General features: G+C 70.2%; 54 protein-coding genes and 1 pseudogene (1 of these 55 running past the window's edge). 32 read left to right on the top strand and 23 right to left on the bottom strand.

All coding sequences use genetic code 11. The features are described 5' to 3' along the window. Positions 1-13 precede the first annotated feature (13 nt). Both map and ACIOJD_RS10180 read left to right on the top strand, forming a co-directional pair. Positions 14-871, top strand: a complete 858-nt coding sequence (gene map, locus ACIOJD_RS10185; RefSeq protein ID WP_401910573.1) for a type I methionyl aminopeptidase — start codon at positions 14-16, stop codon at positions 869-871. A 193-nt stretch (positions 872-1,064) separates the two neighbouring features. Beyond that, complete coding sequence (locus ACIOJD_RS10180; protein ID WP_401910571.1) at positions 1,065-1,736, top strand: heme oxygenase (biliverdin-producing); 672 nt, start codon at positions 1,065-1,067, stop codon at positions 1,734-1,736. Positions 1,737-1,783: 47 nt separating this feature from the next. On the opposite strand, the gene ACIOJD_RS10175 is transcribed toward ACIOJD_RS10180, so the two are convergent. From ACIOJD_RS10175 to ACIOJD_RS10165, 3 genes are all read right to left on the bottom strand, one after another. Continuing rightward, complete coding sequence (locus ACIOJD_RS10175) at positions 1,784-2,437, bottom strand: PhzF family phenazine biosynthesis protein (protein ID WP_401910569.1); 654 nt, start codon at positions 2,435-2,437, stop codon at positions 1,784-1,786. 100 nt (positions 2,438-2,537) lie between these two features. After that, positions 2,538-4,157, bottom strand: coding sequence for an HtaA domain-containing protein (locus ACIOJD_RS10170; protein WP_401910566.1), 1,620 nt, complete (start codon positions 4,155-4,157; stop codon positions 2,538-2,540). Between the two features lie 173 nt (positions 4,158-4,330). Next, positions 4,331-5,734, bottom strand: coding sequence for an HtaA domain-containing protein (locus ACIOJD_RS10165; protein ID WP_401911697.1), 1,404 nt, complete (start codon positions 5,732-5,734; stop codon positions 4,331-4,333). 189 nt (positions 5,735-5,923) lie between these two features. Between ACIOJD_RS10165 and ACIOJD_RS10160 the strand changes: the two genes are divergently transcribed. The 7 genes from ACIOJD_RS10160 (at position 5,924) to ACIOJD_RS10130 (ending at position 13,686) form a co-directional block, all read left to right on the top strand. After that, positions 5,924-6,979 (top strand): hemin ABC transporter substrate-binding protein, encoded by a 1,056-nt coding sequence (locus ACIOJD_RS10160; protein WP_401910564.1) that lies wholly within the window; start codon positions 5,924-5,926, stop codon positions 6,977-6,979. A gap of 1 nt (position 6,980) precedes the next feature. Next, positions 6,981-8,111 (top strand): FecCD family ABC transporter permease, encoded by a 1,131-nt coding sequence (locus tag ACIOJD_RS10155; protein WP_401910561.1) that lies wholly within the window; start codon positions 6,981-6,983, stop codon positions 8,109-8,111. 53 nt (positions 8,112-8,164) lie between these two features. After that, a complete protein-coding gene (locus ACIOJD_RS10150; protein WP_401910558.1) occupies positions 8,165-9,007 on the top strand; it encodes a heme ABC transporter ATP-binding protein in 843 nt (280 codons plus the stop codon). A 320-nt stretch (positions 9,008-9,327) separates the two neighbouring features. Continuing rightward, positions 9,328-10,464, top strand: coding sequence for an iron uptake system protein EfeO (efeO, locus tag ACIOJD_RS10145; protein WP_401910556.1), 1,137 nt, complete (start codon positions 9,328-9,330; stop codon positions 10,462-10,464). A gap of 20 nt (positions 10,465-10,484) precedes the next feature. Then, positions 10,485-11,831, top strand: a complete 1,347-nt coding sequence (efeB, locus tag ACIOJD_RS10140) for an iron uptake transporter deferrochelatase/peroxidase subunit (protein ID WP_401910553.1) — start codon at positions 10,485-10,487, stop codon at positions 11,829-11,831. 21 nt (positions 11,832-11,852) lie between these two features. Continuing rightward, entirely contained in the window at positions 11,853-12,821 is a 969-nt protein-coding gene (gene efeU / locus ACIOJD_RS10135) for an iron uptake transporter permease EfeU (RefSeq protein WP_401910551.1), read from the top strand. Next, positions 12,772-13,686: a hypothetical protein gene (locus ACIOJD_RS10130; RefSeq protein ID WP_401910550.1), complete on the top strand. Its 915-nt coding sequence runs from the start codon at positions 12,772-12,774 to the stop codon at positions 13,684-13,686. The genes efeU and ACIOJD_RS10130 overlap by 50 nt, the downstream gene beginning before the upstream one ends. A 168-nt stretch (positions 13,687-13,854) precedes the next feature. Here ACIOJD_RS10130 and ACIOJD_RS10125 read toward each other — a convergent pair whose 3' ends face one another. Continuing rightward, complete coding sequence (locus ACIOJD_RS10125) at positions 13,855-14,607, bottom strand: bifunctional DNA primase/polymerase (RefSeq protein ID WP_401910547.1); 753 nt, start codon at positions 14,605-14,607, stop codon at positions 13,855-13,857. Between the two features lie 485 nt (positions 14,608-15,092). On the opposite strand from ACIOJD_RS10125, the gene ddaH reads away from it, so the two are divergent. Then, positions 15,093-15,908, top strand: coding sequence for a dimethylargininase (ddaH, locus tag ACIOJD_RS10120; RefSeq protein WP_401910545.1), 816 nt, complete (start codon positions 15,093-15,095; stop codon positions 15,906-15,908). 92 nt (positions 15,909-16,000) lie between these two features. Further along, positions 16,001-18,211 carry an acyltransferase family protein gene (locus ACIOJD_RS10115; protein ID WP_401911694.1) on the top strand — a complete coding sequence of 737 codons (2,211 nt, stop codon included), beginning with the start codon at positions 16,001-16,003 and terminating at the stop codon, positions 18,209-18,211. Between the two features lie 200 nt (positions 18,212-18,411). Here ACIOJD_RS10115 and ACIOJD_RS10110 read toward each other — a convergent pair whose 3' ends face one another. From ACIOJD_RS10110 to ACIOJD_RS10095, 4 genes are all read right to left on the bottom strand, one after another. Continuing rightward, entirely contained in the window at positions 18,412-19,194 is a 783-nt protein-coding gene (locus tag ACIOJD_RS10110; RefSeq protein ID WP_401910542.1) for an ABC transporter permease, read from the bottom strand. After that, positions 19,191-20,183 (bottom strand): ATP-binding cassette domain-containing protein, encoded by a 993-nt coding sequence (locus tag ACIOJD_RS10105; RefSeq protein ID WP_401911691.1) that lies wholly within the window; start codon positions 20,181-20,183, stop codon positions 19,191-19,193. Before ACIOJD_RS10105 ends, ACIOJD_RS10110 begins: the two co-directional genes overlap by 4 nt. Positions 20,184-20,264: 81 nt before the next feature. Then, positions 20,265-21,110 (bottom strand): DUF4097 family beta strand repeat-containing protein, encoded by an 846-nt coding sequence (locus ACIOJD_RS10100; protein ID WP_401910540.1) that lies wholly within the window; start codon positions 21,108-21,110, stop codon positions 20,265-20,267. 97 nt (positions 21,111-21,207) lie between these two features. Beyond that, complete coding sequence (locus tag ACIOJD_RS10095) at positions 21,208-21,759, bottom strand: hypothetical protein (RefSeq protein ID WP_401910538.1); 552 nt, start codon at positions 21,757-21,759, stop codon at positions 21,208-21,210. Between the two features lie 361 nt (positions 21,760-22,120). Here ACIOJD_RS10095 and ACIOJD_RS10090 point away from each other — a divergent pair, with 361 nt between their 5' ends. Continuing rightward, positions 22,121-22,954, top strand: coding sequence for an aldo/keto reductase (locus ACIOJD_RS10090; RefSeq protein ID WP_401910535.1), 834 nt, complete (start codon positions 22,121-22,123; stop codon positions 22,952-22,954). A 28-nt stretch (positions 22,955-22,982) separates the two neighbouring features. Here ACIOJD_RS10090 and ACIOJD_RS10085 read toward each other — a convergent pair whose 3' ends face one another. Together ACIOJD_RS10085 and ACIOJD_RS10080 are read right to left on the bottom strand one after the other, a co-directional pair. Further along, a complete protein-coding gene (locus ACIOJD_RS10085; protein WP_401910532.1) occupies positions 22,983-23,168 on the bottom strand; it encodes a hypothetical protein in 186 nt (61 codons plus the stop codon). A 219-nt stretch (positions 23,169-23,387) separates the two neighbouring features. Then, the gene (locus tag ACIOJD_RS10080) at positions 23,388-23,570 is read right to left on the bottom strand and encodes a hypothetical protein (RefSeq protein WP_401910530.1); all 183 of its coding nucleotides are present in this window, start codon (positions 23,568-23,570) and stop codon (positions 23,388-23,390) included. Between the two features lie 116 nt (positions 23,571-23,686). On the opposite strand from ACIOJD_RS10080, the gene ACIOJD_RS10075 reads away from it, so the two are divergent. The 4 genes from ACIOJD_RS10075 to ACIOJD_RS10060 all read left to right on the top strand — a co-directional run bounded on the left by ACIOJD_RS10075 (position 23,687) and on the right by ACIOJD_RS10060 (position 26,539). Further along, entirely contained in the window at positions 23,687-24,520 is an 834-nt protein-coding gene (locus tag ACIOJD_RS10075) for a helix-turn-helix transcriptional regulator (RefSeq protein WP_401910528.1), read from the top strand. Further along, positions 24,517-24,717 (top strand): DUF397 domain-containing protein, encoded by a 201-nt coding sequence (locus ACIOJD_RS10070; protein WP_401910526.1) that lies wholly within the window; start codon positions 24,517-24,519, stop codon positions 24,715-24,717. Before ACIOJD_RS10075 ends, ACIOJD_RS10070 begins: the two co-directional genes overlap by 4 nt. A gap of 174 nt (positions 24,718-24,891) precedes the next feature. Further along, the gene (locus ACIOJD_RS10065) at positions 24,892-25,092 is read left to right on the top strand and encodes a DUF397 domain-containing protein (RefSeq protein ID WP_401910523.1); all 201 of its coding nucleotides are present in this window, start codon (positions 24,892-24,894) and stop codon (positions 25,090-25,092) included. Between the two features lie 337 nt (positions 25,093-25,429). After that, a complete protein-coding gene (locus ACIOJD_RS10060; protein WP_401910520.1) occupies positions 25,430-26,539 on the top strand; it encodes a methyltransferase domain-containing protein in 1,110 nt (369 codons plus the stop codon). 113 nt (positions 26,540-26,652) lie between these two features. On the opposite strand, the gene ACIOJD_RS10055 is transcribed toward ACIOJD_RS10060, so the two are convergent. From ACIOJD_RS10055 to ACIOJD_RS10045, 3 genes are read right to left on the bottom strand one after another with little or no spacing between them, the layout of a single operon-like run. After that, complete coding sequence (locus ACIOJD_RS10055) at positions 26,653-27,093, bottom strand: SDR family oxidoreductase (protein ID WP_401910518.1); 441 nt, start codon at positions 27,091-27,093, stop codon at positions 26,653-26,655. A 13-nt stretch (positions 27,094-27,106) separates the two neighbouring features. After that, complete coding sequence (locus tag ACIOJD_RS10050) at positions 27,107-27,895, bottom strand: ABC transporter permease (protein WP_401910515.1); 789 nt, start codon at positions 27,893-27,895, stop codon at positions 27,107-27,109. Continuing rightward, on the bottom strand, positions 27,888-28,904 hold the full coding sequence (locus ACIOJD_RS10045) for an ATP-binding cassette domain-containing protein (protein WP_401910512.1): 1,017 nt from the start codon (positions 28,902-28,904) through the stop codon (positions 27,888-27,890). Before ACIOJD_RS10045 ends, ACIOJD_RS10050 begins: the two co-directional genes overlap by 8 nt. Positions 28,905-28,996: 92 nt before the next feature. Between ACIOJD_RS10045 and ACIOJD_RS10040 the strand changes: the two genes are divergently transcribed. Continuing rightward, positions 28,997-29,605 (top strand): TetR/AcrR family transcriptional regulator, encoded by a 609-nt coding sequence (locus tag ACIOJD_RS10040; protein ID WP_401910511.1) that lies wholly within the window; start codon positions 28,997-28,999, stop codon positions 29,603-29,605. After that, positions 29,602-30,195: a disulfide bond formation protein DsbA gene (locus tag ACIOJD_RS10035; protein ID WP_401910508.1), complete on the top strand. Its 594-nt coding sequence runs from the start codon at positions 29,602-29,604 to the stop codon at positions 30,193-30,195. Before ACIOJD_RS10040 ends, ACIOJD_RS10035 begins: the two co-directional genes overlap by 4 nt. 56 nt (positions 30,196-30,251) lie before the next feature. Here the strand turns inward: ACIOJD_RS10035 and ACIOJD_RS10030 are convergent, their stop codons facing one another. The 3 genes from ACIOJD_RS10030 to ACIOJD_RS10020 form a co-directional block, all read right to left on the bottom strand. Beyond that, positions 30,252-31,427: a serine hydrolase domain-containing protein gene (locus ACIOJD_RS10030; RefSeq protein WP_401910506.1), complete on the bottom strand. Its 1,176-nt coding sequence runs from the start codon at positions 31,425-31,427 to the stop codon at positions 30,252-30,254. A 291-nt stretch (positions 31,428-31,718) separates the two neighbouring features. Then, on the bottom strand, positions 31,719-32,120 hold the full coding sequence (locus tag ACIOJD_RS10025; protein WP_401910504.1) for a tautomerase family protein: 402 nt from the start codon (positions 32,118-32,120) through the stop codon (positions 31,719-31,721). Positions 32,121-32,251: 131 nt separating this feature from the next. Beyond that, positions 32,252-33,049 (bottom strand): acetoacetate decarboxylase family protein, encoded by a 798-nt coding sequence (locus tag ACIOJD_RS10020; protein WP_401910501.1) that lies wholly within the window; start codon positions 33,047-33,049, stop codon positions 32,252-32,254. Between the two features lie 101 nt (positions 33,050-33,150). Here ACIOJD_RS10020 and ACIOJD_RS10015 point away from each other — a divergent pair, with 101 nt between their 5' ends. Continuing rightward, complete coding sequence (locus ACIOJD_RS10015) at positions 33,151-33,744, top strand: TetR/AcrR family transcriptional regulator (protein ID WP_401910499.1); 594 nt, start codon at positions 33,151-33,153, stop codon at positions 33,742-33,744. 158 nt (positions 33,745-33,902) lie between these two features. Here ACIOJD_RS10015 and ACIOJD_RS10010 read toward each other — a convergent pair whose 3' ends face one another. Together ACIOJD_RS10010 and ACIOJD_RS10005 are read right to left on the bottom strand one after the other, a co-directional pair. Continuing rightward, positions 33,903-34,907 carry a small ribosomal subunit Rsm22 family protein gene (locus ACIOJD_RS10010; protein WP_401910496.1) on the bottom strand — a complete coding sequence of 335 codons (1,005 nt, stop codon included), beginning with the start codon at positions 34,905-34,907 and terminating at the stop codon, positions 33,903-33,905. A gap of 21 nt (positions 34,908-34,928) precedes the next feature. Next, positions 34,929-36,842: an alpha/beta fold hydrolase gene (locus ACIOJD_RS10005; protein WP_401910494.1), complete on the bottom strand. Its 1,914-nt coding sequence runs from the start codon at positions 36,840-36,842 to the stop codon at positions 34,929-34,931. 302 nt (positions 36,843-37,144) lie between these two features. Between ACIOJD_RS10005 and ACIOJD_RS10000 the strand changes: the two genes are divergently transcribed. Both ACIOJD_RS10000 and ACIOJD_RS09995 read left to right on the top strand, forming a co-directional pair. After that, complete coding sequence (locus ACIOJD_RS10000) at positions 37,145-38,503, top strand: hypothetical protein (protein ID WP_401910492.1); 1,359 nt, start codon at positions 37,145-37,147, stop codon at positions 38,501-38,503. A gap of 351 nt (positions 38,504-38,854) precedes the next feature. After that, positions 38,855-39,325, top strand: a complete 471-nt coding sequence (locus ACIOJD_RS09995) for a hypothetical protein (RefSeq protein ID WP_401910489.1) — start codon at positions 38,855-38,857, stop codon at positions 39,323-39,325. Positions 39,326-39,419: 94 nt separating this feature from the next. On the opposite strand, the gene ACIOJD_RS09990 is transcribed toward ACIOJD_RS09995, so the two are convergent. Beyond that, positions 39,420-40,988, bottom strand: a complete 1,569-nt coding sequence (locus ACIOJD_RS09990) for a multidrug effflux MFS transporter (RefSeq protein WP_401910487.1) — start codon at positions 40,986-40,988, stop codon at positions 39,420-39,422. Positions 40,989-41,052: 64 nt separating this feature from the next. On the opposite strand from ACIOJD_RS09990, the gene ACIOJD_RS09985 reads away from it, so the two are divergent. The 4 genes from ACIOJD_RS09985 (at position 41,053) to ACIOJD_RS09970 (ending at position 45,345) form a co-directional block, all read left to right on the top strand. Next, positions 41,053-42,066 (top strand): Gfo/Idh/MocA family protein, encoded by a 1,014-nt coding sequence (locus ACIOJD_RS09985; RefSeq protein WP_401910485.1) that lies wholly within the window; start codon positions 41,053-41,055, stop codon positions 42,064-42,066. 133 nt (positions 42,067-42,199) lie between these two features. Next, on the top strand, positions 42,200-42,988 hold the full coding sequence (locus ACIOJD_RS09980) for an SDR family oxidoreductase (RefSeq protein ID WP_401910482.1): 789 nt from the start codon (positions 42,200-42,202) through the stop codon (positions 42,986-42,988). Positions 42,989-43,198: 210 nt separating this feature from the next. Next, positions 43,199-44,470 (top strand): glycosyltransferase family 4 protein, encoded by a 1,272-nt coding sequence (locus tag ACIOJD_RS09975; protein WP_401910479.1) that lies wholly within the window; start codon positions 43,199-43,201, stop codon positions 44,468-44,470. Continuing rightward, on the top strand, positions 44,467-45,345 hold the full coding sequence (locus tag ACIOJD_RS09970) for a hypothetical protein (protein ID WP_401910477.1): 879 nt from the start codon (positions 44,467-44,469) through the stop codon (positions 45,343-45,345). The genes ACIOJD_RS09975 and ACIOJD_RS09970 overlap by 4 nt, the downstream gene beginning before the upstream one ends. A gap of 70 nt (positions 45,346-45,415) precedes the next feature. On the opposite strand, the pseudogene ACIOJD_RS09965 reads toward ACIOJD_RS09970, so the two are convergent. Further along, positions 45,416-45,931, bottom strand: a pseudogene (locus tag ACIOJD_RS09965) (short-chain dehydrogenase); the annotation flags it as partial. Positions 45,932-45,953: 22 nt separating this feature from the next. Beyond that, the gene (locus tag ACIOJD_RS09960; RefSeq protein WP_401910475.1) at positions 45,954-46,316 is read right to left on the bottom strand and encodes an ArsR/SmtB family transcription factor; all 363 of its coding nucleotides are present in this window, start codon (positions 46,314-46,316) and stop codon (positions 45,954-45,956) included. Between the two features lie 105 nt (positions 46,317-46,421). On the opposite strand from ACIOJD_RS09960, the gene ACIOJD_RS09955 reads away from it, so the two are divergent. Then, positions 46,422-48,671, top strand: coding sequence for an HAD-IC family P-type ATPase (locus ACIOJD_RS09955; protein WP_401910473.1), 2,250 nt, complete (start codon positions 46,422-46,424; stop codon positions 48,669-48,671). Positions 48,672-48,745: 74 nt separating this feature from the next. Then, complete coding sequence (locus ACIOJD_RS09950; RefSeq protein ID WP_401910471.1) at positions 48,746-49,228, top strand: (2Fe-2S) ferredoxin domain-containing protein; 483 nt, start codon at positions 48,746-48,748, stop codon at positions 49,226-49,228. A 189-nt stretch (positions 49,229-49,417) separates the two neighbouring features. On the opposite strand, the gene ACIOJD_RS09945 is transcribed toward ACIOJD_RS09950, so the two are convergent. Next, positions 49,418-49,753 (bottom strand): SCO0607 family lipoprotein, encoded by a 336-nt coding sequence (locus tag ACIOJD_RS09945; RefSeq protein ID WP_401910468.1) that lies wholly within the window; start codon positions 49,751-49,753, stop codon positions 49,418-49,420. A 413-nt stretch (positions 49,754-50,166) separates the two neighbouring features. Here ACIOJD_RS09945 and ACIOJD_RS09940 point away from each other — a divergent pair, with 413 nt between their 5' ends. From ACIOJD_RS09940 to ACIOJD_RS09920, 5 genes are all read left to right on the top strand, one after another. After that, on the top strand, positions 50,167-51,351 hold the full coding sequence (locus ACIOJD_RS09940; protein ID WP_401910465.1) for a glycosyltransferase 87 family protein: 1,185 nt from the start codon (positions 50,167-50,169) through the stop codon (positions 51,349-51,351). Between the two features lie 195 nt (positions 51,352-51,546). Continuing rightward, entirely contained in the window at positions 51,547-52,176 is a 630-nt protein-coding gene (locus ACIOJD_RS09935; protein WP_401910463.1) for a TetR/AcrR family transcriptional regulator, read from the top strand. Between the two features lie 287 nt (positions 52,177-52,463). Next, entirely contained in the window at positions 52,464-53,216 is a 753-nt protein-coding gene (locus ACIOJD_RS09930; protein ID WP_401910461.1) for a DUF3159 domain-containing protein, read from the top strand. A gap of 92 nt (positions 53,217-53,308) precedes the next feature. Further along, positions 53,309-53,986 (top strand): GPP34 family phosphoprotein, encoded by a 678-nt coding sequence (locus ACIOJD_RS09925; RefSeq protein WP_401910458.1) that lies wholly within the window; start codon positions 53,309-53,311, stop codon positions 53,984-53,986. Between the two features lie 48 nt (positions 53,987-54,034). Beyond that, on the top strand, positions 54,035-54,217 hold the full coding sequence (locus tag ACIOJD_RS09920; protein ID WP_401910455.1) for a hypothetical protein: 183 nt from the start codon (positions 54,035-54,037) through the stop codon (positions 54,215-54,217). On the opposite strand, the gene ACIOJD_RS09915 is transcribed toward ACIOJD_RS09920, so the two are convergent. Next, positions 54,194-54,801, bottom strand: the 3' portion of a protein-coding gene (locus ACIOJD_RS09915; RefSeq protein ID WP_401910452.1) for a MerR family transcriptional regulator. The gene runs 145 nt beyond the window's last position; the window shows 608 of its 753 coding nt (coding positions 146-753); the start codon falls outside the window, past its right edge; the stop codon is at positions 54,194-54,196. The two genes, ACIOJD_RS09920 and ACIOJD_RS09915, sit on opposite strands and share 24 nt — an antisense overlap.

Raw genomic sequence — 54,801 nt, 5'->3', positions numbered from 1 at the left:
TAGACTCGCTGGCATGTCTGGCCAGTCGCTGCTCGTACCAGGGGAGCTCTCTCCCGTCCGTTCCGTACCCGGAAAGATCCGGCGCCCCGAATATGTCGGGAAGCCCGCGCCCACGCCGTACACCGGGCCGGAAGTCCAGTCCGCCGAGACGATCGAGCTGATGCGGATCGCAGGGGGGATCGCCGCCCGCGCGATGGAGGAGGCCGCCAAGCACATCGCGCCGGGTGTGACCACGGACGAGCTGGACCGGGTCGCGCACGAGTACATGTGTGATCACGGCGCCTATCCGTCGACGCTCGGTTACCGCGGCTTCCCCAAGTCGCTGTGCACGTCCGTGAACGAGGTGATCTGCCACGGAATCCCGGACTCCACGGTCCTGCGTGACGGGGACATCGTGAACCTGGACGTCACGGCGTACATCAACGGCGTGCACGGCGACAACAACGCGACCTACTTCTGCGGGAACGTGGACGAGGAGTCGAAGCTCCTGGTGGAGCGGACCCGCGAGTCGCTGAACCGTGCCATCAAGGCCGTACGTCCCGGCCGCCAGATCAATGTGATCGGGCGGGTCATCGAGTCGTACGCGAAGCGTTTCGACTACGGCGTCGTCAGGGACTTCACCGGGCACGGGATCAACTCGTCCTTCCACTCCGGGCTGATCGTCCCGCACTACGACAGCCCGCACGCCACCACCGTCATCCAGCAGGGCATGACGTTCACCATCGAGCCGATGCTCACGCTCGGAACGTACGAGCACGACATGTGGGACGACGGCTGGACCGTGGTGACGAAGGACCGCAAGCGCACCGCGCAGTTCGAGCACACGCTGGTGGTCACGGAGACGGGCGCGGAGATCCTCACGCTGCCCTGAGAACACACTCGTACCCACCCGGAGATCATTCGAGGTTGCACCGGGGCGGGAACGGGGTAGCGTTTTTACCGACACGACGTCGGGAACCGTTGACTTAGGTAAGCCTAAGTAAGAGTATCGGTCCTGGCGGCAGTTCGTGCTGCCGGTGCCGGCAATCGCCTGCTCCCGTCCCCTCGGTCTCCGGAGGCCCGCCTTGGACGCAACCGCCACCGCCCGCCCCACACCGTTCTCCACGCTCCTCCGTGTCGCCACGCACGAACAGCACACCCAGGGGCAGACCTCGACGTTCATGAGCGATCTGCTGGGCGGCCGGCACGGGGTGGACGCGTACGCGCGCTACACCGAGCAGCTGTGGTTCGTGTACCGCGCGCTGGAAGGCGCCGGGGAGACACTCAGGACCGACCCGGTCGCCGGGCCCTTCATCCAGCCGGAGCTGGCGCGCACCCCCGAGCTGGAGCGCGATCTGGTCCATCTGTGCGGGCCCGACTGGCGTACGGGACTTGAGCCGCTGCCCGCGACCACCACGTACGTGGCGCGGATCGAGGAGTGCGCGCGTACCTGGCCCGGCGGCTATGTGGCGCACCACTACACGCGCTATCTCGGGGATCTCTCCGGCGGTCAGATCGTCCGCGACATGGCGGAGAAGACCTGGGGCTTCCCCCGCAAGGGGGACGGCGTCCGCTTCTACGTCTTCGAGGCGATTCCCAACCCGGCCGCGTTCAAGCGGGGTTACCGCGAGCTGCTGGACCAGGTGGCGGCGGACGACCTGGAGAAGCAGCGGATCGTCGACGAGTGCAAGCGCGCGTTCGACGACAATGTCGCGGTGCTCCGGGAGCTGGCGGCGCGGTTCCCGCTGAGCGCGTAGCGCCTCCGGCGGCCGGTGCGTCGTAGCGCGTCTCCACGGCCCACGGCTCAGCGGTCCGTGAGCAGCCGCACCCGTCCGCCGATCTCGATCCATCCGTCGGGCCCGGGGGCCGTGATGATCTGCGACCCCCGGCCCTGCCTGATGTTCAGCGCGCGGCCCAGCCGCGCCGTGAGCAACAGGGCCGCCGCGCCGGTCGCCTCGTCCTCGGCGATGCCGTCGTCACGCCGGGGGAAGGCCCGCGCCCTGACCCGCCCGGCCGCCTCGTCCTGCCAGGCCCAGGCGTAGAGCCAGCCCTCCCCCGGCGGCGGCGCGGGCAGTGCGTCGACCTCGGCGACGGAGCTGTACTGCTGGAGTGTGCGCGGCGGGACCCACTCGGCGCGGGCGGTGATCCAGGTGAACTCGCCGTCCTGGCGGGCCCAGACCTCCCCTGCGGGCGGATTGACGGCCTCCACATCCAGCAGCCAGGCCGCGCCGACGAGCGGGTGTCCGGCGAACGGCAGCCGCACCCCCGGGGTGTAGATGTCGACCACGCCGCGTTCGGGGTCGTCGACGAACACCGTCTCGCTGTAGCCGAGTCGCGCGGCGATGGCCTGCCGGGCCGCCCGGTCGGGGTGGTGACTCCCTTCGCGGACGACACCGAGCGTGTTGCCGTTTCGGCCGTCGGCCCCGCAGAAGACGCTGAGTACGTCGATGTCGGTCACCCCGGCATTCAAACATCACGCCTTCCGGCTCCGACGCGGCAGGGCCGCACCGCCGTTCGGTTCCGGCGGTGCGGCCCTGCCGCGGAGCGGGGCGTACGGGTCAGGACTCGCCCAGGGACGGGGTGCGGCGCCTGGCCGCGAGGAAGACCACCGCCCCCGTGGCGCCGACGGCTGCCGCCGCGCCCAGGAGCGCGCCCGTCGGAAGATCGGATCCGGTGGAGGCCAGGGAACCGGTGCCACCGGTCGTACCGCCCACCGTGCCACCGCCGACCGTGCCACCGCCCGTCGTGCCGGAGCCGCCGCTGGTAGCGCCCGTACCGGAGCCGCCGCCAGTGCCGCCCGTACCGCCGGGGAGGTTCGCGCCCTCGTCGAGGGAGACCGCGAGGGTCAGCTTGTCGAGTGCGGTGCCCGCTTCGTACATGCCGCCGAACGCCTTCGTGCCGTCGGCGGTGAGCGTCGCCGGCACGGCGCTCAGGGTGAGGACGCCGTCCTTCGCTGCCAGCTTGCCGGCCGGGACATTCAGGCCGGCGACGACCAGGCCCTTGTACGTGGAGACCTTCTGCGTCTCACGGTCCTTGCTGCTGACATCGGCGACGAGCGTGCCCTTGCCGTCCTTCACCTTGACCTGGAGGCCGCTCAGGCTGAGGTCGAGGACGTACTCACCGGACTCCTGGTGGCCGAGGAAGCGGACCGCGCCGCCGAAGGACACGGAGAGGGTCTGCGCGTCCGCGTCGAAGGTGCCCGTGCCCTTGGGGAAGCGGTAGGCGGCGCCCGACTGCTGGGCGCCGGAGGTGAGTTCGACCTTGCCCTTGGCGATCGGGCCCGTCACGTAGGAGCGGAAGGACTCCTTGACGCCCCAGTCGAGGTTGCCGGAGACGATCGCGGCGTTCTCGGCCGCCGGGGACGCCACGGGGGCCGAAGCGGTCGGGCCCGGGGCGGAGTTGGTGGTGGGGGTGTCGGTGGTGGGGGTGTTGCCGGGCTGAACAGGGTGGGACTCGGACGGCGTGGGCGTCGGGGTGGGAGTCGGGGTCGGTGTGGGAGTCGGGGTGGGAGATGGCGTCTGGGTGCCGGTGGCGTACCTGACGGCGAGCGTCGCCTTGTCCAGCTCCGTACCCTCCGCGTACATGCCGTTGAAGGCCTTGGCACCGTCGGCGGTCAGTTTGGCCGGGATGTCCTTGAAGACCATCGAGCCGGCGCCCGTCTCCGGCCGGATGTCCGTCAGGTCGATCGCGGCGAGCGCGATGTCGTCCTGGGTCGTGCCGTTCAGCGTGACGTCCGCCTCGATGGCGCCGCCCGTACCCTCCGTGACCAGTTTGACGTCGGTGACCTCGACGTCGAAACCGTGCGCCGGAGAGGAGAAGCGGACGCTGCCGTCGAAGTCCGTCGCCACGTTGTGCGTGCTCGGGTCGTACGTACCCGAGCCGTTGGAGAACGTGAACGGACCGTTGCCGGTGGCCTGGGTGGCGCCATGGGTGGCCGTGATGGTCCCCCCGGCGATGCCCGTCACATATCTGCGGAACGACTCCTTCAGCCCCCAGTCCAGAGTGCCGTCCCGCAGGTCCACCTGCGGGACGGCGGCCGGGGCCGCCTCCGGAGCCGATGCGGGCGGCACGGCGGGGACGCCGGACGCGAGTGCCGGGAGGGCGAAGGCGGTTGCTCCGAGGGCCGCCGCCGTCGCGACGGCGGCGGCGAGGGCTATGGGACGGCGAGTGGCAGCCATGGTCGGTGTACTCCTCGATCGTGTGGCGTGGCATGGCGTGATGTGCTGTGGCAGGGCGTGGCGTGCTGGGGCAGGGCGTGGTGCGGCGCGCTGTGGCGGGCGTGCTGTGACAGGGCGTGATGCGGCGCGCACATGAGCGTGCGTGCGGGAGGCGGCGGAGCGATCAGCCGTCGTCAGCCGCCGTCCGGGCCGGAGTTGGCGCGACGGTGCCTGAGCGACAGATGGACCGCGAGCCCCGCCACGACGAGCACACCCGCGCCGATCGCCGCATACGTCCCCGCGCCGATGGACGGTGAGGACGAGGAGGAAGGCGACGCGGAGTCGGGGATACCGGTGGTGGCCGTCGCCCGCGCGGACGCCGTGGCGTCACTGCCCAGGTCGGGCAGCGCGGGCAGCCGCGCCTCCTTGTCGACGGCGACGGCGAGCGAGACGGGATCCATCTCCGTGCCGGCGGAGTAGAGGGAGCCGAAGGCCTTCGCACCCCGCGATGTCAGCTTCGCGGGCGTCTCCTTGAGCGAGGCAAGGCCGTTCTTCGGTGTGAAGTCCCCGGCCTCGAAAGAGACAAGGGGGACGGCTTCGCGGGGCGGGCTGCCCTCGGCCGCGTCGGTGACATCGGCGGACAGGGTGCCCTTGCCGTCCTTGACCCGTACGGCGATCCTGCTCAGCGTCAGATCGAGTCCGGTGCCGGTGAAGCGGACACGGCCCGCGAAGTCGGCGTCGAGCGTCCCCTTCTTCGCGTCGTACGTTCCCTTGCCCTTCGGGAAGCGGAAGAACGCGCCTCCGTCCTGGGCTCCCTCGCTCAGCGTCCACCTGCCCTTGGCCACAGGACCGGTGACGTATTCCCGGTAGGTGCGGCGCACGCCCCAGTCGACGGCCGCGTCCTCGAAGGAGCCCGCGGCTTCGCCCTTCTTCTTCCCCTTCTTGCTGGTGGGCGCCGCGGTGGGCCTGCCCGCCGCCGTGACATCCACGGACAGGCTGACCGGGTCGAGCTCCGTACCCTCCGTGTAGTAGCCGGCGAAGGCCTCTGCGCCCTGTGACGTGAGTGTCGCGGGGACATCGGTGAGGACTACGGGACTGCTGCCGCCGGTCATGTCGATGTCGGAGAGATCGAGCGAGGCGAGCGGGACCTGGGACGCCCGGGTGACTTTGCCGGTCCCCTTCGCTTTGCTGGTCATGTCGGCGTGGAGGGTGCCGCCGCCCTCGGCGGAGATCCGTACGGTGGGGCGGCTGACCGTGAGGTCGAGTTCGTACGATCCGTCGGCCTTCCGGTGTCCGACGAAGCGCACTCCGCCGGAGAAGCCGGCCCGGAAGGCGCCGCTGTCCGGGTCGTACGAGCCGGTGGCCGAGTGGAACCGGAAGTGGCTGTCCACAGTGGCCGCGCCCCCTTCGAGGGACCAACTGCCCTGCGCTATCGGCCCGGTGACATAGCTCAGGAACGAGGATTTGATCCCCCAGTCGAGCCTGCCGCCTCGCACCGTGCGGTCCGCCGCCTGCGCTCCGGCGGCCGGCAGCAGGGCCGCCGACAGTGCCAGCAGGAGCGCGACAGCGAACGTGCGCACGGGGCCGAAGGACAGCATCGAAGTCACTCCCAGGTCTGAACGAGCCGGTGAACAAGCCGATGAACGTGCCGGTGAACGTGCCGGAACAACAGCCCCGGACGGCAAACCTGACGCGGAATCGCCTCAGGCCTGGCAAGCGAGGTAAGGCTAACCTAAGCTATCTCCAGCCTGTGCCGGAAGCCCTCCCGCCACAGAAGCCTCGACCGAATGAACAGGACGGTGCACTCGGTGCGCAGATCACGCCTCACGGGTGCGCTCCTCTCTGTGCTTGCCCTCACACTCGCCACCACCGGCTGCGGTGGCAACGGAACCGGCAGCGGAAACGGCGGTACGGACGCGGCCGACCCGGAGCGTCACCCGGCCGCGTCCCCCGCCGACCGCGTGGAGCCCCTGGCCACCGTGCCCGAACCGCACCTGCCCACCACCGTGAACTCGGCGGACGGCGGAAAGGTCACCGTCACCTCGGCCGACCGGGTCGTGCCACTGACCGGATCCCTGAACGAGATCGTCTTCACCCTCGGCCTCGGAAAGCGGGTCGTGGCCCGGGACATCACCGCCACCTTCGAACAGGCCGCGAAACTCCCCGTGGTGACCCGGGCGCACGATGTCTCGGCGGAGGGAGTCCTCTCGCTCAGGCCGACCCTTGTCCTCGCCGACACCACCACGGGCCCGGCCGAGGCCATCGAGCAGATCCGGGACGCGGGTATCCCGCTGGTCGTCGTCGAACCCGCCAAGAGCCTGGACGACGTGGGGGCGCGGATCGACGCGGTGGCCGGCGCGCTGGGCGTCGAGACGGCGGGCGCCGAGCTGAAGCAGCGTACGGAGCAGCGGATCAGCCGCGTCCAGCAGGACATTCCGGCGCACGCGAGCGGCGGCCCGAAACCGCGCGTGGCCTTCCTCTACCTGCGCGGGTCGGCCTCGGTCTATCTGCTCGGCGGGGCCGGATCCGGGGCGAGTTCGCTGCTGGAGGCGGCCGGAGCGGTCGACGCGGGCAAGGCGTCGGGGCTGCGGAAGGACTTCACCGCGATCACCAGCGAGGCGCTGGCGAAAGCCGCGCCCGACGCGATCCTGGTGATGACCAAGGGACTTGACTCCGTGGGCGGGCCGGACGGCCTGGTGAAGATCCCGGGCGTCGCCGAGACACCGGCCGGGTTGGACCGCAGGGTCGTCTCGGTCGATGACGGGGTGCTGCTGAACTACGGTCCGCGCACGGACGAGGTGCTGGAGTCGATCGTCAAGCAGCTGTACGCGGACGGAAAGTGACGTGACGTCAGCTTCCGACACCAACACCAGGACCAGCACGAGCGGGAGCAGGGGCACCGGCACCGGCACCGGCACCCCGGCCGGAACCGGGAAGCGGCGGCGGCCCGCCGGCGGCTCCACCGCACTCACTGCCGCGCTGCTCGCGGCGCTGCTCCTGCTCTGCCTGCTCTCCGCCGGGATCGGTGCGTACGACATCCCTCTCGGGGACGTACTCGCCTCGGTCCAGCACCGGGCGGGGCTCGGCGGCGCCGCGCTCGACCGCGTCGGCGAGAGCGTCCTGTGGAACGTCCGGCTGCCCCGCGTCGTGCTCGCCCTGCTCGTCGGCGCCTCGCTCGGCTGCGCGGGCGCGCTGATGCAGGGCGTGTTCGGCAATCCGCTCGCCGAGCCCGGCGTCATCGGGATCTCGTCGGGCGCCGCGGTCGGCGCGGTGGCCTCGATCGCGCTGGGGCTGAGCTTCTTCGGCAACTGGACGGTGACGGTCTGCGCGTTCGTCGCCGGGCTCGCGACCGTCCTGCTGGTGTACGCGCTGTCCCGCTCGGGCGGCCGTACGGAAGTGGTCACGCTCATCCTCACCGGCATCGCGGTGAACGCGTTCGCGGGAGCGCTGATCGGGCTGTTCATCTTCTTCGCGGACAACGCGCAGGTCACGCAGATCACCTTCTGGCAGCTCGGTTCGCTGGCGCAGGCGACCTGGCCGAAGGTCCTCGCCGTACTGCCGTGCGCGCTGGCCGGTCTGGCCGTCGCGCCGTTCTCCGCGCGGAAGCTGGATCTCCTCGCGCTCGGCGAGCGGCCCGCACGCCATCTGGGGGTGGATGTCGAGCGGCTCCGTGTCGTGCTGGTGCTGGTGGTCGCGCTGCTCACGGCGGCGGCGGTCGCGGTGGCCGGGATCATCACGTTCGTGGGGCTGCTGGTGCCGCATCTGCTGCGGATGGCGAACGGCCCCGGCCACCGCTTCCTGGTCCCGGGCAGCGCCCTCGGCGGCGCGCTGGTCCTGGTCGCGGGCGACCTGGCGGCCCGTACGGTCGCGGTTCCGGCGGAACTGCCCCTGGGCGTACTGACCGCGCTGTTCGGCAGCCCGTTCTTCTTCTGGCTGTTGCGCAGGACGCGGCGCAAGCAGGGAGGCTGGGCATGAGCCGAGTACGTCATGGAACCGGGCATGAGGCAGGGCGGGGTGTGAGGCGGAGCGTGAGGCAACGCGTCCATCTCAAGGGCCTGTTCGCCGTACGCCGGCGTGCGCTCCCCTCTCTCAGCGTCCCCGGCGACGCCGTCGCCGAAGTCCGCGGCCTCCAGGTCCGCCTCGGTCAACGCACCGTACTGTCCGGGATCGATCTCACCGCGCGCGCCGGTGAGGTGCTCGCGCTCGTCGGGCCCAACGGGGCCGGGAAGTCGACCCTCCTCGCCGCGTTCGCCGCCGATCTCCGTCCGGAGCGTGGCGAGGTACGGATCGACGGGCGCCCCGCGTACGCCTGGTCCGCACCCGAACTCGCCCTGCGCCGTTCCGTGCTCCCCCAGGCGGCCACGCTCTCCTTTCCCTTCCCGGTCGCGGACGTCGTACGGATGGGCCGGGCGCCCTGGGCCGGGACCGAGCTGGAGTACGAGGACGAGGCGGCCGTCGCCGAGGCGATGGCGGCCACCGAGGTCACCGAGTTCGCCGCGCGCCCCTTCTCCGGGCTCTCCGGCGGCGAACGCGCCCGGGTCGCCCTGGCCCGGGTCCTCGCCCAGCGCGCCCCGCTGCTGCTCCTCGATGAGCCGACCGCCGCACTCGACCTGCGCCATCAGGAACTGGTCCTGCGGATCTGCCGGGAGCGCGCGGCGGCGGGCGACGCCGTCGTGGTCGTCCTGCACGATCTGGGGCTCGCCGCCGCCCACGCGGACCGGACCGCCGTCCTGCACGACGGGACGATCGCGGCCGAGGGGCCGCCGTCCGAGGTGTTCCACGACGAACTGCTGAGCCGGGTCTACCGCCAGCCCGTCGAGGTGTTCCCACACCCCCGGACCGGAACCCCACTGGTGCTCCCGGTCCGGTGACCGGAACCGGAACGGGACCGGAACGGGACCGGGAACGAGACCGGAACGCGAACGAGACCGGAGGCGGCGCCTGAAGCAGGGCCGGGGCATTCCCCGGAACACCCTTCTTGACCGGCATTTGACCCTGCCGTGGCACGGCCAAAAGGCCGCCGTGATCTGCCCGTATCCAGCGGCGGAAGTGAGAGCCGAATCACTGGACGAACGGTCGCAACCAAGGTAAGCCTTAGTTAAGTTAAGCCCGCTTCGCTTCCCCTTTTACTCAGGAATCCACCCGTTCGTTCGTGCCGTGTTCTTCCGCTTCTTCCATCGTGGAGCCCCGTATGCGACCTGCCCGCCTCGCCACCGCCACCGCCACGCTGGCCGCCCTGACCGCCGTCGCGGGCTGCGCCGAGAAAAGCGACGCCAAGGCCGGCGACGGCACCGTCCAGGTCACGGCGAAGGACGACTCCTGCGAGGTGTCCACGAAGGAATTCCCGGCGGGCCATGTGGAATTGGCCGTCGAGAACCAGGGCAGCAAGGTCACCGAGGTGTACGTCCTCTTCCCGGACGACCGGATCGTCACCGAGCGCGAGAACATCGGCCCCGGCACCAAGGCCAAGGTCACCGCCGAGGTGAAGGCCGGTTCGTACGAGATCGCCTGCAAGCCCGGCATGAAGGGCGACGGCATCCGCCAGAAGGTCACCGTCACCGGCGGTAAGGCGGCCGCCAAGCGGAGTCCGGAGATGGACGCCGCGGTCGCCGCGTACCGCAAGTACGTCCAGGCGCAGGCCGACGAGACGCTGCCGAAGGTCAGGACCTTCACCGACGCCGTGCGCGCCGGTGACATCGAGGCGGCGAAGAAGGCGTACGCGCCCTCCCGTATCGGCTGGGAGCGCACCGAGCCGGTCGCCGAGTCCTTCGGCGACATCGACCCGAAGGTCGATGTGCGCGCCGACAGCCTGGAGCCGGGCCAGAAGTGGACCGGCTGGCACCGGCTGGAGAAGGAACTCTGGCAGGACAAGAAGCTCGGCCCGGACGCCACCGCGCTCGCCGACTCCCTCGACAAGGACCTCCTCGACTGGCAGAAGCGCGTCGGCAAGGCCGAGATCACCCCGACCTCGATGGCCAACGGCGCGAAGGAACTGCTGGACGAGGTCGCCTCCGGCAAGGTCACGGGCGAGGAGGAGCGCTACAGCCACACCGACCTGGTCGACTTCAAGGCCAACGTCGAGGGCGCGCGGCAGTCGTACGAACTGCTCAAGCCGGTCGCCGCGAAGAACGACGCAACGCTGGTCGGCGAGTTGGACAAGCAGTTCGCCGCGCTGGACAAGCTGCTCGACAAGTACCGCGACGCGCCCGGCTCGTACGCCTTCACCTCGTACGACAAGGTCGGCGAGAAGCAGCGCAAGGAACTCTCGGACGGCGTGAACGCGCTGGCGGAGCCGCTGTCCAAGCTCGCCGCCGCTGTCGTCAAGTAGCCAGGTAAGGGTCGCGATCCATGTCCGAGTCCATGTCCGAGTCCGAGTCCGAGTCCGAGTCCGAGTCCGACGAGAAGACCGGCGGGGAAACCGGCGGGGAAGGAGCCTCCCCCTCCCGCCGTTCGCTGCTCGGCTGGAGCGGTGCCGGGCTCGCACTCGGCGCCGCCGCGACCGGTGGCACCATGGCCGCCCTGCGAGACAGGGACGGGAACGGGGACAGGGACGGGGACGGCAACGCCGTCGCGTCAGCCGCCGATTCCGGCGCGGCGGTCCCGTTCCATGGCCCGCACCAGGCCGGTATCGCCACCGCCGTACAGGACCGGCTGCACTTCGCCGCGTTCGACGTGACGACCCAGGACCGGGCGGAACTCGTCCAGTTGCTCAAGGACTGGACCCGGGCCGCCGAGCGGATGACGGCGGGCCACGCGGTCGGTGAGGGCGCGTACGGCGGTCTCGCCGAGGCACCGCCGGACGACACGGGTGAGGCGCTCGGCCTCAAGCCGTCCCGGCTCACCCTGACCGTCGGCTTCGGCCCCTCGCTCTTCGCCGGGGGCCGGTTCGGCGGAGGCATGGAGCAACACCGCCCGGCGGCGCTCGTGGATCTGCCGAGGTTCCCCGGCGACAACCTCGATCCGGCGCGCGGCGGCGGCGATCTGTGTGTCCAGGCGTGCGCCGACGATCCACAGGTCGCGGTGCACGCGATCCGCAATCTGGCCAGGATCGGCTTCGGGAAGGTCGCGGTGCGCTGGTCGCAGCTCGGCTTCGGCAAGACGTCGTCGACCACGCCCGGCGCCCAGACCCCGCGCAATCTCTTCGGTTTCAAGGACGGCACCAGCAATATCGCCGGCACCGACTCCGCCGCTCTCGACACGCACGTATGGGTGTCGCGGAAGGACGGCCCGGCCTGGCTGGCGGGCGGCTCGTACCTCGTCGCCCGCCGGATCTCGATGCGGATCGAGAGCTGGGACCGTACGTCCCTCCAGGAGCAGGAGGACGTCTTCGGCCGGGACAAGGGCGAGGGCGCGGCGGTCGGCAAGGCGCACGAGCACGACAAACCCAGCCTCAGGGCGATGCTGCCGACATCGCACGTACGCCTGGCGCATCCGGACTCCCACCACGGGGTCCGGATGCTGCGCCGCGGCTACTCCTTCACGGACGGTACGGACGGCCTCGGCCGTCTCGACGCGGGGCTGTTCTTCCTGGCGTACCAGCGTGACGTACGGGACGCGTTCATCCCCGTACAGCGGTCTCTGGCGCGCTCCGACGCGCTCAACGAATACATCCAGCACGTGGGTTCAGCGGTCTTCGCGATCCCGCCGGGCGTCCGGGACAAGGACGACTGGTGGGGGCGGGCGCTGTTCTCCTGAACAACGGAAGGAACCCGAGACGTGTTCGGCAATTATCTGATCGGTCTGCGCGAGGGTCTTGAGGCCAGTCTCGTCGTCTGCATCCTGATCGCGTACCTGGTGAAGACCGGCCGGCGGGACGCGCTGCGCCCCGTCTGGATCGGCATCGGGGTCGCGGTCGCCCTCGCGCTCGGTTTCGGTTTCGGGCTCGAATTCGGTTCGCAGGAGCTGACGTTCGAGACGCAGGAGGCACTCGGCGGCTCGCTGTCGATCGTCGCGGTGGGGCTGGTGACCTGGATGGTCTTCTGGATGCGGCGTACGGCGCGGCATCTGCGGGCGGAGCTGCACGGCCGGCTGGACGCGGCGCTCCGGATGGGTACGGGCGCACTGGTCGCGACGGCCTTCCTCGCCGTGGGCCGGGAGGGCCTGGAGACGGCGCTGTTCGTCTGGGCGTCGGTGCGTGCCTCGCAGGACGGTACGCACGCGCCGCTGATCGGTGTGCTGCTCGGCATCGCGAGCGCGGTGGTGCTGGGCGGGCTCTTCTACCGGGGCGCGGTCAGGATCGACTTGTCGAGGTTCTTCACCTGGACCGGCGGGATGCTGGTGATCGCCGCGGCCGGGGTGCTCGCGTACGGTGTCCACGATCTTCAGGAGGCACGCTTCCTGGGTGGTCTGGCGGACAAGGCGTTCGACATCAGCGCGACGATTCCGCCGGACAGCTGGTACGGCACGCTCCTCAAGGGCGTCCTCAACTTCCAGCCGGACCCGACCGTGCTCCAGGTGACGGTCTGGTGCCTGTATCTGGTCCCGACTCTCGCTCTGTTCCTTGCCCCGGTAGGGTTCGGACGGTCAGTGGCGGTCAAGAAGCAGAAGGCGACCGATGAGCAGGCTGAGAAGGCCGATTCGGGCAGCGGCGGGGCTGGCGACGGTAACGGTGCTGTGCCTGACGGCGAGCGGGTGCGTGACGGTGCACGGGGAGCTGGCGGTCCTGCCGTCGGCGGAACGGAGTGAGGCCCGGCGGGCGCTCGCGGACTTCACCGACGCTTACAACGCGGCGGACAAGGCGTACGATCCGACGCTCGACGCGGACCGGGTGACCGGTGCGCTCGGTGCGATCAACCAGGCCGGTCTCAAGGCGCGCAGCATCACCACGCCGGACGGCAACTCCGCGCATCAGCCGCTGGAGCTGACCGACGCGAAGTTCACCATCCCGAAGAAGGCCGGCTGGCCGCGCTTCTTCGTCGCGGACACCAAGAGCAACCGGACCCAGGCGAACGGGCCGCAGTTCCGGTGGGTGCTGGCCTTTGTGCGCGGCGGTCCGGACAAGCAGTGGGAGTGCGCGTACCTGACGATCCTCGCCCCGGACAAGGTCCCGGAGTTCAAGACCGACAAGGACGGCTGGGGCGAGTCGGTGGAGCCGGACAGCAAGACGCTGGCGGTCGCTCCGAAGAATCTGAGCCCGGAGTACACCGCGTACCTGAAGGACGGCACGCCGGAGCACTTCGCGTCCGGGCCGCACACGGACCAGTGGCGGGACAGCCGCAAGAAGAAGGAACGGGTGCCCGGCATAACCACGCAGTACGCCGACCAGCCGCTGTCCGAGGGCGACTTCGCACCGCTGGGGCTGCGCACGGCGGACGGGGGCGCGATGACGTTCTTCGCGACGCGGTTCTTCGAGCGGCAGACGGGCGCGAAGGGCGTGCGGCCCGAGGTGAGTTCGGATGTGAAGGCCCTGATGGAGGGCGACGTGAAGAGCTCGCTCACCAAGGACTGGATCTCCAGCCAGACGGCGCTGGTGCCGAAGAGCGGCGCGGACTCGTCAGGGGTGGACGTGATCGGGCGGCTTCAGGGAGTTACCGGCGCGACGGGTTCGTAGAGGGACGACGCAGCCACGTGGCCACGACGTGGCTGCGTACGCAGGTCGTGGCTGCGTACGCCGGTCGTCTCCGTATACGCAGATCGTCTCCGTACGCAGGTCACAGTGCCGATGGCCCGGCAGCCGGACCATCGGCTGCCACCGGGCCCCGTGACCCGGGTCCCGGCGTCAGCGGCCCAGCGGCCAGGCCACCGCGTGCGGGTCCAGCTCGCCGTTCTCCCCCGCGTAACGAGCACACTCGTCCGTCAGCGTCTCCAACAGCGTCAGCGGGTCGGGCAGTTCGTGCTCGGGACCGCGCAGCCAGCGCACCGCGAGGTCGCCGGGCAGCTGGGCCGGTGGCACGAGGACGTAGCTGCCCCGGCAGTGCCACCGCAGGCCCGGGTGCTCGTCCATCGTCTCGGGGTGGCAGTCCAGTTCACAGGGCCACCACTCGTCCTCGTCCTCGGGGGTGCCCCGGGTCGCGGTGAAGAACAGCATCCGGTCGCCGCCGGAGTCGGCCACGGGGCCGACGTCGATCCCCTGATCCAGCAGGCGTTCCAGCGCATGGGCGCCCGCTTCGAGCGGGACGTCCAGCACGTCGTGGATCATGCCGGTCGCGGTGATGAAATTGGCCTGGGGCTGATTGCGGGCCCAGCGCTCGATCTGCGCGCGATCGGTCGTGGACTGGGTCTGCCAGGCGAACGAGACGGGATGCCTGGCCGGGGTCGGACAGCCGATCCGCTCACAGGAACATCGGTAACCGACCGGATGGGCCGCGGGCGAGATGGGCATACCTGCTTGGGCGACGGCGAGGAGCAGCGCCTCTCGGCCGGCCGCGCCTCCGTCGAGCGCGGAGCTACCGGCACTCTTCTTCGGGCGCCTGCGCAGCCACTGGGGAAACCTGCTCTCAGTGCCGCGGTAGCGGCCGAAATCGTCGCCCATCTATCCCCTCACACTCCACGCTTGCCCCTGCGGACTCTCCCATGGTCGCACCATCCTGCTCCTCACGTGGCCGCGCTCCCCAACCGGGGTACGAGGAGCCACGCGCCACCACCGGGCTCAATGGGTGGGTATGTACCGATATCAAGCACCAATTCGGGCTCCTGAGCGCGGTGGCGTTCGACACATCCGCCCCACATGCCCCCACGCGCCCCCACGCGCCCCCCACCGGACGGGGGAGGCGGGAGCGGCGGGACCGGGCGTGGCACGCAGTGCCGCGGAACCGGACCGCACAGCCGCACACGCGAGGACGGAGTCCGCGCGAACGAGGCGGGACGTAACGCCTCGCGTGTTCCGGATCGCCTCGCACGTTCCGGATGAAACGCCATGAACCACCCGAACGGTTCACAGCGTACGAGCGGGACAGAGCGGACCATGGGTAACGGCACGCACACGTCGTGTGCACCGCAGCTCGTGAGGAGCCCCTCTTGCCTCGTGAAGCCTCGCCCCGCAGCTATCTCATGTGTCCGCCGCGCCACTTCAAGGTCACGTACTCGATCAACCCCTGGATGGACCCGGCGAAGCCGGTGGACCTCCGGCTGGCCCTCACCCAGTGGGAAGACCTCCACGACCGGTACCGCGCGCTCGGCCACACCGTCTCCCTGCTGGACCCGCACCCCGACCTGCCCGACATGGTCTTCGCCGCGAACGGCGCCACCGTCATCGACGGACGGGTACTCGGCGCCCGCTTCGCCCATCCGGAACGTACGGGCGAAGCCGAAGCACACCTCGCGTGGTTCCGTACCCACGGCTACCGCGACATCCGCGAACCCATCCACGTCAACGAGGGCGAGGGCGACTTCGCCGTCACCGCCTCCTACCTGCTGGCCGGGCGCGGCTTCCGCTCCAGCCCGCTCTCGCACGACGAGGCACAGGAGTTCTTCGGCCGTCCGGTGATCGGCCTGGACCTGATCGACCCGCGCTACTACCACCTGGACACGGCCCTGTGCGTCCTGGACGACACGGCCGACGAGATCATGTACTACCCCGGCGCCTTCTCCCCCGGCAGCCGGTCCGTTCTCGCCCGCCTCTTCCCCGACGCGCTCGTCGCCACCGAGCCGGACGCGGCGGCACTGGGGCTGAACGCGGTGAGCGACGGCCTGCACGTCCTGCTGCCGCAAGCCGCGTCGGGGCTCTACGAGCCGTTGCGCGAGCGGGGATTCGAGCCGCTCGGCATGGATCTCGGCGAACTGCTCAAGGGAGGCGGCAGCGTCAAGTGCTGTACACAAGAGCTACGCCCCTGATTCACCTGCGCGGTCCACGATGGCCCGATCGGTAACGGGGATCACGGAAACGGCTCGAACTCTCAGTGGCAGAACAGGCACAAGGCGTGGCGTTGATTCCGGGAGCACGGAAACGTCGCCGCACATGGATTCCGCGCTCCGCGCCTGCCGGCACCGAGGCCCCCGCGAGCACGAGTACGGGCACGACCACGGGTACGGATACAGGTACGGGTACAGGTACGGGTACGAAGTCCCGTACGAGCACGAGCACCCGTACTCCACCTCCGCCTCCGCCTCCCCCCGCACCGCGTACCGACATCCAGGGACTCCGTGCCCTGGCCGTCACCCTGGTCGTTCTCTCCCACGCCGGGGTGAACCACGTCAGCGGCGGTTATGTCGGTGTCGATGTCTTCTTCGTGATCTCGGGCTTTCTCATCACCTCGTCGCTGGCGCGTGAACTCTCCGCCACCGGCGGTATATCGATCCGGAAGTTCTACGCCCGCCGGGCGTTGCGCCTGCTTCCCGCGTCGACGCTCGTCGTGGTCGCCACGCTCGTCGGTGCGTGGCTGTTCCTGCCGACGGTCCGCCTCGCCGAGTACGCGGGAGACGCGCTCAGCAGCGCTCTGTACGCGGTGAACTTCCGGCTGGCGCTGTCCGGCACGGACTATCTCGCGCAGGGAAGCCCGCCGTCGCCGTTCCAGCACTTCTGGTCGTTGGCCGTGGAGGAGCAGTTCTATCTGCTGTGGCCACTGCTGTTGCTTCTCACCTGGAAGGTCGCACGGCGCCGGTGGCTGCCGGCCGCGGTGCTCGCGGTGCTCTGCCTGACGTCGTTCGGGCTGAGCGTGTACGTGACGGAGGGTTCGGCGCCCTGGGCGTACTTCGGCTCGCACACCCGCGCCTGGGAACTGGGCGTCGGAGCGCTTCTGGCGATGTCCGCCACCTGGCTGGAGCGGCTGCCCGCGGCGCTTTCGGCGCCGATGACCTGGATCGGTCTGGGCTGTGTCGTACTGGCGGCGGTCCGCTTCGACGAGGGCACACCGTTTCCGGGATACGCCGCGCTCCTGCCGGTCCTCGGGGCCGCGCTCGTACTGGCCGGCGGCTGCTCGCCCGCCCCGTTCGACGCCCGGCTGCTGCTCGCGCTCCGGCCCGCGATCTGGCTCGGCGGACTGTCGTACAGCTGGTACCTGTGGCACTGGCCGCTCCTTGTCATCGGGCCGAAGGCACTGGTCAGGCCCTTGGACCTGCCGCTCGCCTTCGCGCTCTGCGCGCTCGCCCTGTGCCTGGCGTGGGGGACTCTGCGCCTGGTGGAGAATCCGGTGCGGTTCCACACTGCGTTCCGTGGCCGGCCGGGCCGGGGGCTGAGCCTCGGTCTCGGCCTGTCGGCGGCGGCCGCGGCGGCGTCCCTGATCGCGGCGGCCTTCCCGCCGCCGATCGACTCCGGTACGGCCGCGCCCGCCCTCAAGGAGGGGCTCGCGACGGCGCCGCGAGCCGAGCCGCGCCTGGCGGAGTTGCTGGAGACGTCCGGTGCGCGTCTGCCGAACAATCTCAGTCCGGCGCTGGGCCGGATCAAGAGTACGAAGTCCGCGATCTACCGGGACAGTTGTCATCAGGATTACGGGAGCACCCGCACGCCCCTGTGCGTCTACGGAGACCGCTCCTCGGCGAAGACCGTCGTCCTCTTCGGCGACTCCCACGCCGCTCAGTGGTTCCCGGCGCTGGAACCGCTCGCCCGGAAGCACGGCTGGAAACTGGTCTCGCTGACCAAGGCATCCTGCAAGGTGCCCGCGGTGACGACCGTCGACAATCACCGGCCGTACACGGTCTGCGACGTGTGGCGGCGCAAGGCACTCGACAGGATCGCGGAACTCCGCCCGTCGATGGTGATCGTCTCGTCCTCGGACGCGGGTCGCCCGGCACGGACGATGAGCGACCCGCTTCAGGGGTGGACCGCCGGGTATCGCGACACGTTCCGGGCGCTGACGCGCACCGGTGCCCGGGTGACCGCCATCCTCGACACCCCCTGGCCGAAGACCGACCCGGTCGACTGCGCGTCCACGTACCCGCTGGCGCTGGGGCGCTGTACGAATCACCTGCCCCAGGCAATCCGGAGCCAGACCCGGGGAGCCGCCGCCAAGGCCGCGGCGAGGTCGACCGGGGTGTCGGTCATCGATCCCGAGCCCTGGCTCTGCGCCCGTACGGGTACGTGTCCGGTGGTCGTGGGCGACACGCTCGTCTACCGCGACGACAGCCATATGGCCGAGGGTTACGCGGAGGCGATCGCTCCCGTCCTCGACGACCGCCTGTTGACGGCGGAGAGCCCGTAGCGGAGAGGTCGTGACGGAAGCCGTGACGGAAGCCGGCCGGGCAGATGTCTGCCCGGCCGGCTGGTGTCCTTCGGGCCACCCCGGCGGTCGGCGTGGCCCGAGGATCGTCGCGCACATGGCTCCGGCCATGGCGTTCCGGCTTTCGTGCTCCGCCTTTTGTGCTCCGGCTTTCGTGCTCCGGTGCTCCGGTGCTCCGGTGCTCAGCGCGTGGTGCCGCTGTTGAAGACCGACCGTGACCAGACGTAGCCGACCAGGGCGATACCGGCGCACCAGGCGAGCGAGATCCAGCCGTTGTCGCCGATCTCCGAGCCGGAGAGCAGGCCGCGCAGTGTCTCGGTCATCGGCGTGAACGGCTGGTGCTCGGCGAACCAGCGCAGGCCCGGTGACATCGACTCGGCCGGCACGAACGCCGAGCCGAGGAACGGCAGGAACTGGACGAGCAGCGGCTTGTTGCTCGCCGACTCGACGGTCTTGGAGATCAGGCCGAGCGCCACGGACAGCCAGGTCACGGCGAAGGCGATGGCCGCGAGGAGGCCCGCCGCTGCCAGCCACTCCAGGGGGTTGGCCCCGGACCGGAATCCGACGGCGAGCGCGACGCCGACGACCAGTACGGCGCTCACCATCGTCTGGATGACGCTTCCGAGGACATGCCCCGTCATGAACGACGAGCGCGTGATGTTCATGGTGCGGAAGCGGTTGATGATGCCCTCAGTCATGTCCATGCAGACCGCGATCGAGGTCGACATCGACCCGGCTGCCACGCCCATGATGACGATGCCGGGCGTCAGATAGTTCAGATACGCGTCCCGGCCGCCGCCCATGCCGGCGCCGATCGAGTCGCCGAAGGCGTACACGAACAGCAGCAGCATCAGGATCGGCAGCATGGCGCTTCCGAATCCCACGGCCGGATAGCGGATCGCGTGCTTCAGATTCCGCCGCAGCATCGTCGCCGAGTCGTGCACGGCGTAGGTGAGGGTGCTCATCGCAGGGTCTCCTTCATGTGGAGCGCGGTGTTGGTGACGCCGTCGCCGGTCAGGGCGAGGAACACGTCGTCGAGGTCGGGGGTGTGCACGGAGAGGTCTGCGGCGCTGATTCCGGCCGCGTCGAGCCGGTCGAGCAGGGCGCGCAGCGCGTCGAGGCCGCCGTCGCCCGCGACGCGCAGGGCGAGTTCCTCATCGTCGCGGGCCGCGCCGGGGAAGGCGCCGGCCGCGCGCTCGTACTCCTCGGGCTCGGTGAACCGCAGACGTACATGGCTGCCGGGGATCCGCGCCTTGAGTTCGTCGGCGGTGCCCTCGGCGACGATCCGCCCGCCGTCGAGCACCGCGATCCGGTCCGCCAACTGGTCGGCCTCCTCCAGGTATTGAGTGGTGAGGAAGACGGTGACGCCGCCGGCGACCAGCGAACGCACGGTCTCCCACATGGTGCGGCGGCTGCGCGGGTCGAGCCCGGTCGTCGGCTCGTCGAGGAAGATCACCCGCGGGTCGCCGACCAGTGTCATGGCGAGGTCGAGCCGACGGCGCATCCCACCGGAGAAGAACGCGGCGCGCTTGTGCGCGACGTCCGCGATGTCGAACCGCTCCAGCAACTCCTTGGCCCGCGCGCGGCCTTCGCGCTTGCCGAGCCGCAGCAGGTCGGCCATGAGGAGCAGGTTCTCCTCGGCGGTGAGCAGGTCGTCGAGCGCGGCGAACTGCCCGGTGACGCCGATCGCGGCGCGCACCCGGTCCGGCGCCGTGGCGACATCATGGCCCGCGACCTGGGCCTGCCCGCCATCGGCGGAGATGAGCGTGGACAGGATCTGCACGGTGGTGGTCTTGCCGGCGCCGTTCGGCCCGAGCAGCGCGAACACGGTGCCGGACGGGATCCGCAGATCGATGCCGCCGAGGACGGTCTTGTCGCCGTACGACTTGCGCAGATCGAGGGCGGAGACGGCGGCGGGCGACTGCCGGCCGTCCCCTTGCCTGGGCATGGACATGACAGAAAAAGGCATGGGGCCCTCCCATTCGAAGGGGTGGTGAGCGGTGAAGTGGGCTTGTTCGTACGGAGATTGAGCGGGTCAGACCTGGGCGCGGCGGATGTCGATGTTGCCGTAGCGGGTACGGGCCTTGACCTCGACCGTGTCCTCGGCCTTCTCCGGGCCGTCGGACTCGGTGAGCGCGTTGTGCACCTGGCCGGAGCCGGAGCCGATGTCGAGCCAGGCGGCCGTACCCTCGCGGACGCCGACCTCGATGGCACCGTAGGACGTCTCCAACTGGACGGTGCCACGGACGACTTCGTCGACGCGCAGAGTGCCGTGGGCGGTGGTGGCGGCGACCGAGCCTTCGGCGTGCTCGATGATGATGTCGCCGTTGGCACCGCTCACGCGCAGATCGCCCAGGGCGTCCACGACGGTCGTGGTGCCGTGCGAGTTCTTCAGGACGGCCGGTCCTTCGACGGTGCCGACGCGCAGGCTGCCGGAGCTGGTGGTGATCTCGGCGGACCCCTCGACGCGGTGCACGGTGATGCTGCCGTGGGAGGCGGTCAGGTGCAGCGGCCCCGTGGTGTCGAGGCGCACATCGCCCGACGAGGTCTTCACCCGGACCTCGCCGAGCCGGCCCTCGCCGTGCACCTGCGCCCAGGCGCCGGTCATCTCCACCCGCGAGCCTGTCGGCAGTTCGACCGTCACGTCGACGACGCCGGTGCGCCCGAGGAGATAGCGCTGCTTGGGCGTCCTGACGGTCAACAGGCCGCCCGCGTACCGCACTTCGGTCTGCTCGGCCGTCCGTACGTCCTGGTCCTTCTTGGAATCGCGGGGCCGCACCTCGACAAGGGTGTCGGGCCGGTCGGCGGCGATGAACCGGATGGATCCGGCTTCCACATGGGCGGTGACCGAGATCGTCGCGGGAGTGTCGAAAGAAGGCATGGCTGTCCCGTCCTCTTGGGTCTTCGTGGCGTCCCCGCTGGTGGGACGTGGTGTGGTGTGGTGTGAGTGAAGTGGGGTTGGAGTGAGGCGGGCGGGGCTAGTGCACCCAGCCCGTGAAGCTCTGTCCGATGGGGCGGGTGGGGCGGGTCTTCTCCGTCGTACGTGACGTCGCACGTGACGGGGCGCCGCCTTCGACAGCGGCCGACACGGCCCGTACCAGCCACGCGTTGACCGACAGGCCCTCGCGGCTCGCGGCTTCCTCGGCGCGCGCCTTGAGGTGGGCGGGCAGTCGCAGGTTGACGCGGGCGGTGCCGCCGTCGTCGCCGTCGGCGGGTGCCGGTGCGGGCGCCTTGAGCGGCTCGGCGGGCCCGCTCTCGCCCTCGTACACCTCGTACGCCTCGTCGCCCGCCGGCCGTGTCACCACGAAGTCGGGGTCGAGCCCGCGCAGCCGTACGTCCACCGAGCCCGGGGCGAGGTCGCGGGTGATCTCGCTCATCGCGGCGGAGAGCACATTGAGCATCGTCAGGCGGGTCGCCGACTCCAGGGGAGCGGTGAGCCGCTCGGCCAGCTCTCGGGCTTCTTCGCCGCCGGCTTCGGCGGCCACCGCGAGTTCGCGGCGGAGGTTGTCGACATACGGCGTGAGGTCCATGACGCCATGATGGCACCACTATGGCGCCACACGCAAGCCCGCGCGGCGGGTGGAGTGTGGGCCGCAGCCCAACCAAGGTTCCGACCTGCGGAGACGCATCAATATCGAGGTGCACCAATGCGGCACCACGTGAAATCCGGGCCCCTCTGGCGCATCAGCGGCACATCGAGTGGCACCACGTGATGATCACGTGATGCCACGTGATGCCACGTGATGCCACGGGGCCGTGCGGGCAGCTTGCACGGAGTGCGGTGCGCCGATGGACCCGCGATCCTGCGACGAGCGCTGTCCCACGGAAGACTTCTTCAGGGGCCGAGTTCGTCAGGATCGAGGAAAAGCGCACGATGACAAGGAGCGCACGATGACAGTGGACCGGACCGTGACATTCCCGTCCGGCAAGAAGGTGCCCGCTCTCGGGCAGGGCACCTGGCGCATGGGGGACGATCCCGCGCGGCGTTCCGAGGAGATCGCCACCCTCCGGCGGGGACTGGACCTCGGGATGACCGTGATCGACACGGCCGAGATGTACGGAAGCGGCGCCGCCGAGGAATTGGTCGGCGAAGCGATGCGCGGTCGCCGGGACGACGTGTTCCTCGTGAGCAAGGTGTTGCCGTCCAACGCCGACCGAAAAGGCACGGCCGACGCCTGCCGCGCGAGCCTGCGTCGCCTGGGGACGGACCGGATCGATCTCTATCTGCTGCACTGGCGGGGCAGCGTGCCGCTCCACGAGACCGTCGAGGCCATGGAAGCACTGGTGTCGGACGGCAGTATCGGTGCCTGGGGCGTGAGCAATCTGGACGTCGGCGACCTCGCCGAACTCCCGGACGGCGTCCGCCCGGAGACCGACCAGGTGCTCTACAACCTCGCCCGCCGAGGTCCGGAGTACGACCTGTTCCCCCGCTGCCGGGAACTCGCCGTCCCGATCATGGCCTACTCCCCCGTGGAACAGGGCCGGTTGCTGGGCCACCGGACCCTGAGCGCGGTGGCCGCCGGCCACGGGGCGTCCCCCGCTCAGGTGGCACTCGCCTGGGTGCTGCGCCAGGACGACGTCATCGCCATCCCCAAGGCCTCCACCACGGCGCACGTCGAAGAAAACCGCGCGGCCCTCGACCTGCGCCTCACGGACGACGACCTCCGCACCCTCGATGAGGCCTTCCCGCCCCCGCCCCGCAGGCAGCCGCTCGACATCCTGTGACCTGGCTGGACGCCGCATCCGGCCCCGCTCACGGCGTCCAGCCCCGCCAGTCCCCCGACCGTCGGTGCGGGTGGTTGAGCAGTTCGTCGTTCCAGTCCCGCACCATCCGATGGTCACCGGCCCTGCGGGCGTCTTCACGCTGGCGGTAGAGCGCGGCGCACACATCGCAGTCCGCTGCGGGTCGGGGCTCAACTTCCGGCGGTGGCACGTTCATTGCCCGCTCCCGTCGGTCCGGGGGCCGGGGTTGGGGTCGAGGTCGGACCCGGACTCGGAGTCGGGGCACGACGGGTGTCCACACCTGCACGGCGGCCACGTGAGCGCGTTCCGGGGAGCGAGGTCAGCGCCCTCCGCCCCGGGACCACGCGCCGGTACGACCAGCGAACCGTCCACTCCGAACGCGGCGATCATCAATGACAGCCGCTTGCGCGCCTCACTACCGGTCATCGGCCAGCCTCAGCAATCCGCGCGCCACACGTTCCGTCAACTCCGGTGTCGGCTCGGCGAAGGTACGCGGCACACTCTCGGGGATGAGGCGGTGGAACCACTCCGAGGCCGGTGGCCACACGGCCAACTCCTCGGCGTCAATGGTGATGTTGGGTGCTTCCCTGCTCGTCACAGACGCGCCCCTCCGTCGTTGATCAATTACTGTCTGTGTCCAAGAATCGGGATTCGTGCGTACGCTGAACAGGGTTGAACGCACGTCAACCGGCTTGGGGTTAAGGAGGAGGGCACATGGCGAACGACCCGAGCGGGGTGGTGGGACCGGTCAGCGGGGCCGCCTACTTCGGCACCGAGGTACGGGAATGGCGGCTGGCCAGGGGGCTGAGCCAGAAGGCGGTCGGCGCACCGGCGCGGTACGGCCAGCAGTACGTGGCGAAGGTGGAAGCCGGGGAACGTATGGCCAGCCCGGAGTTCGCGACGGGCTGCGACCAAGTCTTCGGTACGCCACGCACGTTCGCGCGACTACGGGACCGGTGTGCCGAACGGGGCGGGTATCCGGACTGGTTCGAGCCGTACAGGCTGCTCGAAGAGCAGGCTTCTGCCCTTCTGAATTTCAGCAATGGACTGATCGCAGGGCTGTTGCAGACCGAGGCGTACACACACGCGGTCTTTCGCAAGGGGTACCCCACCGACCATCCGGACGAGACCGCCGCCAAGGTCGCGCGACGGCTGAAGCGACGTCAGGTGCTGGAGCGCGAGAATCCGCCGCTGGTGTGGGTCGTCCTGGACGAATCATGTCTACGCCGCGTGGTCGGTGGCCCTGCTGTCATGGTGGAGCAGCTGGCACACTTGATCGGGGAGGCAGAATCCCCTCGATTCACTATTCAGGTACTTCCGTTCAATTCGGGGGTTCCTGCCTGGCCCTTGGCGTTCACGCTGATGGAGTTCGGCGACGAGGAGCCTGACATGCTCTACCAGGAGACTCTGGGAGCGGGCCATGTGACCGATTCCCGGAAGACCGTAACGAATGCGAGCGTCCTTTACGATCGGCTACGCGCCGACGCACTCTCTCCGGCGGCGTCGCTCGATCTGTTGCGCAAGGTGATGGAGGACTGGAAGTCATGAACACACTCGATCTCTCCGGCGCGCAGTGGGAGAAGTCCAGCTACAGCCACCCGCAAGAAGGCGAGTGCGTCGAGTTCGCCCGCAACCTCGCCCCCTCCGGCATCGTCCCCGTACGCGACAGCAAGGCCCCCACCGGCCCGGCGCTGCTCCTCACCCCGGCCGCGTGGACAGACTTTGTCGCCTTCGCCACCCAGTAACCACGCCTCCGAGGTGGGCAGCCACGAGCCGCCCCACGCCCCGCCCGTCTCCTCCGTGGCTCTCGTAGCGGAAGTCCCACCACACAGGAATTTCGGTACGAGAGCCACGGCCCGGCGGCCCCGCGTTCCTGCCCGACTCGGCCTGATGCGCAAGGTGATGGAGGTATGGACCCAATGAGTACAACCGATCTCTCTGGCGCACAGTGGGAGAAGTCCAGCTACAGCAGCGGCCAGGAAGGCGAGTGCGTCGAGTTCGCCCGCAACCTCGCCCCCTCCGGCATCGTCCCCGTACGCGACAGCAAGGCCCCCACCGGCCCGGCACTGCTCCTCACCCCGGCCGCGTGGACAGACTTTGTCGCCTTCGCCACCCAGTAACCCACATCCTGCCTACGCTCTCGAACGCCGAAAGCACGTGGCAGACTCTCGCCACATTCGGGCGAACCTTGGGCAAACCATTCCGCCGTGGGTAGCTTCATGACCGATCGACTTTCCGTGTCGGCGCGTTGAAGGAGCAGCCAGTGAACTCAATCCTCTGGAACAGCGGTGACGAAGACGACGACAACCTCCCAGGCCAGCCGTGGAAACCTGAAGAGCCAAGCCCGGACGGTCAGATGCCCCCCGGCGATGGGACCCACCGCAAGTGACGAGTACTGAGCAGGCAGGGCGGCCCAGCCAAGTCGAGTTGGGCCGTTCTCTCCTCAAGAGTGGTTCCATGCCCTCGGACTGGTCACCCGCCTTCGCGTCCCTGCCCCGCTCCGCGTTTCTGCCGGACCTCATGTGGCCGCACGACATGGAGACCGGCCGGAGTGTGGCCGTGGTCAAGTCGGAGGATCCGGCGGCCTGGTACGCGTACGCGGACTCGAACGTTCCCATCGTCACCCAGTGGGACGACGGCGACCACGACGGTGTATCTCCGGGCACGGTGTTCACCTCGTCCTCGTCCATGCCGAGTCTCGTCTTCTCCATGCTGGCGGACCTCGATGTCCGGCCCGCTCAGCGCGTGCTGGAGATCGGTGCGGGCACCGGATGGAATGCCGCGCTGCTCGCTCACCGGGTCGGTGCGGAGAACGTCGTGACCGTAGAACTGGACGCGTCGGTGGCCCTGTCCGCGCGCGCGGCCCTGGAGCGAGTCGGTCTGCCCGTACGCGTCGTACACGGGGACGGCTTCCTCGGGTATCCGGAAGGAGCTCCGTACGACCGGATCATCGCGACGTGCGGCCTGCGCTCCATTCCGTTCGCCTGGGTGGAGCAGACCAGGCCGGGCGGTGTGATCCTCGTGCCGTGGGGCACCTATTACGGCTTCACCGAGGCCACGGCCCGGCTCGTGGTGGCGAAGGACGGCGCACGTGCCTCGGGGCCGTTCACACGGCCGGTGAACTTCATGCGTATGCGTGCGCAGCGTTTGTCGTGGCCTGAGCACGCCGCGTATGTACCGGCCGAAGGAACGGGGGACGCGGAGAAGACCTCCACCACGATCACCGAGGCGGACCTCCTGGGCGGGGGCTCCGACATCGTCGGGTTCGTCATCGGCTTGCGGGTACGGGACTGCGTACACACCGCCGACCGCAAGCGTGAGGGCACACGGCCGGTGTGGTTCTACGGGCTGTCCGACCGGTCGTGGGCGGTCGTGATCTTCCGGGACGGCCGGCCCGAAGCACGGGTGTACCAGTCGGGCCCCCGTCGGCTGTGGGACGAGGTGCGGGCGGCCTACGACTGGTACCTGGAGCGGGGGAAACCGGAGTTCGGCCGATTCGGCCTGACGGTGACGCCCGAGGGGCAGCGCGGGTGGCTGGACGATCCGGCCGACTCCTGGCACCTGTGAGAGCCGCTTTCGCTGATGGGCGACGCCCCCCTCTGCGCGCCCCGCACGCGCCGGTGCGCCCCGCTTCTTGGAGCGAACCTGCTCGGCCGCTACAGCTTCACCGCCTCGCCCCCTCAGAGGAGGGCGCCGCCGGAGACCTCAACGCGCTGGGGGGTGACCCAGCGCAGGCCCTCGGAGGCCAGCGTGGCGATGGCGTCGCCGATCTCCTCAGGTTCGCCGACGCGGCCGAGCGCGGTCTGTCCGGCCAGAACCTGGCGCATCTCGGCGTCGTCCCGCATCGCTCCACCGTTGAAATCGGTGGCGGTCGGTCCCGGGGCGATGGAGTTGACCCGGATTCCGCGCGGGCCGAGTTCGGCGGCGAGGGTACGGCTCAGGGCTTCGACGGCGGCCTTCGAGGCGGAGTAGACCGAGGTGGCGGGGCTGGTGTGGCGGGTCAGTGACGTCGAGACGTTGATGACGCGGCCGCCTCGGGCCAGCAGCGGCACAACAGCGGCGGTCCCACCCACCGCGGGGCGCCAGGTGGCGCGAGGCGCCTTCGCACCCTCCGGCGGCATGGTCGTGGTGGGCTCAGATTCCGTGTTTCATCGCGCGGGTGGACATGACCAGTCCGACGGTCGCGATGGCGGTGGCGGACAACAACCCGTAGAGCACGGGTGTGTTGAGGAAGTCACCGGTGAACAGGGTGCGGGCGGCGTCGACGATGCAGGTGACGGGGTTGACCGCCGCGACCGCGTGGAGCCAGTCCGGGCCCGCGTCGACCGGGAGCAGGATGCCGGAGAGCAGCATGACGGGGAAGATGAGCATCTGGGTGCCGACCCAGAACAGGTTGCCGCTGGGGCGTGAGGCGATCGCCAGGACGTAGGAGAGAGCGCTGAGCCCCACGGCCATGACGGTCAGCAGCGCGAGGGTGGCCAGCGCGCCGGGCAGGTGGAGCGGCATACCCAGGGGTATGGCCACGGCGGTGAGCAGGATCGCTTGGGCGAACAGGGTCACTGTCTCTTTTGCGGTGCGGCCGAGGACGAGGGCGGTGCGCCGGATCGGCGTGACGAGGAACCGTTCCATCTGCCCGCCGTCGAGTTCACTGAGCATGCCGTGACCGGCGGAGAGCGGCCCCAGCAGGCACATCATCACGAGAATGCCGGGAACGAACCACTGCCAGGTGTCGCCGCCGGTGCCCGCGCCGGTCCCTGTGTCCGCACCGCCGATGTCCGCGCCGGTACCGGCGAGCATCGAGCCGAACAGGACGAGGAACAGCAGCGGCTGGCCCATGGCGAAGACGATGCCGGCCGGCGAGCGGAGCTCCGGTGTGATCTCGCGGGAGAACACCGTCGCGGTGTCGCGGATGAGCTCAGACATGGGTCTCTCCGGTGGGTGCGTCGGTGGCGGATTCGTAGGCATGGCCCGAGGCCTGGATGGCCCGGCCGGTGAGGCCGATGAACACGTCATCGAGGGAGGGGCGGCGCACGGCGGCGCGGGCGACGGTGACGCTCTCGTGGTCGAGGAGCCTGAGATAGCCGGGTAGCGCCGCCTCGGCATCGGAGATCCGCGCGCTCACGGTGTGACCGTCGGTCGTCACCTCGCGGACGCCCGCCATCCGATCGGCCACGCGGGCCGCGACGCGGGCGCCGTCGGTATCGCCGGTGGTGACGTGGATCCAGTCCCCGCCGAGACCGGCTTTGAGGCCGTCGGCGGTCCCGTCGGCGATGACCCGGCCCTGGTCGATGATGACGACCCGTTCGGCCATCTGGTCGGCTTCGTCGAGGTAGTGCGTGGTCAGGACGATGGTGATGCCGTATTCGCGCCGCAGCAGCTGGATCTGCTCCCACAGACCGGCGCGGCTGTGCGGATCGAGTCCGGTGGAGGGCTCGTCGAGGAACAGCACCGCGGGGTTGTGGATGAGGCCGAGCGCGATGTCGGTACGACGTCGCTGACCGCCCGAGAGCACGCCGGGCGCTCGCGTCGCGAGGTCGGCGATCCCCAGAATCTCCAGCAACTCGTCGGCCCGGCGCCGCGCTTGGTGGGCCCGGAGGCCGTAACACCGGCCCTGAGTCACGAGTTCGTCGCGGATCCGGTGGTTCTCACCGACCGCGTTCTTCTGGCCCACGTAGCCGATCGACTCACGCACCCGGGCCGGGTCGCGTACCGCGTCGACGCCTGCGATGCGCACGGTACCGGCCGTTGGAGGCAGCAGCGTGGTCAGCATGCGCAGGGTCGTGGACTTGCCCGCGCCGTTGGGCCCCAAGAGCGCCAGCAGCTCTCCGGTCGCGACATCGAAGGTGACGTCACGCACCGCCTCGATCGTCTCCTTGCCCGCTGTGAACGTCCTGCGCAGGCCTCTCGCCTGGATCATCCAGTCATCACTCATGGAGAGGACCATAGGACATCCATAGTGGAACTCCAAACTTCCATCAGTGAGTTCCATGATTCCCATACGGTAGTCAGTGATACCGTTGCGCGATGAGTGCTCAGGACACATCCAGCGCGCGGAACCGCACCGAGCGGGCGATCTTGAAGGCCGCCGCGGCGGTGTGGGCTCGCGACCGGGCCGCCACACTGCCCCAGATCGCGGTAGCCGCCGAGGTCGGCCGCACGACTCTGCACCGCTACTTCCCGGAACGCGACGGGCTGCTGCGAGCCACCACGGAGTTCGCCCTGGAGGCGGTGGGACTCGCCATCGCCGAAGCCGAGCCGGACAAGGGGCCCGCGCTGGAAGCGATGCGCCGCGTGGTCGCCGCCCTGGCGTCGGCCAGCGACGCGATCATGTTCGTCTTCGGCGACCAGTCGCTCGTGCGCGATGTCGTACCCGACGCCGACCCCGACCTGCCGACACCGCACGACCCGGTGATCGACCTCATCCGTCGCGGCCAGTCCGAGGGGGTGTTCGACACCCAGCTCTCGGCGGAGTGGATGCAGCAGGTTCTCTGGGGCGTGGCCTACACGGCGTTCGAGCAGGTTGAGCGGGGTGCCCTCGCCAAATTCGACGTGACGGCGACCGTGACCCGCACTCTCGAACAAGGCATCACCGCCGGGGTGCGCAAGGGCACCGCCACCACGGAGGGGGCATGACCGACGGCGTTTGGACGGTCGACTTCTGGCTCGACCCCGCCTGCCCGCTGACCCGCCACACGGCGCGGTGGATCACATCGATCGCCGACGAGATCCCTGTCGAACCGCGCTGGCACGTGATGAGCCTGTCGGTCCTCAACGAGCACCGCGACGACGATCCCGAAGACGATCCGAACGGCTACCTGTGGATACCCGCACGCGTGGCCGCCGCCGTCCGGACCGAGCACGGCCACGCGGCGCTCGGCGCCTTTTACGACACGCTGTGGACCGACCCCGACGGGACCGAACGAGAGTGGATCGGCGACCTCGCCGAAGCGCTGCGCCGGTGCGGGCTGCCCGCCGAACTCGCCGACGCGGGCGGCTCCGACGCCTACGACGCCGCCCTGCGCGCCTCCCACCACGACGGGGTCGACCGCATCGACGCGGAGATCGGCACTCCCGTACTCGCGATCACCTCACCCGACGGCGACCAGCGGGCCATGTTCGGCCCCGTACTCAGCGCACTCCCCACACCGGCCGAGGCGATCCGGCTGTGGGAGGGAACCCGACTGCTCAGCGGTATCAGCGGCTTCCGCGAGATCAAGCGCTGAGCAACGCCGGGCGCGGAGAGCCGGTGTCCCTCCGATCGGTGTCCCTCCGGCGGTCCCTACTTCCCGAGGAACGCCGGGAAGGCGAACCGCGCCCCGATGGCCGAGCCCTGGGCGTGCGCGTCGGTGCCGGTCACCGAGTAGACGACCGTGCGGGAGAGGTCACGGGTGGCGACGAGCACGGTGTTGTAACCGGGGCGCGCGCCCGTCTTTCCCCAGACCTCGACACCGTCGACCTCGAACCGCTCCAGCCCGGCGGTCTTGGTGGCGCCGTCAATCCCCTCGGGGACCGTGAACATCTCCTCCAGCTGCGGTCGCGGCACGATCCCGCCTCGGAACAGTGACGTCATCAGCCGTTCCAGGTCGTCCAGCGTCGTGATCATGTCGCCCGCCGCCCATCGGTCCGACACATTCCACTCGGTCACGTCCACCCGCTTGCCACCGGCCAGTTGATAGCCACGGTTGTGCGGACCATGGATACGAGGATCGGTACCGGGGAACGAGGTGTGCCGCATTCCGGCGGGCCGGAAAACATACCGGGCGGCTCCCTCCTCGTACGTCTTCCCCGTCACCTTCTCGACCAGCATCGCGAGGATCGTGTAGTTGACGTTCAGGTAGTGCTGCTGCTCCCCGGGCCCGAACTCCGGTCCCTTCGCCACCCCCGATGCCACCACGTCCTCGGGCTTCAGCGTGTCGAACCGGTGCGCGTACTGCTCCTCCCAGGAATCGCCGAAGCCGTCCCCGCCCTGGATGCCACTGGTGTGGTTGAGCAACCGCCGTACGGAGACGGGCTCGAACTCCGATGTCAGCAGCCCCGGCAGATAGCGCTGCACCGGTCTGTCGAGGTCGATCCTCCCGTCCGCGGCGAGCCGCAGTACCAGGGCGGCCGTCACGACCTTGGTCACCGACCCGGCCCGGAACCGCCCGTCCGTGACGGCCGGAGCCTGCGACCGGATGTCCCGCACCCCGGCGCTTCCCTCCCAGCGCCCGTCACTCCCACCGGCCCGTACGACCGCGCTCGTCGCCTCGCCGTCCGGCAGCCCCACGAGTGCGGCCCGCAGCGCGTCGGCCCGCGGATGCTCGGCGACCGGCGCCACAGCAACCCCGACGGCGCGCCCCTGACCGGACTCGGCCAGGGCGGCGGGCCCCGTGGAGACCACAAGCGCGACGACGGCCGTGACAGCGGCAAGCGCGGCACGGCGGTTCAACGGACTGACGGTCTTACTGACGTTCATGAGGCTGCCTCCTCGGCACAGGGGTCGGTACGCCCTCATCCTCATGACGCCCCCGGCTTCCCCGGATCCTTATCCGGGGCGGCCTCGACCCTGATCCCTCTCGGGGTCAACCCTCATGTTTCGGGGCCGTGTTGGCAGGGGCAACCCCTGACGGCGTCGTGGTGCCCCCGACCGGGACGGACAGGCGGTGCCGCCCTGCCTCCGGGGCGTGCTCACTCCTCGGGCGGTGGTGCCGTGCCGGAAGGGCGCCGTGCCGGAAAGGGGCCACGGGCCGTGACTCCGGCCGCGGCATCACGCCTCGTGACGGTTGAGCCATTCCTTTTCCTGGCCCGGGTCGGGCAGGACCTGGCCGGCTTCGACCGCGGAACGCGCGGGACTGTCCTCGATCACTACGAGGATGCGGCGTTCGGGTATCGCGGTGATGCGGGAGGCGGCCGCCGACAGCTCGAGTGCCAGCCGGGTCGTCTCCTCCTGCGGGTGACCGCGGCGTGCCCAGCCGCTGATCAGGAGCGGCGCCCCTGGTTGGCCGCCGACGTAGACGCTGTCCTGGGGCAGTTCGGAGAAGACGACGTTGACGTAGGCGGGCGGCACGTGATTGATCTCCGCGTGAATTCTGGTGATCTCGGCGGCCAGTTCGCCCTTGGTGCCGGGCCTCAGCGTTTCCTCGGCGGTGGTGCAGGTGTAGATGGGCACGTCGATTCCTGAGATGTGAGGGTTGTGGGCGTGCCCCCGGCATCGGGTGGGGCACGCCCACCGCGTGGGTGACGGTGCGTGGTGAGGACCTTGCCGGGGGGCCGGCAGGACCTTCGGGGTGCGCGGGGTGGTCAGTTGCCGTGGTCGGTGAGGGTCTTGAGGTCGGTGACGGTGTAGGCGAGGTCGTAGTGGAATCCCTTGCCGGTGCGCCGGATGGGCAGGTCGGCGAGTTCTTCGCCGTGGGCGGGGAGGAAGGCGAGGTCGGCGGTGCCGACCCAGGCGTCGCTGATGGCGGCGTCGTCCAGGACGGACATGACGAGTTCGTGGACGGCGGGCTTGTCGTGCTGTCCTGCGGCCAGGCGTGGAAAGTGACGGAGATTGACCGTGGGACGGTTCATCAGGGCGGCGGGCTCGGGGACTGGCTGTTCGAGGGTGACCCTGGCCTCGGCGATGCGCTGTCCGGTGGAGGAGGCGGTGGCGCCGAACTGTCCGCCCGGACCGAGAACCGGGGTGCCGGGGCCGCCGACGGAGTAGGCGCGGGTCTGGTGGACGGCGCCGAGCTTCTTGGGGAAGCCCTGGACCCAGCCGCGAGCCATGGCGGAGTCGTTGTCGACGTAGATGTAGGGGCACCAGGCCACCGGGGCGCCCTGGTGGTGGGCGTCCAGAGTGAGGAGGAACTCCCGGTACTGCGAGCGTGCGGGGTCCAGGTATTCCAGGCCGGTGGAGGAGTACTGCCAGTCGATGAACATCGCGACGCCGCGGCCGGCGGAGTCCGGATCGGGCGTCAGGCCTTCGGGCAGGGTCGCCGCGGCGGCGGCCGGGTCGGTGAAGAACTCCACGCCCATCACGGTGCCGGCGTAGTGCCACGGCGGGGCGGGCGCCAGGTTCGCGATGCCACGGGGAGACAGGGGGACGGTGTAACCCTTCATGCGCATCCTTCCGGAGAGCGAAACGATACGTATCGTTTCGTTAGCGGTCCGACCGTAGCACACCTTGATCAGCGAGCGAAACGATCCGTATCGTTGCGGCCATGGCACTAGTCTTTTCCTCAGGTTCCGCGACCGGTGGGCCACGTTCCGCTTCAAAGATCCTCGCCGCGGCACGGGATGTCCTGTTGGGGCAGGGATACCCGGCGCTGACCATCGAAGCCGTCGCGGCGGCCGCGGGCGTCGGCAAATCGACCATCTACCGCTGGTGGCCCAGCAAGGAGGCGCTCGTCGCCGACGCGCTCGCCGAGGTCTTCCGCGCCGAGGAGATCCCCGATCTGGGCGATACGAGCGCCGAAGTGCGCCGCGCCGTCGACATGACCATCTACAACTACGCCAACGGGAGCATGGCCACCTCGCTGCCCGCACTCGCCGGCAGCCTCTTCCCGCACCCCGAACTCATGTCCCGGTTCCGGGAGGCTTTCCTCTACCTCAAGCGCGAGAACATCGCCGCGGCACTGCGTCGCGGAATCCAACGCGGCGACCTGCCCCGCGACCTCGACATCGACCTCGTCCAGGACATCTGGGCCGGCACCATCCTCTACCGACGGCTCATGACCGGCTCGTCCCTCGACACCAACCTCGCCGATCAGCTTGTCCGGCTCACCATCAACAGTCCGCCGCTGCTACCCCACTGAGAGCCGTTGCCACCTCACCGAGAAGGGACGGTCCGCCGCCTCAACGCCACGCACATGCTGTATCCGAGAGGAACCGGCACGTCCGGGGCACCGCCTCGCCCACTCCGTCCGCGCTACCCCTCCGTAGCACCTGTCCGCGGGACCTGTCGGGGGCGTGCTCACTCCTCGGGCGGCGGCCAGGAGTCTCCCCATGCCGTGTCGCGCGCCGCCCGGTACAGCGATCCGTGCCGCTTGGTGACCGTCTCCTTGCGCAGACCGTCGTCCACCGTGCACAACTCCAGCAGCACCTGACCCTTGCGGATCTGCGGCTTACGGGTCACCCGGGCCTGAGCCGGACGCGCGTCGAACCGTACCGCCGCCACATAGCTGAACTTCTCGTCCTCGTACGGCAGTGAGCCGCCCTTCACCTGCCGGTGCAGCGAGGAGCGGCTGACGCGCGCCGCGAAGTGGCACCAGTCCGTGCCCGGTTCGATCGGGCAGGCGTCATTGTGGGGGCACGGGGCGGCGATCCGGAATCCCGCCTCGATCAGCCGGTCACGGGCCTCGATGATCCGCAGATAGCCGTCCGGGGTCCCCGGCTCCACGATCACCACCGCCTGCCCGGCCCGCGCCGCCTCGGTGACGAGTGCGGCGCGGTCCTGCTCCGTCAGCTCCTTCAGTACGTACGAGACGGTGACCAGATCGCTCTCCGGCAGCGCGAGCGCGGCGCCGATCCTGGCCCGGCGCCAGTCGGTGGCGCGCAGTGCGGGCGCTCCGGAGGCGGCCAGTTCGCGGCCGAGGGCGAGGGCGGGTTCGGCCCAGTCCAGGACGGTGGTGGTACGGCTCGCGCCGGGCCGGGCCTCCCAGGTGGCGTCCGCCGCCCAGACCGCGGCCCCCGTACCGCCGCCCACGTCCAGGTGGCTGCCGGGCTCCCAGCCGGGCGCGGCGGCGGCGAGTCCCGCCAGCGCCGCCCGTACAGCTTCGAAGGTCGCCGGCATGCGGTACGCGGCATAGGCGGCGACATCGGACCGGTCGCGGAGCACGGGCGCGTCCGTCGGGGTGGCGCCACGGTAGTTGGAGATCAGCCGGTCGACGGCCTGCGCGGCCTGCTTCGGCGGCAGCCCGTCGAGCAGCCCGGCGAGCGCGGCGCGGAGGGTGTCGGCGGTGGGGAGGGGGGCGTTCACCGCCGACATTTTAGTGCCTGGTCAGTGTCCGGATTTCCGTGTCTGGACACCGTCCGGCTTGGCGCTCAAGTGCTTGCCGAGGAACTGCTCCGCCGCCTTGTAGAGGGCGATGGCGTTGTCCGGGTTGTCGAAGGAGTGGCCTTCGTCCTCCATGACGGTGTATTCGACCGGGACCCCCCGCGCGCGAAGGGCTTCGACGATCTGGTCGGATTCGGCCTGGACGACTCGCACGTCGTTGGCTCCCTGGGCGATGAACAGCGGTGTACGGATCTGGTCCACGCGGCTGATCGGCGAGCGGGCGAGCATGTCGGCCTTCTGCCGCGGATCCGCCGGGTCACCGACGTAGCGGTACCAGTTGTTGAGCAGGTGGGGCTTGACGAAGTCGGGCTGGCTGCCCATGAAGGTGGCGAGGTCGGAGATGCCGACGACGTCGACCGCGGCGGCGAAGACGTCGGGGGTGAAGGCGACACCGACCAGCGCCGCGTAGCCGCCGTAGGAACCGCCCATGATCGCCACGCGACCGGGGTCCGCGTACCCCTGGTCGACGGCCCAGTTCACGCCGTCGATGAGGTCGTCGTGCATCTTGCCGGCGAACTCTCCGATCGCCGCCTTGGTGAAGGCCTTGCCGTACCCGGTGGAGCCGCGGAAGTTGACCTGGAGCACCGCGTAGCCGCGGTTGGCGAAGAGCTGCGCGGCGAGGTTGAAGCCCCAGCTGTCCCGTGTCCAGGGGCCGCCGTGGACGAACAGCACCAACGGCAGCCTGGTCGGCTCGATCCCGACCGGCAGGGTCAGGTGGGAGGGCAGCGCCAGTCCGTCGCGGGAGGTGATGGTCACCGGCGTCATCGGCGCCAGCTTCTCGGGATCCAGATTCTGCCGGGGCCGGAAGAGCAGGCGGCTCTCACCCGTGGAGTGGTCGTAGAAATAGGTGACACCGGGGTCGCGGTCGTGGGTGAAGCTGACGACCCACCGCCGCTCGCTCGCGTCGGACGACACGGAGGCGAGATCGCCGTCGGACAGCTTCTCCAGGTTCTCCAGCACGTCGGCGAAGTGCGGGTCCAGGGCGTGGATCACCTGCCGTTCCCCGAGATAGCGGGCCCCTATCAACTCGCCGGTCCGGCGGCGGTGGATGAGGGGGTAGGGGAGCTGGGGAAAGGCGGCCGCACGGGTGTCGAGGTCGTGGACCGGGTGGGAGTCGACCTCGCGCTCCTCGCCCGTGGCCAGGTCGAGCCGGGCCAGACGCTTGCGGTCCGTGTCCCGGTTCGATCCCAGCCACACGCCCGTCCCGTCCGGCGTGATCTCCAGCGGAAAGATGCCCGTCGGATGGTCCGAGCCGTCGAACACCACGACGGAACTCAGGTCACCCGTGGACTCGTTCCAACGTGACAGCTCGAGATCGCCGTTCGCGGTTGTCCGGGTGGCGAAAATCTCGCCGCTCTGGCTGTACAGCCAGAGGCCGACATCGCTCCCGGGGCTCTGGACGAGCGTCTCGATGTCGCCGGTGATGAAGTCCAGTTCCAGCAGATCGAACTCGGCGGGATTCCTCATGTTCGCCTGGACGATCACCTTTCCGGGCCGCCCGGCGGGGAAGCCGAGAATCCCGGCCCTCGCTCCGGGGACCGGGGTGAGGTCGACCGCCTCGGCGTCCGGGTTCTCCAGGTCGACGCGGAAGATGTGCCAGCTCTCGTCGCCGTCCTGGTCCCGGGTGTAGAGCAGCCACCGCGGATCGTCCATCCAGTAGTAGGCCTGCACACCACGGGTTTCGGTGGTCAGGCAGCGCGCGTCGCCTGGCTCGTCGACGCTTTCGATCCACACATTCAGACGGTTCTTCCACGGCGCCAGGTAGGCGATCCTGGTGCCGTCCGACGAGAGGGAGACACTCGCGCGAAAGGGCGGGGCGAAGAACTCCTCGACGGGGATGTGATCCGGCGGAGCCATGTCGGTCCTTCCTGTGACCAAGACTTCCGCAGTACCGGAGGTACGCGCGGTCGGTGACAGTGACTGCCCTTCTGTCACTAAATGACATTGTCATTAAGTGACAGCAATGGCAAGTTCGTGACGCATCCCCGGGGCGAACCCGGACAGGCCCGAAGGGCTTGTCGAACACAACTCCGCGCCGAACGGCCCGAACGGCCCGAGGTCTCAGCTGCACACCCAGTCCGAACTACTGAGCGTGTTCGGCCAGTTGCTACGCTACGGCCCTTGTCCGGCTGAAGGGCTCGGCCACGGGGGGGGGGACCATGAGACAGAAGGTCGTACGCCTGACCCTGGTGGCCGGGGTGACCATGCTGGCGCTGCTGCTCCTGCTCGTCGCCTTCGACGGGAAGAAGAAGGACGACAGGGCCGACGACCGGCCCAAGAAGGCCACGGCGAACAGCGAGCCCTCGGTGCCGCGGCTCAACGTTCCGCCCGCGTACGACACGAGGCGCGGCTGGGATGTCGCCGCCCCCTCCCCCGACTACGCGATCACCGGGACCTCGGACGGAGCCGGCCGTCCGGAACGGATCGGCTACCTGGAACGGGTGGGCCCGGACCGGTTCCGGCTGCGGACGCTGGACGCCACGACCGGGAAGCGCGGCTGGAGCGGCAGGCCCTGGCGGCCGTTGTCCTCGCCCGACCGGTTCCCCCGGCTGCTGTCCGTCGGCAAGGACGATCAGGAGTACTTCGTCACCTGGTCGTACGGAAAACTGGACACGGATCCGCTGAAGCCGCCGGACTCCGTCGTCTCCCTGGACATCTACCGCGCGGACGACGGCTCCCGGGAGCGGGTCATGGTCCCGTGGACGGACTCGCCGACGGTCAGCGGAGCGGGTCCCGGCATCCTGATCAGCGACGGCAAGGCCACCAGCGCGGTCGTCGACCCGGCCGACGCCGGGGTGGTCAAGGTCCCGCGCGGCTCGCTCGGTTACCCGAAGGGCTGCGCGAACTGCCGCGAGCTGACCGAGGTTCGCGCGACGACGGACAAGGGGCTGCTGGTCAGCGGGGCCAAGGAGTTCTGGGTACGCGGGAGTTGGTTCAGCCGGAAGTCCGCGCCGAAGAGCACCGAGCCCACCTCCGGGGTGCCGGCTTCGGTGGTCCACGGCTCCGGCTCCGGCTTTGTCCTCGCCAAGTGGCAGAAGAAGAAGGGCTCCAAGGACGCGGCCACCCACGAGGTGTGGGCGGTGCACGACACGTCGACCGGCAAGACCCTCGCCCAGGCACGCTGCCGCAAACCCGCGATCGCCCCCGGCGACGACCCGCGGCTCGTCGCCTCCCCCGACGGCCGCTACCTGATCGCGGGGAGGCTCGCCTTCGACCTGGACGAGAAGACGGCGTACTGCTTCGAGGAGCCGGACGGCACCGATCCACTGACCCTGACCACGGTCACGGACCAGGGCGTGGCGTACGGCGCGACGAGCGCCCGCGACACGACGGACGCGCTGGCGGGCGGCGGCAGCCCGCTCCAGGTGGACCTGAAGACCGGGACGCCCGAGGCGCTGGCCGCCAATGTCCGGCTGCCGAACGGGGAGACGGCCGGGGCGGGGCTGTTCCGGTGGACGGACGCGAAGGACGTACCGCACCTGACCGGGTACGCACGGCGGGACCGGGGAGTCTCCTAGGGTCTTTCGTTTGGATCAGGCCGGATCAGGGAGCGGGGTCTGGTGCCGTGGATCGCAAGGCGGAGGAGTGAGGCGACGCGGAGCGTCGTGGAGCGACGGCAACGCGGCGAGGCGCGGTGCCGGGGCACGCGAGCCCGGCAAGATCCAAACGAGAGGCCCTAGGCCCTGTCCGGGTGCGTACGGCCCGCGCCCCATGTCCGAGCGACGTCCCGGACATTCATGACATGACCTGATGTATCACCCACACAGGTGACCCGCTGAGGTTCTGCTGCGGCACCCCCACACGGCTGGCTGTACTGGGACCGGCAACCGCAATCTCCAGCAACTCCCTTTGGACGACAGGAGAATCCCATGCCATCAGTGCGTCATGCCATGCGCCATTCCATGCTCGCGGTCGCAGCAGCAGCCGCCTTCACCCTGCCCTCGGCGTTCCTGACACCGCCGGCAACGGCCGTGGCGTCCGCCGCCGCACCGCACGCCGCTGCCGTGCCCGCCGCTGCCGCCTCCGTCTCCAGTGCCTTCAATGTCCCGCACGGGGCGACCTACACCCGTGGCACTCTGGTCTGGAAAGACCGAGCGGTCGACGTGAGCGGGACGCAGCGGGCCGTGGAGTCCAGTGGGTGCCGCAGGACCCACGTATCCACGTACAGCGCCGGGGGAACGCTGCTCGGATCGAAGAGCAGCAGCCAGGTGTGCGGCCGGTCCGCCTCGTTCGCATTCAGGGTTCCCGCAAACGTGCGCGGCGGGGCCGCCAAGGTCAAGGTCTGTCTCGTGAGGGGGGCCTCCACGAACCTCAAGTGCACGACATACCGCAGGCCCTGACCGTCCGCACCTCCTTGTGCGGGGGCGGGTGAACCCCGCCCCCGCACCGTCGGAGGTTGTGGTGTTCCGGTGCCCGGCGCACCGACGTCAGGCGTCAGGCGTCGGTCGGTGCGTCCGGCGCCGGACGGGCGCCGATGGGGCGGTGGTGGGACTGCCAGGGGCGTACGAGGCCCAGGAAGCAGCTGAGCGAGGCGACCGCGCACACCAGCTGCACGACGGCCATCGGGACCGCCGTCCGCTCGCCCGCGATCCCGACCAGGGGCGAGGCGATGGCGCCGATCAGAAACGACGCCGTACCGATGAGGGCGGACGCCGAGCCCGCCGCGTGCGGGGTCCGCATCAGCGCGGCGGCGTTGGTGTTGGGCATCGCCAGGCCCATCGAGGACATCAGCACGAACAGCGCCGCCGCGACCGGGAACAGCCCGACCGGGCCGAACACCCCGGACGTCATCAGCAGCAGCGCGAGACCGGCGAGCGTGATCGCGGTGAGCCCGAAGCCCAGCACCCGGTCCATGTTGACCCGGCCGACCAGTATCTTGCCGTTGATCTGGCCGACGGTGATGAGGCCGATCGAGTTGACGCCGAAGAGCAGGCTGAAGGTCTGCGGCGAGGCCCCGTAGATCTCCTGCACCACGAACGGTGAGGCCGAGACGTACGCGAAGAGCGCGGCGAACGCGAGCCCGCCCGTCAGCATGTAGCCGGTGAAGACCCGGTCCGCGAGCAGCCCGCGCATCGTACGCAGCGCCTCGCCGACTCCGCCGCTGTGCCGCTTCTCCGGCGGCAGCGTCTCGTGCAGCCACTTCCAGACGACGAACGTCAGGGCGGAGCCGATCAGCGTGAGGAGGACGAAGATGCCGCGCCAGTCCGTCAGCCGCAGCACCTGGCCGCCGAGCACCGGCGCGATGATCGGCGCGACGCCGGAGATCAGCATCAGGGTGGAGAAGAAGCGGGCCATCTCCACGCCGTCGTACAGGTCGCGCACGACCGCGCGGGCGATCACGATGCCCGCCGCGCCCGCGAGACCTTGCAGGAGGCGGAAGCCGATGAGGAGTTCGGTGGTGGGGGCCAGCGCGCAGACGGCCGTGGCGAGCACATAGACGACCATGCCGAGCAGCAGTGGCCTGCGCCGCCCCCACTTGTCGCTCATGGGCCCGACCACGATCTGGCCCAGCGCCATGCCCGCCAGGCAGGCGGTGAGGGTGATCTGGATGGTCGCCGCGGGTGAGTTCAGCGAGCGGGTGACCTCGGGCAGGGCCGGGAGGTACATGTCCATGGAGAGCGGGGGCAGCGCGGTGAGCCCGCCGAGGATCAGCGTGACCAGCAGCCCGGCGCGGCGCGCGGCGGCGACGGGCGCGGCTTCGGTGACCGGTGCGGCTTGGGTGACCCGTGCGGCTTGAGTGATCGGGGTGGCTTCGGCCAGGGTCGCGGCCTCGGCGAGGGAGGCGGCTTCGGCGAGGGCCGCGGGGGCAGGGACCTCCTCGGGGGGTGCCTGCCGCTGCTCCGGTATCGGTGCCGCGGTCCGCTGCGGTGTCGGTACCGCGGTCCGCTGCGGCGCCGGAGTCCGCTCCGGTATCCGCGCCGATGCCGAGCGACGCCGCTCGGGCGGTATATGTCCTTTACGTCCGTGGGTGGGCTGGCCGCCGTCCGGCATCCGTCTCTCCATGTCGTCGAATCCGTACCTATGCTCTCAGCTCAGCCGGACTGGTCGAGACCTTTATGAGGCAGCTATGAAAACGGCAGCGGTACAGGTGGCGCAGGACAGGCCCGTGCGCTGGGGCGTGCTGGCGACGGGCGCCATCGCCGCCGCTTTCACGGCCGACGTAAGGGAACTGGCGGACGCCGAGGTGGCGGCGGTGGCCTCGCGCACCGAGGCGTCGGCGACGGAGTTCGCGGGCCGGTTCGGGATCCCTCGCGCGTACGGCGACTGGGCCGGGCTCCTCGCCGACGCCGAGGTGGATGTCGTGTACGTGGCCACCCCTCACTCCGCGCACCGGCGCGCCACCGGACTCGCCCTCGCCGCCGGAAAGCCGGTGCTGTGCGAGAAGGCGTTCACGCTCGACGCCGGGGAGGCCGGGGAGCTGGTCTCGCTCGCCCGGGAGCGTGGGCTGTTCCTGATGGAAGCCATGTGGATGTACTGCAACCCCGCCATCCGGCGCCTGGCGGAGCTGGTCCGGGACGGTGCGATCGGTGAGATCCGTACCGTCCAGGCCGACTTCGGGCTCCAGGGCCCCTTCGCCCCCGACCACCGGCTGCGCGACCCGGCCCTCGGCGGCGGCGCGCTGCTCGACCTCGGCGTCTATCCGGTCTCCTTCGCACAGTTGCTGCTGGGCGAGCCCGACCGCGTACAGGCCGACGCGCTGCTCTCCCCCGAGGGCGCCGACCTCAACACCGGGATGCTGCTGGGCTGGGACGCGGGCGCGACGGCGCTGCTGACCTGCTCGGTCACGGCCGGGACCGCGGTGACGGCGACGGTGACGGGCACGGCGGGGCGGATCGAGGTGCCGTCGGGCTTCTTCAGTACGGAACGGTTCGTACTGCACCGGGAGGGCGCGGAGCCCGAGGAGTTCACCACGGAGGGCCCGCTGCACGGTTTGCAGTACGAGGCGGCCGAGGTGATGCGCTGCCTGCGCGCCGGAGAGACGGAGTCCCCTCTGGTGCCGCTGGACGGGACGCTCGCGGTGATGCGGACGCTCGACGCCGTACGGGACCGTATCGGCGTCCGCTTCCCCACGGACCGGTAGCGCGTCGCGACGAGCCGCGTCTCGGGTGACAGCGACGACCGGGCCACGTCAAGTCGCCTGGAACGGTGAGGTGTTGGGTGCGGATCGGCGATGGCCCGCCCGGCGCCTCCCGCCTCACGTACGCTGCGTGGCCATGAACGCGATGCGGAAGATCAGCACCGAGCGGAAGATCGCCGTGGTGACAGGGGCGGGCTCAGGCATCGGACGGGCGGTCGCGGTGGCCCTGACCGGCGCAGGCTGGTCGGTGGTCCTGGCCGGACGGCGCACCGAGACCCTGGCGGACACGGCGGGAGCGGCCCGTGCCGCGCACACGGCGGGCGGTGACGTGCTGTGCGTACGGACCGATGTGTCGCGACCGGAGGACGTCGACGCGCTGTTCGCGGAGGTGAGGGAGCGGTACGGCCGCCTCGATCTGCTCTTCAACAACGCGGGCACGTTCGGGCCCGGGGGCACACCGCTGGAGGAACTGCCGTACTCCGCCTGGCGAAAGGTCGTGGACACCAATCTGACGGGCACGTTCCTGTGCGCGCAGGCGGCGTTCCGGATGATGAAGGAGCAGGATCCGCAGGGCGGCCGGATCATCAACAACGGCTCGGTCTCGGCGTATGCGCCCCGGCCGGACTCGGTCGCGTACACGGCCACCAAGCACGGCATGACCGGGCTCACCAAGTCGCTGTCGCTGGACGGCCGTCCGTACCGCATCGCCTGCGGCCAGATCGACATCGGGAACGCGGCGACGGACATGACGGAGCGCATGCGGCGGGGAGTACCGCAGGCGAACGGCGAGTCGGCGATCGAACCGGTGATGGACGTCGCGGACGTGGCGAAGACGGTGCTGCACATGGCGGAGCTGCCGCTGGAGGCGAATGTGCTGTTCACGACGGTGCTGGCGACGGGGATGCCGTTGATCGGGAGGGGCTGAGGGCCGTCGGTCCGTACCCTCCCTCTTGCCCCGCCCGGCCCGCCCCGTAGCTCCTCTCCGCCCGCCCCGGGCCGGCCGGTTCACGCCCGCGCCTCCGCCTCCCCGCCCTCACGGCCCCTCCCCGGCCGTCTCTGCCACGGAAGCGACGCAGTCGCCTCACGAAGGTGTAACAAAGGCAACGGCAAGGTGACCTCAGGGGTCTGAGCCAGCATGAAAATTTCTTTCCTCATCCACAACGCGTACGGCATAGGGGGGACAATCACGACAACGTTCAACTTGGCCGGTGCGCTGGCGGAGCGGCATGAGGTGGAGATCGTCTCGGCGTTGCGGCACCGCGAGAGCCCGAACCTGAGACCTGATCCCCGCATACGCCTGCGCCCGCTCGTGGACCTGCGGGAGGAGAAGGAACACCCCCTGCACCTCCGTCCGGCGACGGTGTACCCCGAGTCCGAGTACCGCTACGGGCAGTACAGCGAACTCACCGACCAGCGGATCGCCGAGTATCTGAGGACGACGGACGCCGATGTCGTGGTGGGGACGCGGCCGGGTCTCAATGTGCATCTCGCCCTCCAGGCCCCGGCCCGGACCGTACGGGTGGCCCAGGAACACCTCACCCTGGACAACCACCACCCCCGGCTGCGCCGGGTGCTGCGCCGCGTCTATCCGCGCCTGGACGCGCTGACCACCGTCACACACGCCGACGCCGCCGCCTACCGGAGGAAGATGCGGCTGCCGGGCGTGCGGGTGGAAGCTCTGCCCAACAGCGTCCCCGACCCGTCGCTCCCGCCCGCCGACGGCAACGCCCCTGTCGTGGTGGCCGCCGGACGGCTCGTCCAGGTGAAGCGGTACGACCTGCTCATCGAGGCGTTCGCCGCCGTGGCGGCCGAGCGTCCCGACTGGCAGCTGCGCATCTACGGCAAGGGTGAGGAACACGACCGGCTGCGGCGCCTCATAGACGAACTCGGTCTGTACGACAACGTTTTCCTGATGGGAGCCGCGATCCCGATGGAGGCGGAGTGGGTCAAGGGCTCGATCGCCGCCGCCACTTCCAACTTCGAGCCCTTCGGCATGACCATCGTCGAGGCGATGCGCCTCGGGCTCCCGGTCGTCAGCACCGACTGCCCGCACGGTCCGGCCGAGATCATCGCCGACGGCGAGGACGGCAGACTGGTCCCCGTCGGTGACCGCGACGCCCTGTCGGCCGCCCTGCTCGCACTCGTCCGCGACGACGACAAGCGCCGCCGTATGGGCCGTACGGCGTTGGAGAACTCCCGGCGCTACGGGCCGGGTCCGGTGGTGGCACAGGCCGAGGAACTGTTCGCGGGCCTGGTGGCGGCACGGTCGGCCGGCCGCCCCGCGTCCCCGCCCGGCGGTGCGAGCCGCCTTCTGGTGAGCCGTGGTTACGCGGCGAAGGACGCCGTCCACACGGCGCTCGGCACGGTCATGAGGTCTGTGCGCAGCGGACGGAAGGAAGAGCGATGAGCCAGGAGCACACCACGGGCCTCCCCAGCGAAACCCCGGAGACCGCTCACGCCGAAGCCCTGCGCACTGAAGCCCCGCGCGCCGACTGCACGGTGGACGGTGACGGCCGGCTCGTCGTACGCGTAAAGATGGCCGCGCCGTCCTCTCAGCCGCAGCCGCAATTGCTGTTGCGCCTGCGCCCTCCGAAGGGGAAGCCCGAGGAGATCACGCATGTGGCCGCTCTGGAACCGGTCGGCGAGGGCCACCGGCAGGCCGCTCTTGAGCCGTCGCCCGCCTTCGCGGAGGGCCGGTGGGACGCGTACCTCCTGTCCGGACCGGGCGCGCCGCGTCAACGGCTCCGCCCGGGAATGCGCGACCTGCGGGCCCTGGTGAAGCCCCCGGGCTCCGCTCTGCCGACGCGGCCGCTGGCCGTCCGGATCCCGTACGCGACCGTGGACGGCTACCTGGCCGTACGGGCCTGGCTGCGCACCTCCCACGCGGAGGCGGGCTCCATTCGCGTGACCGCCCGCACGATGACCGTACGGGCACGGCTCATCGGCGCCGAACTGGGCGCCGGTGCGACCGCGTTGCTGCGCCGCCGTGGCAAGGACGACACCGTACGGGAGGTCGAACTGACCGCCGAGGGCGACCACGACTTCTCCTTCACCGCCGACTACCGGGACCTGTTGAGCGCGCGGGAGGGCGGCCCCGGGGCGTGGGACGTCTTCGTACGGCCGACGGCAGGCGCGTCCCGGGTCCGGGTGGCCCGGCTCCTGGACGACCTGGCGGACCGCAAGAAGGTCTTCGTGTACCCGGCGACCACGCTCGATGGCCTTTCCGCGCGCCCGTACTACACGGTCAACAACGACCTCGCGGTGGAGGTCACGGCCGTCTGACCCGCGCCCCGCGACGCATGCCCCGCCGCGCATGCCCCCGTGCCGGCGCGGTCCTGGGCGGCGCGGGCTGTCACCGGTAACCCGTCACATCGGCCGGCCGCCCCGCGTCCTGGACTTCGGATACGTACCGCCAGGCGTCGGGGCGGCTGCCGTCGAGATCGGTGAAGCCGTAGACCTTCGCCAACTGCCCGCTGGACAGCGACTGTCCGTTCCAGCGCGAGACCTGGGGGTCCCGGGCGAGCGCGGCCACCGCCCGGCCGACGAACGCCGGGCCTTCGGAGATGGCGAAATGGGGTGAACGCGCGGTCGCGTCACGCCAGTTCGCCTCGGTGACGCCGTACGCGTCGAGCATGGCCTCGGAGCGGAGCCGGCCCGGGGTGAGGGACACGGCGGTCGCGCCGTGGGGCTTCAGCTCGTGCGCCAGTGCGAACGCCATACGGTTCACCGCCGCCTTGGCCAGGTCGTAGAAGAAGGAGACCCGGTAGGTGCGGGCGTTGTACTCGTCGGTTCCGTCGGTCACTTCGACGACCAGGCCGCCCGGCGTCTCGATGAGGAGCGGGATCGCGTAGTGGCTGGTGATCGCGTGTGGGCCTCGGAGCCCCGCGATGTCAGAGCGTCGGGGCGTCCCGCAGGCCGAGCCGTAGATGCTCGACATGGAACAACGCCTGGTCGAGCAGCTCGGCGACATGGTGGTCGTACAGGGCGTAGACGATCGAGCGGCCGTGCCGTTCGCCGGTCACCAGACCGAGGTTGCGCAGCAGGCGCAGCTGGTGGGAGCAGGCCGACTGTTCCATGCCCACGGCTTCGGCCAGATCGCCGACCGCACAGGGGCCCTCCTGGAGCCGGGCGAGGATCCGCAGCCGGGAGGGGGTGGCCAGCGCCTGAAGGGTGGCGGCCACATCGTCGGCGCCCACCGCGTCCAGGCGTTCGCGTGTGGTGGCGGTGGTTTTGGCGTCGACTCCGTGGCCCATGAGGTCATCGTACCGACGACAAATGAAGACCTGTTCATCTATTCCTGTATGGTGTCGGTGTTGCCGTCCTTCCCCGTCCCCACGCCCGCGAAGGGTCCTTTCGCCATGCCCTCTTCCTCGCCGCAGACCCGGCCCCGGGCCGAGGCCCGGCCCCAGGCCCGGCTCCCGGAGCAGGCCCCGTCGGTCGTGACCCACCGGTCCGCCGTCCCCCGGCGCCGTACGCGGGCGTTCGCGCTCGCCGAGGCCCGCTGGGCGGCGGCCGCCACGGTCGCGTTCCTGATCGCGCTCCCCCTCCAGGCGGCCGGTGCGCCGGTCTGGGCCTGGGGTCCGCTGTACGCCCTCGCCTATGTCACCGGCGGCTGGGAGCCGGCCTGGGAGGGGCTGTGTGCCCTGCGCGAGAAGACCCTGGACGTGGACCTGCTGATGATCGTCGCGGCGATCGGGGCGGCCTCCATCGGGCAGGTGATGGACGGGGCACTGCTGATCGTCATCTTCGCCGTCTCCGGCGCCCTGGAGGCCCTGGCGACCGCCCGTACCGCCGACTCCGTACGCGGACTGCTCGACCTGGCCCCCACCACCGCGACCCGCCTGACCTACGGGGACCCGGGCGGGGAAACCAATGAGGAAGAACGACGGGAAGAGACGGTGGCCACCGAGGAACTCTCGGTCGCGGACATCATCCTCGTCCGGCCCGGCGAGCGGATCGGCGCCGACGGCCGGGTGCTCGACGGGGCGAGCGAGGTCGACCAGGCCACCATCACCGGCGAACCGCTGCCCGTCGCGAAGCGGCCCGGGGACGAGGTGTTCGCCGGGACCCTCAACGGCACCGGCGCGCTACGGGTACGAGTCGAGCGCGATGCCTCCGACTCCGTCATCGCCCGGATCGTGGCGATGGTCGAGGAGGCGTCGGAGACCAAGGCGCCGACCCAGTTGTTCATCGAGAAGGTCGAACAGCGCTACTCGATCGGCATCGTCGTCGCGACCCTCGCCGTGTTCGCCGTCCCGCTCGCCTTCGGCGCGGACCTGACGGGGGCGCTGCTGCGGGCGATGACCTTCATGATCGTCGCGTCTCCGTGTGCGGTGGTACTGGCCACCATGCCGCCCCTGTTGTCCGCCATCGCCAACGCCGGCCGCCACGGCGTGCTGGTGAAGTCCGCCGTGGTGATGGAACGGCTGGGGCAGGTCGACGCCGTCGCGCTCGACAAGACCGGCACCCTGACGGAGGGGACGCCCCGCGTCACGGCGGTCCGCCCGCTGGCCGGTGCGATCCGCCCATCGGTCGGTGCGGTCCGTTCCCCTGCCGACGCGGTCCGCCCGTCAACCGGTGCGGTCCGTTCCCCGGCCGGCGCCGACGGGCCGGCCGAGGAGGGCGTCCCGCTCGCGACCGAAGGTCTTCCACCCCTGGCCGAGGGCTTCCCGCCGCTGACCGAAGACGACTTGCTGACCCTGGCCGCAGCGGCCGAGCATCCCAGCGAACATCCCCTCGCCCGCGCCGTCGTGGCCGCCGCCCGCGAGCGCGGCCTGAGCATCCCGGCTGCGGAGGACTTCATGTCCACCCCCGGCGTCGGGGTGACCGCCACCGTACGGGGCGCCACCGTCACTGTCGGCGCACCGGCCCGGCTGACCGAGCACCCCCACGCCCCGGACACCGAAGCGGCACCCGCCCACTCCGCACAGGTGCATTCCGCTTCCTCCAACTGTGCCGCGCTCGCGGCTCGGTTGGAGGAGGACGGCAGTACTGCCGTGGTCGTCCGGCTCGACGGCGTCCCGGTGGGTGTGCTGGGCATCTCCGACCGGCTCCGCCCGGACGCGGCCATTACCGTCGCCGCCCTCACCGCGCTCACCGGCGCTCCCCCGACGCTGCTCACCGGCGACAATCCGCGCGCCGCCGCCCGCCTCGCGCACGAGGTCGGCATCACCGACGTACGGGCCGGGCTGCTGCCTCAGGACAAGGTCGCCGCCGTACGCGAAGGGGAGGCGGCCGGACGCAATGTGCTGGTCGTCGGCGACGGTGTCAATGACGCTCCCGCGCTCGCCGCCGCCCACACCGGTGTCGCCATGGGCCGGGCCGGGTCCGACCTCGCGCTGGAGACCGCCGACGCGGTCGTCGTCCGCGACGAACTCGCCACCGTGCCCCAGGTCATCGCCCTGTCCCGGCGTGCCCGTCGCCTCGTGGTCCAGAATCTGGTCATCGCCGGTGTGTTCATCTCGTCCCTGGTCGTCTGGGATCTCGTCGGTCATCTGCCACTGCCGCTGGGGGTTCTCGGGCACGAGGGGTCGACCGTCATCGTCGGCCTCAACGGCCTGCGCCTGCTGCGCGAGAGCGCCTGGACCGGCTCCGGGAAACGCTCCTGAGAACATTCCAGGAAGCAGTCCGGGAAACAGTCCGGGAAACACCCCGCCGTACCCACCGAGATCGGAGGCGACCGTTGAGCCGCCGCAGCCGCAAGCCCGCCCCCACACCGGGAACCCGGTCCACCTCCGGGGCCCGGTCAGCAGCCGGAAACCGGTCCGGAGCCAGCGCCGGAAGCGGGGCCGGGCGTCCCAAGGTCACCGTCTGCCGCGGCTGCTGCTGTGGTACGCCCAAGATCCCGGGGCTGGACCACACCGCCCAACTGGCCGGTCTGCGGGCCTCCGTCGGAGATGTCGCCACGGTCCGCGCCGTGGACTGCCTGGACGCCTGCGACCACGCCAATGTCATCGTGATCCAGCCGTCCGCCGAAGGACGGAAGGCGGGCGGGCGCCCCGTATGGCTGGGCCTGGTCAACGACGCCGACGCGAGCGCGGACATCACGGCCTGGATCCACGCGGGAGGACCGGGCCTCGTCGACCCGCCCGACATCCTGGAGCTGTACGCCTTCAACCCGTCCCGCCGTATTCGGCAGACTCTCGATCACGACTCCGACGCCTGAGCCCACCCCGGGGGGGGCCGCCCCCGGGGCAGGCCACCTCGCGCCCAGTCCCCGGCGGACTTCGCCCTGACGGTATCGCAGCGCGTATGCGAGCCGAGTCCCGCGGTTCGAGGTCCTCGCAGTCCGAAGTCCCCGCGGTTCGAGGTCCTCGCAGTCCGGCCATTTCGCGAGGACCTCCCGGAGGGCTCGTCACTCGGCGTCGGGAGCCTTGATGATCTTGCCGTTCTCATCGATGGTGTGGGTCTCCCAGTAGACGTCCCACTTGTCACCGACGTGCTCGGGGACCTTTCCTTCCGGATAGCGGACGTATCCCTTCGGCGGCTCCTCGTCGTTGGGTACGCATGCGCTGCCGGTGCTGCCCACGTTCAGAACCGGGTATTCGCCGCCGCCACAGGTCGCGTCCTCCATCGAGCAACCGGCCAGCCCCACAACAGCGGCACTGGCCAGGGCGAGACCTATTACCGATCGAATCGGACGGCCGCCGCCCGCAGACGATGAGGTACGGAATTTGCTGGTGATACGCACAGTTGGCTCCCTCGGAGTTGGTCAAGTGCGGCCAGCCTCCGTGAAGGCGTGAGCGCGAACATGAGTACACATACTCATGCGGGCCAAACCTACTTCTCCAGGAGGAGGCCACACCGGGCCGCCTCTGACTCCGGTTGGAGACGCTGTTCATCCCGGAGTCCGAGGACCACGCAGCGCCGCCGGCGCTGTCCGGCGAACTCCGCCACTCGTCACGCTACGGGTTGACTTCCGGCATGGGCATCACACCCCGGTTCGAGGCAGAAGACCGGAGCCTCGTGTGACGAAGTGCGCGCGCCGCCTTCCTAACCTCCTTGACCAGGCGTCGATTTGGGGGGCAGGAAATGGCACAGAGGGCCCTGGAGGCACGGCGGACGGACAGTGCGCCCGCCCACGCGGCGCGTCGGCTACCCCGTATGACGGAGCCGCTCGCCTGGCTTGCCTGCGCGGGGTTCGCGGTGCTCCTCGCAGCCGGATCGACGCTGGGGACCCATCGGGTCTGGGCGGTGACCGCGGCGGTGGGTTACGGCGCCGCAGCCGTGACCATGATGTGCTCCAGGGCCCGTTCGGGGGCACGCGGGGGCGCGGGAGTCGGAGCGGTGACCGCGGCACTGATCCCGCTGATCGCGCTCGTCCTGGCGGACAGTGCCCAACTTGAGGTCCGGGTTGTCGAGGACGCGGCCCACCAGCTGCTGGAGTCGGGCAGTCCCTACGATCCTGAGCCCGGTGCGCTGAAGGACTTCAATCCGTACCTGCCCGGGATGGCCCTCTTCGGCATCCCCGCCGCCCTGACAGGCGACGGGCCGCTCGGTGATCCCCGGTGGTGGTTCGCGCTCTGTTTCCTCGCGGCGATGGCCGGCGCCGCCCGGGTCGCCGCAGCGGGCCCCGAGGCGAACCGCAGGGTGCGAACGGCTCTCGTGTGGCTGGTGGCCTGCCCGCCGGTGGCGCTGTCGCTCGCCGTGAGCGGCATCGATCTTCCCGTGATCGGGCTGGCATGCCTGGGACTGGCCTTCGCCTCCCGTGGCCGGGCCGGCGGAGCCGGTCTGGTCCTCGGCGGAGCCGCCGTCCTGAAGTGGACGGCGTGGCCCGTGGTGGCGGTGGCCCTCGTGCTGCTGACCGCCCGCTACGGCCGGGGCCCGGCAGGGCGCTTCGCGGCGATCACCGGAGCGGTCGCCCTCGTCTTCGTCGCGCCGGTGGCCCTGCGGGACCCGGCCGCCTTCGTTCAGCACGTCATCGCGTTTCCCCTGGGGTTCGGCGATGCGCCGTCCCCGGCGGCGAGTCCGCTGCCCGGACAGCTTCTCAGCCGGGCGTTCCCGGGCGGAGACGTGGTTGCGCTGGTCCTGCTCTGCGCCGGAGCCGTACTCATGGCGGCGTCCCTGGTCCTACGCCCTCCGACCGGCCTGATCGCCGCCGCGGACCGGACCGCGCTCGGACTCGGGCTGGCGATCACGCTCGCTCCCGCCACCCGGTACGGCTACCTCCTCTACCCTCTGATCCTCTTCGCCTGGTTCCGGGGGACGCATGGCGCCCGGTCCCAGGGGACGCGTGTCGACGGGTTCCGGGGCACCCGTTCCGTACCGACCCGTGGAGGGGCTGGGTGACGTCCCGATGGACATGGGACGCCGCGTACGAGCGTCTTTCCGGGCCGCTCGCCGGGGTGTGATCGGCTGGGCCGACCCGGCGAGGGGGATCGGACGCTTGCACATCACGTCACTTAGTGACACACTGTCTCTTGAGGACATTCGAAGGAGAGAGTGAGAGGTGCCATGGCGACGAAGGAGCGCGGCGGAGGAGGGATGAGTGAGCAGCGGCGGTCGCGATTGCGACTGGAGATCTCCCGGGAGGCGGCGCGTCTGTTCTGGGAGCAGGGGGTGGCCGCCACGAGTGGTGATCAGATCGCGGAGGCGGTGGGGCTGTCCACACGCACCATCTGGCGGCACTTTCGCAGTAAGGAGAGCTGTGCTGAGCCGATCGTGATGCAGGGCGTTGTCACTCTGCTGAGTGTGCTGCGCGGCTGGCCCCGGCAGAGTTCCCTCGACGACCACCTGGCCACGGAGCTGGCCCGGCTCCGTCACGAGACGCCGCCCGTCGATCTTGCCGACGAGATGCTCGCGATGAAGATGATCCGGCTCGCCGACACCGAACCGGCGCTCCGTACGGCGTGGTTGATGGCCTGCGACCAGACCGAGCGGGAGTTGTGCGTGATCATCGGGGACCGTCTTGAGCGGCCGGCCGACGATCTTGAGGTGCGGATGCAGGCCGCGGCCGCCGCGGCGGTCGTGCGGGTGCTGGAGGAACACATCGGCGCCGCCGCCCTCGCCGGAGCCGACCTCTCGGAGTTCACCGACCTGACGGCCACCGCCCGGCGTTACGCCCAGGCGATCCGCACGGCGACCGGCGGAGTTGTCGGCGACGCCGTCGCCTGAACATGCCGCGCCATCCGCGCGGACAGCCGGACGCAAAGCAGCCGGCGCATCATCGGAGCCCGCAGCGTCGGAGCCCGCAGCGTCGGAATCGGCACCGTCGGAATCGGCGCACCGTCGGAATCGGCGCACCGTCGGAGCCCGGCCCCGGAGCGAACACCGGGACACGTCCCGTGACTTGCGCCGGGGCTCACCGCCGGCGGGCAGCCCGTACCCGTACGTACGCAGGGCAGTCCCCGCGACCCGTACAGACAAACACCTATGACTACTTGGTGAGTTGATCTCGCATCATGACTGAATCCATACCCCCCGCCCACCCTGCGGCCGCCTCGGACGAGTCGGCCGGGACTCCCGGAGGGAAGGGGAAGCAGACACCGCTGGACCAGATGGGCGGCACGACGGGCCTGGTGTACATGGCTCTGCCCGTCGTGGCGTTCGTCGTCGCCAACTCCGCCTTCGGGCTGACGGCCGCCATCGGTACCGCCATCGGCGTCGGGGTGGCGATCTCCGTGCTGCGCCTGGTCCGCAAGGAGCCGCTCCAGCCCGCGCTCTCCGGCCTGTTCGGCGTCGCGGTCGCCGCGTTCGTCTCCTGGAAGACCGGATCGGCCAAGGGCTTCTTCCTGACAGGCATCTGGAGCAACTTCGCCCTCGGCCTGCTCTTCCTGCTCTCGGTCCTCGTACGCCGGCCGCTGGCCGGAGTCGTCTGGGGCGCGCTCAACGGCACCGGGACCGCCTGGCTGAAGGACAAGCTCTCCCGGCGCTACTACGACATCGCCACGCTCACGCTGGTGGGAGTCTTCGCGGTCCGGTTCGCCGTATGGCAGTGGCTCTACGACGAGGACCGCACGGGCTGGCTGGCCGTCGCGAAGATCGCGATGGGCTACCCGCTCCTCGCCCTGGCCCTCCTGGTGGTCATGTGGGCGGGCCGACGCTCGGGCAAGCGCCTCAAAGCCCTCGCCGGAGCGGCGCAGCCCACCGGAGCAGCACGGCCCGCCGCAGCGACGCACCCCGCCGGATCGGCACGGCCCGCGGGACGGTTCTGACCCGGCCCTGCCCGTACGGCCTTCGCCCGGCCCGCACAGCCGCGACCGTCCGCTCCATCCGACCGGCCCGGTCGTAAATCTGAGGAAGAGAGATGCACCAGACCCCGTCCCCATGCCGAACCCAGAGCCTGCCCCAGCGCCTTTACCTGCTCTGCTACACCGTCGGCAAAGGCAAGTTCGAACTCACCAATCTCCAGGGGCGCGGCCAGTTGCTGCGCGCCGCGGCGCTGACCGAGCTGGCCCTCGCCGGACTGCTCAGCGCCAAGGGAGGGAAGGTCGCACGACGCGCCGCCAACCCGCCGGGCGACCCCTTCCTCGCCGAGGTGTGGCACGACCTGCCCACCGAGAAGGCGAAGCACTGGCTCCAGTTCGTGCACAACAAGGCCCACACGGCCGAGAAGCCCATCCGCGAACAGCTTGCCGCGACGGGGGCGATCACGGTCCAGCACCAGAAGCGACTGGGACTGCTCACCGTCGACCGGGTCACCGTCAACGAACCGCAGCAGGTGCTCGCCCAGCAGGAGAAGGTACGCAACACCGTCCTTCGCGGGACCGATCCGGTGACAGTCCCGGTGGACGAGCTCACCATGGCCGTGTTCGCCGCCGAAGTCGAGGTGACCAGCGTGTTCACCGGGAACGAACTCCGCACGCACAAGCAGGCGTTCAAGGCGCTCGCTACGCGGTACGACAGCGTCGTTCCCGGCCTGCGCAAGGCGCTGCGCGACTCGTACCTGTCGAGCAGGGCCGTCGGAGGCGGCTGGAGCGGCTGAGCACCGAAGGCGGCGCGCGCACCGGGACACCGACCACAGCCCAGCTCTGTGCACACCCCCACTGCGGAGGAGCACCTGGAGAGAGTCCGCGCGGCCGCCTGGGCCGCTTACGCACTCGTCGCCGCCCTCTTCCTGAAGGCCGCCCTCTTCCCGGAAGAGGGCGGCCTTCAGGAAGAGGGCGGAGTGGTTCCGGCCCCGCGTCTCTGGTCAGGCGGGGTCGGTGCGCCGTGATGCGCGCAGGAGCGGCCGTGCTCGCCGCAGGACATCGAGCTGGGCGGGGTTGTAGACGTCGTTGATGGCCTTGCTGTACGTCTGCTCCACGAAGCGCGCGCCGCCCGGGGCGTCTTCGTTGGCGTTGCGCAGTCCGGGGTTCTTCGCGTGGAGCGCGTGGATGTAGGGGACAAGGCGCTCGGCGATGTCCTGGCGCGTCCGTTCATCGGCGTCGGCGGGCAGGTCGTCGAACTCCGCGGCAACGGGATGGTCGGGAAGGGCTTGCAGCATATCGGTGTAGGTCTGCAGACCTTGTGGCCCGAGGATTCGGGTGAGGACGACGGCGAGTGAGCGGTCGGCGTCGGACAGTTCCGCTTCGGCGACGGCCGGGACGAAGTCGAGCGGCAGGTCGGGCGACAAGGCTTGGCGCAGGATGAGGGCGAGTTCGGCGCGGGTCCGTTGGAGTCGTTCTATGGTGGCGGCGAGTTCGGCGTCGAGGGCGCGCAGGGCTTCCTCGGGGTGATCCTCGGCGTCGCCCATGGCGTCGATCTGGGACAGCGAGAACCCGAGGTCGGTCAGGCGCTTGATCCGCAGCACCCGGATGA

Source organism: Streptomyces sp. NPDC088116 (assembly GCF_044741745.1).
GTDB lineage: Bacteria > Actinomycetota > Actinomycetes > Streptomycetales > Streptomycetaceae > Streptomyces.
Note: the sequence above shows the minus strand (reverse complement) of the source record. Positions and strands in the feature narration are given on the sequence as shown.

What these genes read in the sequence shown, in the direction of transcription:
- map (WP_401910573.1), top strand. Translation starts at nt 14, where the DNA reads ATGTCTGGCCAGTCGCTGCTCGTACCAGGGGAGCTCTCTCCCGTCCGT.
- ACIOJD_RS10170 (WP_401910566.1), bottom strand. Translation starts at nt 4,157, where the DNA reads ATGGCTGCCACTCGCCGTCCCATAGCCCTCGCCGCCGCCGTCGCGACG.
- ACIOJD_RS10165 (WP_401911697.1), bottom strand. Translation starts at nt 5,734, where the DNA reads ATGCTGTCCTTCGGCCCCGTGCGCACGTTCGCTGTCGCGCTCCTGCTG.
- ACIOJD_RS10160 (WP_401910564.1), top strand. Translation starts at nt 5,924, where the DNA reads ATGAACAGGACGGTGCACTCGGTGCGCAGATCACGCCTCACGGGTGCG.
- efeO (WP_401910556.1), top strand. Translation starts at nt 9,328, where the DNA reads ATGCGACCTGCCCGCCTCGCCACCGCCACCGCCACGCTGGCCGCCCTG.
- efeB (WP_401910553.1), top strand. Translation starts at nt 10,485, where the DNA reads ATGTCCGAGTCCATGTCCGAGTCCGAGTCCGAGTCCGAGTCCGAGTCC.
- ACIOJD_RS10125 (WP_401910547.1), bottom strand. Translation starts at nt 14,607, where the DNA reads ATGGGCGACGATTTCGGCCGCTACCGCGGCACTGAGAGCAGGTTTCCC.
- ACIOJD_RS10110 (WP_401910542.1), bottom strand. Translation starts at nt 19,194, where the DNA reads ATGAGCACCCTCACCTACGCCGTGCACGACTCGGCGACGATGCTGCGG.
- ACIOJD_RS10105 (WP_401911691.1), bottom strand. Translation starts at nt 20,183, where the DNA reads ATGTCCATGCCCAGGCAAGGGGACGGCCGGCAGTCGCCCGCCGCCGTC.
- ACIOJD_RS10100 (WP_401910540.1), bottom strand. Translation starts at nt 21,110, where the DNA reads ATGCCTTCTTTCGACACTCCCGCGACGATCTCGGTCACCGCCCATGTG.
- ACIOJD_RS10095 (WP_401910538.1), bottom strand. Translation starts at nt 21,759, where the DNA reads ATGGACCTCACGCCGTATGTCGACAACCTCCGCCGCGAACTCGCGGTG.
- ACIOJD_RS10090 (WP_401910535.1), top strand. Translation starts at nt 22,121, where the DNA reads ATGACAGTGGACCGGACCGTGACATTCCCGTCCGGCAAGAAGGTGCCC.
- ACIOJD_RS10085 (WP_401910532.1), bottom strand. Translation starts at nt 23,168, where the DNA reads ATGAACGTGCCACCGCCGGAAGTTGAGCCCCGACCCGCAGCGGACTGC.
- ACIOJD_RS10075 (WP_401910528.1), top strand. Translation starts at nt 23,687, where the DNA reads ATGGCGAACGACCCGAGCGGGGTGGTGGGACCGGTCAGCGGGGCCGCC.
- ACIOJD_RS10070 (WP_401910526.1), top strand. Translation starts at nt 24,517, where the DNA reads ATGAACACACTCGATCTCTCCGGCGCGCAGTGGGAGAAGTCCAGCTAC.
- ACIOJD_RS10065 (WP_401910523.1), top strand. Translation starts at nt 24,892, where the DNA reads ATGAGTACAACCGATCTCTCTGGCGCACAGTGGGAGAAGTCCAGCTAC.
- ACIOJD_RS10060 (WP_401910520.1), top strand. Translation starts at nt 25,430, where the DNA reads ATGCCCTCGGACTGGTCACCCGCCTTCGCGTCCCTGCCCCGCTCCGCG.
- ACIOJD_RS10055 (WP_401910518.1), bottom strand. Translation starts at nt 27,093, where the DNA reads ATGCCGCCGGAGGGTGCGAAGGCGCCTCGCGCCACCTGGCGCCCCGCG.
- ACIOJD_RS10050 (WP_401910515.1), bottom strand. Translation starts at nt 27,895, where the DNA reads ATGTCTGAGCTCATCCGCGACACCGCGACGGTGTTCTCCCGCGAGATC.
- ACIOJD_RS10045 (WP_401910512.1), bottom strand. Translation starts at nt 28,904, where the DNA reads ATGAGTGATGACTGGATGATCCAGGCGAGAGGCCTGCGCAGGACGTTC.
- ACIOJD_RS10040 (WP_401910511.1), top strand. Translation starts at nt 28,997, where the DNA reads ATGAGTGCTCAGGACACATCCAGCGCGCGGAACCGCACCGAGCGGGCG.
- ACIOJD_RS10035 (WP_401910508.1), top strand. Translation starts at nt 29,602, where the DNA reads ATGACCGACGGCGTTTGGACGGTCGACTTCTGGCTCGACCCCGCCTGC.
- ACIOJD_RS10030 (WP_401910506.1), bottom strand. Translation starts at nt 31,427, where the DNA reads ATGAACGTCAGTAAGACCGTCAGTCCGTTGAACCGCCGTGCCGCGCTT.
- ACIOJD_RS10020 (WP_401910501.1), bottom strand. Translation starts at nt 33,049, where the DNA reads ATGAAGGGTTACACCGTCCCCCTGTCTCCCCGTGGCATCGCGAACCTG.
- ACIOJD_RS10015 (WP_401910499.1), top strand. Translation starts at nt 33,151, where the DNA reads ATGGCACTAGTCTTTTCCTCAGGTTCCGCGACCGGTGGGCCACGTTCC.
- ACIOJD_RS10005 (WP_401910494.1), bottom strand. Translation starts at nt 36,842, where the DNA reads ATGGCTCCGCCGGATCACATCCCCGTCGAGGAGTTCTTCGCCCCGCCC.
- ACIOJD_RS10000 (WP_401910492.1), top strand. Translation starts at nt 37,145, where the DNA reads ATGAGACAGAAGGTCGTACGCCTGACCCTGGTGGCCGGGGTGACCATG.
- ACIOJD_RS09995 (WP_401910489.1), top strand. Translation starts at nt 38,855, where the DNA reads ATGCCATCAGTGCGTCATGCCATGCGCCATTCCATGCTCGCGGTCGCA.
- ACIOJD_RS09990 (WP_401910487.1), bottom strand. Translation starts at nt 40,988, where the DNA reads ATGGAGAGACGGATGCCGGACGGCGGCCAGCCCACCCACGGACGTAAA.
- ACIOJD_RS09985 (WP_401910485.1), top strand. Translation starts at nt 41,053, where the DNA reads ATGAAAACGGCAGCGGTACAGGTGGCGCAGGACAGGCCCGTGCGCTGG.
- ACIOJD_RS09980 (WP_401910482.1), top strand. Translation starts at nt 42,200, where the DNA reads ATGAACGCGATGCGGAAGATCAGCACCGAGCGGAAGATCGCCGTGGTG.
- ACIOJD_RS09975 (WP_401910479.1), top strand. Translation starts at nt 43,199, where the DNA reads ATGAAAATTTCTTTCCTCATCCACAACGCGTACGGCATAGGGGGGACA.
- ACIOJD_RS09970 (WP_401910477.1), top strand. Translation starts at nt 44,467, where the DNA reads ATGAGCCAGGAGCACACCACGGGCCTCCCCAGCGAAACCCCGGAGACC.
- ACIOJD_RS09960 (WP_401910475.1), bottom strand. Translation starts at nt 46,316, where the DNA reads ATGGGCCACGGAGTCGACGCCAAAACCACCGCCACCACACGCGAACGC.
- ACIOJD_RS09955 (WP_401910473.1), top strand. Translation starts at nt 46,422, where the DNA reads ATGCCCTCTTCCTCGCCGCAGACCCGGCCCCGGGCCGAGGCCCGGCCC.
- ACIOJD_RS09940 (WP_401910465.1), top strand. Translation starts at nt 50,167, where the DNA reads ATGACGGAGCCGCTCGCCTGGCTTGCCTGCGCGGGGTTCGCGGTGCTC.
- ACIOJD_RS09935 (WP_401910463.1), top strand. Translation starts at nt 51,547, where the DNA reads ATGAGTGAGCAGCGGCGGTCGCGATTGCGACTGGAGATCTCCCGGGAG.
- ACIOJD_RS09930 (WP_401910461.1), top strand. Translation starts at nt 52,464, where the DNA reads ATGACTGAATCCATACCCCCCGCCCACCCTGCGGCCGCCTCGGACGAG.
- ACIOJD_RS09925 (WP_401910458.1), top strand. Translation starts at nt 53,309, where the DNA reads ATGCACCAGACCCCGTCCCCATGCCGAACCCAGAGCCTGCCCCAGCGC.